The sequence below is a fragment of the Streptomyces sp. NPDC127092 genome (genome assembly GCF_042722475.1).
GTDB lineage: Bacteria > Actinomycetota > Actinomycetes > Streptomycetales > Streptomycetaceae > Streptomyces.
In genome coordinates this window covers 1-55,218 of sequence record NZ_JBHXFE010000006.1, presented here as the reverse complement: position 1 = coordinate 55,218, position 55,218 = coordinate 1, and the positions used below count along the sequence as shown (strand labels likewise).

Genomic DNA, 55,218 nt, shown 5'->3' with positions numbered 1-55,218 from the left:
CGCGCTGCCCGCCCTGACCTCGCTCGCCATGTCGGGCGCGAGGGAGGAGGACGCGGGCCTCGCCTCTGGCCTGTTCAACACGACCCAGCAGATCGGCATGGCCGTCGGCGTCGCCGTGCTCTCCACGCTGGCCGCCGCCCGCACCGAGTCCCTCACCGCGGCGGGCCGGCCCGCCGCCGAAGCCCTGACCGGCGGCTACCACCTCGCCTTCGCCGTCGGCGCCGGACTCCTCGTCGCCGCCTTCGCGGTCGCCTTCGCCCTGCTCCGTACGCCGAGGAAGGCGGCGCCCCAGGGGCCGGACAGCGAGCAGCGCAGGCCCGAGGCCGTCCTCACCGCGTGAGCGCGGGCGGCAGCGGCTCGCGGTGCACCAGGTCGAGCCGGGACACCGCCCGCGTCAGCACGACGTACAGCCGGTGCAGGCCGCGCGGCTCGGCCGCCACGATGGCCGCGGGCTCGACGACCACGACATGGTCGTACTCCAGGCCCTTGGCGAGGGAGGCGGGCACGACGGAGACCCGGCCGCCGACACGACCACCGTCGGCCTCGCCGGACCCGCCGGCGCCGTCCAGGTCCTCGATGCCCGACTCCCGCAGCCGGCCGGCCAGTGCGTCCGCCGCGATCACGCCCACCGAGCCCTCCTCCTTCAGCGCCGCCCGCACCGCCTCGGCCGCGCCCTCCATGAGGTCCGCCACCCGGCGCACGCCCACCGTGCCGCCCGCGCGCAGCGAACGCCCGGCCGGCACTCCGGCGCCGAGGGCCGGCAGGAGCCGGTTGGCGAGGTCCACGACGGCGGCCGGAACCCGGTATCCGGTGGTCAGCGGCACCACCGCCGCGTCCGGCTTGCCCAGGTGGGCCAGCTGCTCGCGCCAGTCGCGCGCCGCCCAGGGCGTGGTGCCCTGCGCCAGGTCTCCGAGCACGGTGAGGGAGCCGAAGTCCGCGCGGCGCGCGATGGCCCGGCACTCCATGGGCGAGAGGTCCTGGGCCTCGTCGACGACGAGGTGCCCGTACCCCCCGGGCCGCTCGATCAGCCCGGCCAGCTCGTCGAGGAGGACGAGGTCGGCGGCGCTCCAGCGGGCACTGCGGTACGAACGCGGAGGCCTGGCCCAGCGGACGGCCGCCCGCTCCGCCGTCGTCAGCAGCTCGTCACCGGAGAAGGCGTCCGGGTCCGTGAGGAAGGCGGCGAGCACCTCCTCCGGAGTGACCTTCGGCCAGCAGGCCTCCACCGCCGCCGACACCGGCCGGGCCCGCTCGATCCGGCGCACCCAGGCGGCGCCCTGTGGCCCGGCGCGCCGTTCGGCCTGGAGCTGGAGGGAGCGGACGATCCGGGCCCGTACCCGTTCGCGGCCGATCGCGTAGGGCGGGGCCTCGTTCCGTACGTCGGCGACGATCGCGGCGAGCTCACCGGCGGGCACGCGCCAGCGGTACGAGCCGTCGGGCACGGCAAGGTCCTCGGCGGGCGACGGGTCGACCCGCGCGTACAGGGCCCGGCGGAGCACCTCGGCCATCCGCGGGTCGTGCTTGATCCGGGCCGCGGCCTCGCTGTCCTCGGCGCGCACCTCGTGCCGGGCGATCTCCTCGGCGACCGTCGACTGCCGCACCCCGGTCTCGCCGAGGGCGGGCAGCACCTCGGAGATGTAGGAGAGGAAGGTGCGGTTGGGGCCGAGGACGAGGAGTCCGGAGCGCTGGAGGCGCTGCGGGTGGGTGTAGAGGAGGTACGCGGCCCGGTGCAGTCCGACGGCGGTCTTGCCGGTGCCGGGCGCGCCCTGCACGCAGAGGGAGTCGGCGGGCCCGGAGCGCACGAGGTCGTCCTGCTCGGGCTGGAGGGTCGCGGCGATGTCCCGCATGGGGCCGACGCGCGGGCGCTCGATCTCTCCGGCGAGGATCCCGCTCACGCCGGGATCCCCGGCCGCGGGGCCACCGGCCTCCTCCGCCGGCAGTCCGCCGGCCAGGTGCTCGTCCTCCATCGCCGTCAGGTCCTCGGTCGCGCCGAGACTGCCCGGGGCCCAGCCGAACCGGCGGCGCCGGACGACGCCCTGCGGGTCCTGCGGTCCCGCCTGGTAGTACGCGCGGGAGACGGGCGCCCGCCAGTCGACGACGAGCGGCGGGGCGGACGGGTGCTCGGCGATCCGGCGGCGGCCGATGTGGTGGACCTGCCCGTCGTCGCGGTCGAGGCGGCCGAAGAACAGCGGGCCCGGCGGCATCTCGCGGAAGGCCTTGGCGCGGCTGCGCAGGTGGTATCCGAGCGCCTCGGCGTCGGCCCCGGAGGCGGCGGTGTCCTCGCCGACGACGACCTGTTCCTCGACGTCCTCGGTCATGCGGGCGAGGGCGGCGCGGCAGGCGTCGTGGTGGGCGCGTTCCTGGTGGAGGTCATGGCGGAGCGACTGCGGATTCATGAACCCCAGGATAGAGGAAAACGTTACTCGGTCACATTTTTTACGGAGTCACATCGCTTCCGCCGTACGGCAGGCCCTTCGCCAGCCGCCGGAACGCGTCCCGCGTCGCCGCCTCCGCCTCCGGCAGCAGCTCCTCGACCTTCTCCCCCGCCGCGATCCGCCGTACGTTCTCGTGCGCGAGGACCCGCAGCACCGCGACGATCTGCGCCGCCGCCAGCCGCGCCACCAACGGGTCGCCACCGCCACGCGGACGGGCCACGGCGTCCGCCGGCGCACCGGCCGGCGCGCCCGCGAGCGCCTCCGCCAGCGCCGCCTCCGAGCGCGCCTGGTACTCCGACATGCGGGCGACCAGCGCGGGCGTGCCGTACAGGAGGCGCAGGAACGCGAGGACGCCGGGCGCGTCGTTGAGACCCGTCACCGGGTCGCGCCGGGCCAGGCCCGCGAGCACGTGGTCGCGCAGCGCGTCGAGCGGCGCGACGCCGGCCTCCCGCGCGGCGGCCACCACCCGGGCCGGCTCGTCCTCGTGGTCGGCGAACCGGTACAGCGCCAGGTCCTCCTTGGCGGGGAAGTAGCGGAACAGCGTCGGCTTCGACACCTCCGCCGCCGCGGCGACCTCCGCGACCGACACCGCGTCGAAGCCCTTCTCCAGGAAGAGCCCGATGGCCACCTCGGAGAGCGTCTGCCGCGTCCGTTCCTTCTTCAGCTCCCGCAGCCCGCTCACGAAACCCACGCCCTCCTCAGGCACCGCATGCTCCACACGCCCCCGATGCCGAAGACGCCCCGCATGCCCCGCATGTCGCCCATGCTCTCGATCAGAAGATGTCCATGCTCCACGGTCGCCGTGACGTCCGCAGCAGCAGGTCCGCCCTCGCCGCCGCCCCGGCGACGGACTCCTCGATCCGGCCGAGCGCGGCGAGCCGTACGGCCGACTCGTCACCGAGGGCCAGCGTCGCCAGGTCGGCCACGTCCAGGACGAGGTCGGGCGAGGCGTCGGCCGGCACGCAGGCGCCGCCCTCCGGCGAGGCGTCGAGCCGGAAACGCCCGGCCGCGAACCCGGCCGCGTCCCGCACGTCCAGGACCAGGCTGCCCTCCGTCGCGTACGTGCGCGGCTCCAGCACCTTCGGCACGTCCAGGACCCGCATCCAGAGCATGTCCGCGTGCGTCAGGACCTCCGCGGCGCGCGGGTCGGGCAGCAGCAGCGGCACGATGTCGTCCGGTGCGCGGTAGCCGGTCTTCACACGGGTGATCCAGTCGACCGAGCAGACGAAACGCCACAGCGCGCGCTCGGCGGCCGGCGTGACGGCGACGAGGTCGCGCACGCTCGCCGTGTTCACCGGCTGCTTGTTGTCGTTCCACCGGTCGTCCGCCGTGTACGCGACATAGCCCTCGACCTCCCCGGACTCGGAGCGGTAGACGGCGTAGAACGGCTCGTGCCACGGGTCGGCGGCGTACGCGTTGCCCGTACCGATGTCCCATCGCCGGGTCGTACGGTCCGTGATCCCGGCCCGCTGCGCGGCGAGCGCGCGGTGCAGCGCCGGGCCCTCCTTGCGAATCTCGGCGCCGTCGGAGAAGTCGATGCGCCCGCCGCCGTCCTCCGCGGTCGGCCCCGACCAGCGGCGGTCGAACCCGGAGCGCGTCACGTCGATCGCCCACTCGGTGATCCAGCTGGCCGGGCCGAAGCCGAACCGCCCGTAGATCGGGTACTCGGCGGCGATCAGCGTCGCGCACGCGTCGCCCCGCTCCTTCGCGAGCGCCAGGTCGTCGGCCATCATCCGGCTGAGCAGCCCACGCCTGCGGTGCGTCGGGGCGACCGTGACGCCGGTGACGGCGTCGGCCGCCAGGTCCGCACCGCCGACCGTGCTCAGCCGCTGGCCGTACGACTGGAAGGTGGCGACCATCCGGCCGCGCTCGAAGGCGCCGTACGTCCGGGAGAGATCGGCGTGCGGCAGCTTGTCCGCGACCTCCTCGTCCGCCACCGCCACGGTGGGCTTGAGGAAACCCACCCGCCTGGCCCGCAGCCATTCGGGGAACTCCGACTCGTCGATCGCGCGCACCTCAAGGCTCATCCTTCGAGGCTATGCGCGAGCGAGCGCGACCCGCACCCGACTTTCCGCGGGCGCGGACGGGCGCGGGCAGGCGCGGGGCGCGGGAGCCACAGCCAGGCGCGGGGCGCGAGAGCCGCAGCCAGGCGCGGGGCGCGAGAGCCGCAGCCAGGCGCGGGGCGCCGACGCGACCCCCTGGCGGCCGGCGCCGCGCCACGCCCCACCGCCTCAGGCCAGCAGGTCGTCGACCTGTGCCTCGCCCTCGCGGTAGCGGCGGGCGATCTCCGCGCTGCAGTCGTCGGCGGTCCGCTGGAGCTGCTGCCGGCGGCGCGAGACCTGCTGCTCGTAGCCCGCGAGCCGCCCCATCGCCGCGTGCAGTTCCTCGTCCGTACGGGCCGTCAGGTCCGACAGCTCGACCTCCGACAGCATCTCGGCCGCGAGCCGCCGGTACTCCTCGCCGCGCGGCGTCGACAGCGTCACGTGCCGCGCCGAACGCGCCACCGCCCCGGGCCGGGACGGCGCGTCCGCGAGGATCTCCGACAGCCGGTCCAGGACCGGCGCCTCCGGGTCGGTCCGCCGTGCCAGCTCGGCCCGCAGGATGTCGATCCGCCCCTGCAGCATCCGCCGGACGTAGCTGAGGTCGGCCTCGTCGCCCTGCGCGTCACGGCGCAGCGCCCGCAACTCGGGCAGCCGCAGCGCGGCGAGGTCCGGCTCGGGCCGGTCCGGCAGGTCGGGTTCGGCGGTCCGCTGCACGGGCGGACGCCCGACGGCACGTCCGGCGGCTGCGCCGCCGGCGCGGGTCAGCGGTACGGGACCGGACGGCGTGTGCCCGGCGCCAGGTGCACTCATGTGAATCGTCCCCTCGACCGGTGCGGAACCGCACCGCCTGACACGCATGGTGCCACTCCCGCCCCGGCACACGCAGGCGGTCTGCACCCGTTCGGCCCTCCACGTGCCCTCGATGGGTCGGCCGGTGGGACGATCGGTAGGTTGGTCGGTATGCGAGCAGTGGTGCAGCGGGTGGACGGCGCGAGCGTCGTCGTGGCAGGGGAGACGGTCGGCGAGATCGTCGGCGAGGGGCTGTGCGTCCTGGTCGGCGTGACCCACGACGACACTCCCGAGAAGGCCGCGCAATTGGCCAGAAAGCTCTGGTCCGTACGGGTGCTGGAGGGCGAGAAGTCCTGCTCCGACGTGAACGCGCCGCTGCTCGTCATCTCCCAGTTCACCCTCTACGGAGACGCCCGCAAGGGCCGCCGCCCCACCTGGAACGCGGCCGCGCCCGGCCCGGTCGCCGAACCGCTCGTCGACGAGGTCGTCGCCCGGCTGCGGGAGCTGGGCGCGCACGTGGAGACGGGCCGGTTCGGAGCGGACATGCGCGTGTCGCTCACGAATCACGGCCCGTTCACGGTGCTCCTGGAGGTCTGAGCCCGGGCACCGCGCCCTACGGCTCGACGACGGTCTCCTGCGCCGCGGCCGTCGTCCCCGCGATCAGGTCCGCGTCCACCGGCACGTTCCGCTTCACCAGGCCGAGGGCGATCGGCCCCAGCTCGTGGTGGCGCACCGCCGTCGTGACGAAGCCCAGCTGACGGCCCTCGGGACCGTCCGCGGCGAGCCGCAGCGGCGTGCCGTGCCCCGGCAGGTGCACCTCGCTGCCGTCCAGGTGCAGGAAGACGAGCCGGCGCGGCGGCTTGCCCAGGTTGTGCACGCGGGCGACGGTCTCCTGGCCGCGGTAGCAGCCCTTCTGGAGGTGGACGGCGCTGCCGATCAGGCCGATCTCGTGCGGGATGGTCCGGTGGTCGGTCTCGAAACCGAGCCGCGGCCGGTGCGCCTCGACGCGCAGCGCCTCGTACGCCAGGACGCCGGCGGCCGGCCCGTGCGAGGAGGCGAACGCCTCCAGGTCACCGCGCGGCAGGAACAGGTCGCGGCCGTGCGGGGTCTCCCGTACGACCACGCCCTCGGGCACCTCGGCGATGGACCCGGCCGGCAGGTGGACGACCGCGAAGTCCTCCGTGCGGTCGGCGACCTCGACCCGGTAGAAGAACTTCATCGACTCCAGGTACGCGACGAGCTCGGCCTGCGTGCCCGGCTCGACGTGCGCCCAGACCGTCTCGCCGTCGTCGACGAGGTACAGCGCGTGCTCGATGTGCCCGTTCGCGGAGAGGATCAGCGCCTCGGTGGCCAGGCCGGCCGGAAGCTCGCTGACGTGCTGGGTGACCAGCAGGTGCAGCCAGCTCAGCCGGTCGTCACCGGTGACGGTCACGACACCGCGGTGCGAGAGGTCGACGAAACCGGTGCCGTCGGCGAGGGTCCGCTGCTCGCGGAACAGATCGCCGTAGTGCGCGGCGACGCCTTCGTCACGGCCTTCGGCGGGGACGGCGCCGGGCAGGGACAGCAGAGGGCTGGGCTGTGAATGTCGCTGCATGGGAAAAGCCTACGACCCGGCGGCTACGACCCGGCGTCGGCGTGCTTCCGCGCGCAGTCCCGGCACCGGCCGAAGATGGCGAAGTGCTTCATGTCCGTCTCGAAGCCGAAGGTCTCGCGGAGCTTCCCGGTGAAGTCGGCGGCCACCTCCACGTCCGCCTCGATGACCTCGGAGCAGTCCCGGCAGACCAGGTGCAGATGGTGGTGCCGGTCGGCGAGGTGATAGGTCGGCGCCCCGTGCCCCAGATGGGCGTGGCTGACCAGACCGAGCTCCTCCAGGAGCTCCAGGGTCCGGTAGACGGTGGAGATGTTCACGCCGGAGGCGGTCTTGCGGACCTCGACGAGGATGTCGTCCGGGGTGGCGTGTTCCAGCGCGTCCACCGCCTCGAGGACAAGCTGGCGCTGAGGCGTCAGCCGGTAACCCCGCTGCCTCAGATCGCTCTTCCAGTCGGTGCTCACCACGCCCCCAGTCTGACATGGAGCGGGTGTGCCCGAGGGCCCGCCGGCAGTGGCCGGCGGGCCCTCGGGAAGAACGGTCGCCCTACTTGAAGAAGGCGATGCCGTCGTCGGGCATGTCCGGGAGGTTGCGCGCCATCTCGGCGACCTCCTCCGGGGTGACGACCTTCTTCAGGTGCGCCGACATGTAGGGGCGCAGCGGCACCTCGGGGGTGGCCTTCTCGCCGACCCACATCAGGTCGCTCTTGACGTAGCCGTAGAGACGCTTGCCACCGCTGTACGGGCCGGAGGCCTCGGTGCGGGCGACGGCGTCCGTCACGATGTCGATCTGCGGCTTCTGGTCGGCGAGCTCGCCGTACCAGACCTCGACCACGCCCTGGTCACGGACCATGACGACCTCGACCTTGCGGTCCTTGTCGATGCGCCAGTAGCCGCTCTCGCTCTCCAGGGGGCGCACCTTGTTGCCCTCGGCGTCGAGGACCCAGGTCTGCGAGCGGTACTCGAGGAAGTCCCGGCCGTCGTGGCTGAAGGTCACGGACTGGCCGAAGTTGCACTTCTCGGCACCGGGGAAGTCGGAGACGCCCGCGCCCTCCCACGTACCGAGCAGGAACGCGAGGGGGACGAGCCCCGGGTTGAGATCGGACGGAATCTGGATCATGAGCAGCTCAGGCGATCTGTGTGGAGGCGATCGGTGGAGGGCGCGCGTTCGGGGAACGCGGTCAGCGCTGGCCCTGGTACAGCTTCTTCACGGTCAGACCGGCGAAGGCGAGCACCGCGACGCAGACCAGCACGAGCAGGACTTCGAAAAAGACGATCACTTGGTGCTCCTCCGTGAGCGGTGAAGGCGGACGGGCCGGCCCCCAGCTTAGTGGGCGGGGGCCGGACCCTCTCGGTGAGGTGGGCCTCAGCCGAGCAGCTGGTTCTGCAGCGTCACCGTCTGCTGGAAGGGCACGGCCGCGGCCTCGCCCTTGCGGGACTGGACGACGAGGGCGAGGGTGTCGCCCGCCTGGATGTAGGCCCAGCGGGTCTGCTCGGGGCCGTAGGGCTTCTTCTCGGCGACCGCGTACAGCGCCGTGTCCGGGACCCGTACGTCGTCGCCGAGCGACTCGGTCTCGACGTACTGCACACCGTCCAGGAGCACCGCGTCCGCCGAGCCCGCGTTCAGGGCCTCGTCCTTGAAGGTCTCCGAGAAGGCGACCGACTTGAAACGCAGCAGGTAGACGGCGCTCTTGGTGCCGTCCGGCATCGTCCAGGCGCGGGCCGTGACGTGCCGCAGCGCCGAGTCGTCCAGCGCCTGCTTCAGGTCGGCGCGCTGGTCCTTCGCATAGAGGGAGAGGTACTGGTCCACGCCCACCCAGCCGCCGTCCCGCTCGGGGTCGACGGTCGCGCCGGCGGGCGCGGGCAGCAGCAGCTTGTTCAGCTCGGCGTGGTGGACCTCGCCCTCGTTGCCGTCGGTGAAGGGCCGCGGGGACCCTTCGGGCAGCGGCGGCAGACTCAGCTTCGGGTACGCCCAGCGACCGTCGCTCGCCGTCGCGAGACCGGGCACGTCGGTGCGCTCCATCGAGGTGATGGCGGCGGCGGTCCCGGCCCCGAGCCCGCCGCAGACGACGACGGCGGCGGCCCAGCGGGCGACGGCCCCGAGGACACGGCGGGAGCGGGCGGGGGCGGCGGGCGCGGCCTCCTGGGGCAGGGGGTCGCCGGGCGCGTCGGACACGGCGGGCGGCGCGGTCACGGGCGGCGTCGCCTCGGCCGGCGCCTCGGCCGTCACCTCGGCCGTCGCCTCCGGCGTCGTGCCGTCCGTCGGCTCGGTCACGGTCATACGTACTCCCCCGGGGACTTGATGTGGTCGAGCTGCTTCTTCACCAGCTCGGCGACGGCGGACCTGTCGAAGGGCCGGGTGCCGGAGGCGGTGACGGTGACGGAGTACTCGGAGTCGTACGCGGAGCAGACCATGCCGTCGAGGCTGTTCTCCCGCTCCTCCTTGTCCCCGCCCTTCGGCTGCGGCATCACCCAGCAGGCGGCGTTCTTGTGGCCGTCGATCTTCGGCCCCTTGGGGAACTCCAGGATGCCGGCGACCTCGGAGCGCAGCTCGTGCATCTCGGCGCCGAACTTCTTGTTCTTGAGGTGCACCACCTGGATGTCGACGACGAGGGTGGCCTCCTCCGCCTCGTAGGAGCGCATGGCGATGCCCTGGATGCCGAGCTTCTCGATGCGCTTGTCGAAGTCGCGGCGCTTCTTGCCGGTCAGGCCCTTGCCCGCCTGCTTGAGCAGGGCGCGGGCGTCGAGTGCGCTGACCTCGCCGTCGTTGCCGTACTGCTCGATGTCGGGCCCGAGGGCGTAGCCGTCCGGCACCGGCAGCAGCAGCTTGCTCAGCGGCGTCGAGGCCCGGCCCTTGCCGAGGTTCGTCGCTGCGGGGTCCTTGCCCGTGACGGGCGGCTCCTCCCAGGCGACGGTGGGCGCGGTGCGGTCGGCCGAGGAGACGGTCACGCCGGTGAAGGTGGCGCCGGCGCCGACACCGAGCACGAGGACGCCGGTGAGGACGTACGGGAAGATCCGGCGCGGGGCGCGCGGCACGGCGGCCGGGGTGGCGTCGGTGTGGGGAACGTTCTGCTCGTCCATGGTGGTGCTCTCCTCGCTCACAGACGCCCCAGCTGCCGCTCGGCCAGCGAGGAGATCTCCTTCTGGCTGACCTTCTTGGTGTCGCTCACGAAGATCTCGACCATGACGTCGCCGCGGTGGAAGACCGCGCGCGCCACGTAGAGGTCGAGGTAACCCTCCTCGCGTTCCACGGGGAGCAGATACGTGCGCCCCTCGCCGCTGCCCTTGATCGGCGTGCCGTAGCCGAACTCGTCTGCCAGGTACTCGCGCTGGTCCGAGGCGGTCTCGGCGGCGTGGGCCCCGTACTCGGGCCGGAACTGCACGAGGTTGATCTGGACCGACTTGTACTGGCCGGTCCGCCAGCCGGTGGTGGCGACCCGGCGGATGCCGTCGCCGAGGAACTCCTCGAACACGACGGACGGATGATCGTATTCACCGGCGTACGAGGCGACGCTCATCCAGTTGTCCTCGGGGACGAAGTCCGCGTCCTTCGCCCCGGCGGGCTTGGGCAGCAACAGCTTGCGCAGGTCGCCGTCGGTCTTCAGCCCGCGGTCCTCGGCCGCGGAGAGCGGGGCCGGCTCCTGGCCCTTCGGCGCGGGCTTGGCCGGGTAGGCGAGGTCGGTCTGGTTCAGGGCCGGGAGCGGCGTGGGCTCGCGGTCGGCCTGGATGCCGTATCCGACGGCGGTGCCGCCGACGATGCCGAGCACGGCGGCGACGGCGAGCAGCGCGGCCGTACGCCCGCCCCGGCGGCGCGCCTTCGGCGCGGCGGGGTCGGCGGGCGGCGCGGACGCGGGGCCGGGAACCGGCACGGCTGCGGGTTCCGGAGCGGGCCCGGGTGCGGGTACGGGCTCCGCCTCCGGGGTGTTACGAGCGGTTTCCACCGCTTCTGTGGCTTCCAAAGCAGTCCCCCCACGAGACTAGAAGCGCGGATTCCGTTATCCGCGTGCCTAGCTGACACGCGAGTGGTGCATGAGGTTGCGGCGGACCGCATTACAGTTCGGTATATGGCGAAGAAGCTCGTGATCAAGGTGACCGCCGGGGCCGACGCCCCGGAACGCTGCTCCCAGGCCTTCACCGTGGCCGCCGTCGCCGTCGCGAGCGGCGTCGAGGTCTCGCTCTGGCTGACCGGCGAGTCCTCGTGGTTCGCCCTGCCGGGCCGCGCGGCCGAGTTCGAACTCCCGCACGCCGCCCCGCTCCCCGACCTGATCGACTCGATCCTCGCGGCCGGCCGCATCACGCTGTGCACCCAGTGCGCCGCCCGCCGCGAGATCACCGAGGACGACGTCCTGAAGGGCGTCCGCATCGCGGGCGCGCAGGTCTTCGTCCAGGAGGCGATGTCGGACGACACCCAGGCACTGGTGTACTGACCGGGCCCGGCCCGGAAGAAGCGGCCTAGGCCGTTTCTTTCGGATCAGGGCCGGAAAGGCCGCGGCGTCTGGCGCGGTGCATCGCAAGGCGCCGGAGCGTCGCGAATGGGGTCTCCCCTGCTCGAGCGAAGCCGAGAGCTTGGGGAAGGAGCTATCGGGGCGTTTCGGCAACGCGGCGAGGTGCCGTGCCAGGCGTCGCGGACCCGGCCAAGATCCGGAAGAGACGGCCTAGTCGCGTTTCTTGCCGTCGAGCTCGTCCCACCACTCGTCCGACTGCCGGTCTCCGCTCGGGTCGTCCCACCAGCGGTCGTCCGGGCCGCGCCGGTTCGCGAGCACCGCGGCGACGGGCGGGATGACCATGGCGACCAGGCACATGGCGATGGCGGCCGGGACCGACCACAGGCGCACCACGGCCCAGGCGCCCACGAAAAGCACCAGGCAGACGCCCATCATCCAGAAGTAGACGCGCCGTCGCCGTGCGTACACACCTTCAGCGTACGACCGCCGGCCGTGCGCGGACAGACCGAAGGGCCGTGCCCCGAGTCCTGGTCGGCGTCCAACCCCCCAGGAGGCACGGCCCCTCGGCCGTCTTCGGTGATCCGCCGGCGCGGATCAGGCGCGGATCAGACCGCGATGGCGACCTCGGCCAGGCCGCCCTTCTGGGCCACGACCTGGCGGTCGGCGGTGCCGCCGGGGACCAGGGCGCGGACGGTCCAGGTGCCCTCGGCCGCGTAGAAGCGGAACTGTCCGGTGGCGGAGGTCGGGACCTCGGCCGTGAACTCGCCGGTCGAGTCCAGGAGGCGGACGTAACCCGTGACGGGCTCGCCGTCCTTGGTCACGTAGCCCTGGATCGTGGTCTCACCGGGCTTGATCGTCGAGGCGTCGGGGCCGCCGGGCTGTGCTCCACACATGCTGGGAATCCTTACGGTCGAGGGGTCCGGAGAAGGAGGTCCGGGGAATTACTTGTTGGCGCCGAGCTCGATCGGCACGCCGACGAGGGAGCCGTACTCGGTCCACGAGCCGTCGTAGTTCTTGACGTTCTCGACACCGAGCAGCTCGTGCAGGACGAACCACGTGAGCGCGGAGCGCTCGCCGATGCGGCAGTAGGCGATGGAGTCCTTCGCCAGGTCGACGTTCTCCTCGGCGTAGAGGGCCTTCAGCTCCTCGTCCGACTTGAAGGTGCCGTCGTCGTTGGCGTTCTTCGACCACGGGATGTTGCGGGCGGACGGGACGTGGCCCGGGCGCTGGCTCTGCTCCTGCGGGAGGTGGGCGGGGGCGAGCAGCTTGCCGGAGAACTCGTCGGGCGAGCGGACGTCGACGAGGTTCTGGGTGCCGATCGCGGCCACGACGTCGTCGCGGAAGGCGCGGATGGAGGTGTCCTGGGCCTTGGCCTTGTACTCGGTGGCCGGGCGGTTCGGGACCTCGGAGCCGTCGACCAGGTCGCGGGAGTCGAGCTCCCACTTCTTGCGGCCGCCGTCGAGGAGCTTCACGTCCTGGTGGCCGTAGAGCTTGAAGTACCAGTAGGCGTACGACGCGAACCAGTTGTTGTTGCCGCCGTAGAGGACGACCGTGGTGTCGTTCGCGATGCCCTTCGCCGAGAGGAGCTTCTCGAAGCCCTCCTGGTCGATGAAGTCGCGGCGCACCGGGTCCTGGAGGTCCTTCGTCCAGTCGATCCGGATGGCGTTCTTGATGTGGTTCTTGTCGTAGGCCGAGGTGTCCTCGTCGACCTCGACGATGGCGACCTGCGGGTTGTCGAGGTTGGCCTCGACCCAGTCGGCGTCGACCAGGACGTCGCTGCGAGCCATGCTGTTTCTCCTCCGGGGCAGTGTGCGGCGGTTCGTGCGTGTGCGGGGTGGTGCGGGTACGCGTCGGCGGCGTGCGACGACGACGGCGTACGGCTGCGCAGGGCGGCCCCGACATCACGTCGTAGGGCCTGAGGAATACGGGAGCTGTGCGTCCCGCTCAGACGGAGCGACAGAGCATGGCGGCGATGCGGCACAGGTCTACTGCCCGCCGCTTCGTGAGTTCCGCCTGTCGCTTCATGCCCACGATCGTAGGGACGGACAGGCAGCCGTGTCACCGGTGTGTCGTATTTTGAGACGCGATCGTCCGAGATGCGGGATGGAGGGAGGGTGCGAACCGGCCCGGAAGGGCCGTCGCCGGGCCGTGCGCCCGCCTTTTCTGCGCATCGGACTCGGGCGTCTCAGCATGTGATCAGATGGGTGTCCGAAAGCGTTCGGCTCGGCCGATCGGGTGCCGTACGGCGTGACCGGCGCGCGCTCAGCCCGCCTTCAGGGTCACGTTCTCGCCCGCGACCGTCACCACGAGGCCGTCCTCCCGCGCCTCGACCTTCGTCAGACGCATGCCCTTCGGCAGGCCCTCGATGCGCCGGTCGAAGTCCGTGCGGGCCCGCACCATGTCCTCCAGGCCCGGGATGCCCTCCCCGGGCACCTCGTCCGCCCGCACCCGGATGGTGTCGCCGTTCACCAGCGTCACCGTCGACAGCACGCTGCGCGTGAGCGTCCGGCCCAGCAACCGCACCCCGCCGGTCACCTTCAGCTTGCCGTCCCCGCCGTACGCCACCTGGGCGTCACGCCCCGACGCGGCGGCCAGGTCCGGGTAGGCGATCCGCGCCGTGCCGTTCGCCGAGCCCGCGCGGTCGATCCCGTAGTCCCCGTCCAGCGTCACGTCGCGCAGCGCGGCCGTCAGCTCGCCGATGCGCACCGGGTGCCCGCCGGCCTTCGCCTGGATGCCGGTCAGCCGCACCTCGACCTCGTCGAAGCGCTTGTCCACGACCTGTGTGAGGAACGGGAAGCCCTTGATGTCGACGTCCGTGGACTCGGCCCGCGCCGTCCCGATCCGCACCCCGCCGGCCGCCTCCGACTCCACGTACGCGGCGGCGACGCGGTCCGCGCCGACGAGGAGTCCGCCGAGCACCACGGCAAGGATCAGCACCGTCCGCAGTGCCCGCATGGTCCACATCCCCTGATCACGAGTCCGGCCCCCTGACACGAAGATCGACGTGTCAGGGGGCCGGTCGGTTCCCGGGCGGTCGCCGGCGGCGTCAGGCCAGCGCCCGTCCCAGCAGGTAGATCGCGGGCACGGCCGCCGTCAGCGGCAGCGCCACGCCCGCCGTCATGTGGACGAACCGCGACGGGTAGTCGTAGCTGGCCACCCGCAGGCCGACCAGGGCGCAGACCCCGGCGCCGAGACCGAGCAGCGCCCCGGCCGTGCCCAGGTCCGTGAACCCGCCGGCCGCGATGCCGCCGCCCGCCGCCGCGAGCAGCGCGACGACCACGGAGACCGGGCCCGGCAGCGGCAGGGCCCGGGCGAGCACGGTCGCGGCGACCGCGACCGCGCCCGCGACCACCGCGTCCGGCTCGGCGCCGAGGTTCCCGGCGGCCAGGATCGCCAGGGCGGCGGAGGCGACCGTGGCCATCAGGCCGTACATCCGCTCGTCCGGGTCGGCGTGGCTGCGCAGCTGGAGCACCAGGGTCAGCAGCACCCACACGCCGAGCGTGCCGATGACGGCGGCGGGCGCGTGCTCCCGGCCGGTCGCGAGCAGCACCGCGTCGGCGACGATCCCGCCGAGGAAGGCGAGGGCGATGCCCTGCCGCGCGGGCCACATGCCGTTGAGCCGGAACCATCCGGCGGCGGTGAGGCCCTGGAGCAGCAGCAGGGGCACGAGCAGCGCGTACGGGCCGAAGGCGGCGCCCGCGGCGAGCAGCACGCCGAGACCGGCGGTCAGGGCGGCCGGCTGCATGCCGGGCTCGATGATCGGCGACCGGCCCTCGAGCCGGGCCCGCTGGGCGTCGGTGATCCGGGTGTTTCCGGAGGTGGTGGGCGCGGAGTAGGCGGGACCGCCGTCCGTGACGGGCGCCGGCCCGGCGGGCGCCGCCGGCTCCGCGGGAGCGGGCGCGGGCACGGGCACGGGCTCCCCGTACGTCTCGTACGAGGCCTCGTACGGCCCGCTCCCGTACGTCTCGTACGACGACGGCTGCGTGCCGTACGCCTCGTAAGACGGCGGCTGCGCGGCGTACGCCTGCGGCTCGTACGCGACCTCCGGCGGCAGCGGGTGGCCGCCCGTGGCGGGACCGGTGGCGTGCGTCTGCTGCCCGTGGCCCTGCTGCGGCAGATAGGCCGTGTCGTACGAGACGGAGGCCTGCTGCGGGGCGACCGTGGGCTGGTACTGGGTGTCCCAGGTCTGCCCCTCCCACGTCTGGGTGACGTTCGGGTCGTACGGCTGACCGCCCTGCGGGCCGCCCTGCGGCTCGTACGGATACTGCTGGTCACTGCTCATGCTGTGCGGTTCACCCTCCTGCGAACGGCGGGAGCACCTCGACCGTGCCGCCCTCGGCCAGCCGTACCGTCTCATGCGCGCGGGTCCCGACCGGGTCGCCGTCGACGAGGAACGAGCAGCGCTGGAGGACCCGGGTCAGCTCGCCGGGGTGCCGGTCGCGGGCGGCGTCCAGCGCCTCCGCGAGGTTCTCGGCCGCGTACGGCTCCTCGGCGACTCCCGCGGCGGCCTTCGCCGCCGCCCAGTAGCGGATGGTTCCCGCTGCCATAGCGGCACTCCCTTCGTTCGTGTGCGCGCCGCCACCCATGATGGGCTATGGGCGGGCCAGCCAGTTCCCGAGGCGGTCGAGCAGCTCCTCGCCGGCCGCGTTCTCCGCGTGGCCCATGCCGCGCTCGAGCCACAGCTCGGCCGGTGCGCCGGCCGCCTCCGCGGCGGCCGTCAGCATCCGGGGATGGTCGACCGGGAAGTACGGGTCGCGGTCGCCGTGCACGACGAGCAGCGGCGTCGGCGCGATCAGCGGCACCGCCTCGTACGGCGCCAGCGGCACCGGGTCCCACGGCTTGTGGTCGATGCGGGTGCCGAGTCCGTAGCGGCCGACCAGCCGGCCCGCCGGCCGGGTGATCACCCAGTGGACCCGGCGCATCGAGGGCGTGCCCCGGTAGTACCAGCGGGCGGGGGCGCTCACGGCGGCGACGGCGTCGGTGTGCGCGCCCGTGTCCCGTTCCAGGGCGGCGTGCCGCAGGACGACGGAGCCGCCCATGGAGAAGCCGACCGTCGCCACGCGCGCGTTGCCGAGCTCACGGGCCCAGCGGACGGCCGCCGCCAGGTCGAGGACCTCGCGGTCGCCGACCGTGGAGAGCCCGCCGGAACGGCCGTGGCCGCGGAAGGAGAAGGTGACGACGTTCGCGTGGCGGCGGAAGGCCTGCGCGGCGCGGCGCAGCGCGGGCCGGTCGACCGACCCGGTGAATCCGTGCGCCACGACGACGGCCGTATCGGTGACACTTGCCGTGGACGGTTCGTGAACCGCCTCGATCCGGACACCGTCAGCGGTACGGAGATCCGTCCGCACGATGTCCCGCAGAGGACGGGAAGTGATCTGAGAGACATCCACGATGTGAAATCGACCCTCTGCCTCGGAACTCATGTGGGCTATTCTGCTAGCCAGAGGATCCGGGCAGAGCAGCCCCCGGGTCCTTTTGTGTTTTCCGACCGTTGTTACGGACGGATGAACAAAAGCTCTCAGGGCGCGAGAGCAGCACGTGAGAGCAGCAGCACGTGAGACCGCAGTACAGACGTCCTCGCAGGGACCGAGGAGGAACCGACGTCATGGACGAGCGTACGAAGCACGACCGACCGACGACCACGTCGCGCAACCGGGCAGGTGGTGCGCGATGAGCTCTCTGCTGCTCCTCACCAATGCCCTCCAGCCGTCGACCGAGGTGCTGCCCGCCCTCGGCCTGCTGCTGCACAACGTGCGCGTGGCGCCCGCCGAGGGGCCGGCGCTGGTGGACACCCCGGGCGCCGACGTGATCCTCGTGGACGGCCGGCGCGACCTGCCGCAGGTGCGGTCGCTGTGCCAGCTGCTGCGTTCCACGGGGCCCGGCTGTCCGCTGATCCTGGTGGTCACGGAGGGCGGTCTCGCGGCCGTCACCGCCGACTGGGGCATCGACGACGTGCTGCTCGACACCGCCGGTCCGGCGGAGGTGGAGGCGCGGCTGCGGCTGGCGACCGGCCGCCAGCAGATCGGCGCCGACGACTCCCCGATGGAGATCCGCAACGGCGACCTGTCGGTGGACGAGGCGACGTACAGCGCCAAGCTGAAGGGCCGGGTCCTCGACCTGACCTTCAAGGAGTTCGAGCTGCTGAAGTACCTGGCCCAGCACCCGGGCCGGGTCTTCACCCGCGCCCAGCTCCTCCAGGAGGTGTGGGGCTACGACTACTTCGGCGGCACCCGGACGGTCGACGTGCACGTACGGAGGCTGCGGGCGAAGCTCGGCCCCGAGCACGAGTCGCTGATCGGCACCGTACGCAACGTGGGCTATCGCTTCGTCACTCCGGAGAAGGTGGAGCGCGCGGCCGAGGAGGCGCGCGCGAAGCAGGAGCCGCGCGAGGGCTCCCGGACGAAGCGGGAAGCCCACGTCGAGGCGTGAGACCCGGCGGCCCGGGGCCTGAAGGACCGCGGTTCGGGGCCCGGAGCGGGGCGGGGATCGGGGTTCCGGTGGGGGCGCGCGTCAAGCACGCCACGCCGGAACTCACCCCGTCGGGCTACCGTTGACGTGGCGTATGCCACATCGCGACCTGCCGGTAGGAAGGTCACCCCGCGTAGACTTCGCCGCGTGGCCAAGGTGACGCGGGATGACGTAGCGCGACTGGCGGGTACTTCGACCGCGGTCGTGAGTTACGTGATCAACAACGGACCCCGGCCGGTCGCCCCGGCCACGCGCGAGCGTGTCCTCGCCGCCATCAAGGAGCTGGGCTACCGGCCCGACCGGGTGGCCCAGGCGATGGCCTCCCGGCGCACCGACCTCATAGGCATGATCGTGCCGGACGCCCGGCAGCCCTTCTTCGGCGAGATGGCGCACGCGGTCGAGCAGGCCGCCGCCGAGCGCGGGAAGATGGTCCTGGTCGGCAACTCCGACTACCGCGACGAGCGCGAGATCCACTATCTGCGGGCCTTCCTCGGCATGCGCGTGTCCGGCCTGATCCTGGTCAGCCAGGGCATGAGCGAGCGGGCCGCGAGCGAGATCGAGGCCTGGGACGCCCGGGTCGTGCTGCTGCACGAGCGGCCCGAGGCGCTCGACGACGTCGCCGTCGTCACCGACGACATCGGCGGCGCCCAGCTCGCCACCCGGCACCTCCTGGAGCACGGCCACCCGTACGTGGCGTGCCTCGGCGGCGTGCCGAACACCCCGGCCGTCGGCGACCCGGTCGCCGACCACGAGGAGGGCTGGCGGCGGGCCATGCTGGAGGCGGGCCGCTCGATCGAGGGCCGGCTCTTCCAGGCCCCGTACAACCGCTACGACGCCTACCAGGTGGCGCTGAAGCTGCTCTCGGGCCCGGACCGGCCGCCGGCCATCTTCTGCTCGACGGACGACCAGGCCTTCGGCGTGCTGCGGGCCGCGCGCGAGCTGCGCATCGACGTGCCGACGGAGCTCGCGGTGGCGGGCTTCGACGACGTCAAGGAGGCGGCGCTGGCGGACCCGCCGCTGACCACCGTCCACTCGGACCGCCCGGCGATGGCGCGGGCGGCGGTGGATCTGGTGCTCGACGACTCGCTGCGGGTCGCGGGCTCGCGGCGCGAGCGGGTGAAGCAGTTCCCGTCGGCACTGATCGTCCGCCGCTCCTGCGGCTGCGGCTGAGCCCCGCGACACGGGGCAGGTGCTGGGCCGGCACGGGCAGGCGCCAGGCCCCGCGCGGGGCTTTATATCGGGCATACACGGTTCTGTCGGGCTTCTCAGGCCGTCCTCAGACGGTTCTCATCTACGGCTCCGAGAGTCGTAGCCATGACGGACTACCAGCAGCCCCAGCCGCAGCAGCAGCCGTACTACCCGCCCCGGCCGCCGTACGAGCCGACGCAGCCGATCACCACCGAGCCGGGCACCACCATCTGGCCGTCCGCCGGGAACGGCGGGCACGGCGGGCACGGTGGGCACGGTGGGCACGTGCCGCCGCCGGTGGCGCCGGCGGCGCCCGGCTCGCACGCCGCGCCCGCCCCGCGTCGGCGGGCCCGGCGCGGTGTCGGGCTCATGGCGGCCGTGGCGATCGCCGCCGCGGCGGTCGGCGGCGGGGCCGCGACGCTCGTCCAGCAGTGGACGGCCGACGGCACGGCCACCGCATCAGGCGCGGTGAGCGGCACGAACGTGTCGGCGAGCAGCAAGGGCACCGTCGCCGGCGTCGCCCAGGCCGTCTCCCCGTCCATCGTGGAGATCTCCGCGAGCGCCGCCTCCGGCAAGTCGACCGGCTCGGGCGTGATCATCACCTCCGACGGCGAGATCGTCACCAACAACCACGTCATCTCCGGCGCCTCCTCGATCAAGGTGCAGACCTCGGACGGCAAGAGCTACGACGCCAGGGTCGTCGGCACCGACCCGGACAAGGACCTGGCGCTGATCAAGCTGGAGGGCGCCTCCGGACTGAAGGCGGCGACGCTCGGCGACTCCTCCAAGGTGCGGGTCGGCGACGAGGTCGTCGCGATCGGCTCGCCCGAGGGCCTGACCGGCACCGTCACCAGCGGCATCGTCTCGGCGCTCGACCGCGACGTCACCGTCGCCAAGGAGGACGGCCAGGGGCAGGACCGTGACCAGCAGCAGTACGACCCCCGTCAGGGCTGGCCCTTCGAGTTCGGCGGGCAGCAGTTCAACGGCGACACGGGCTCGTCGAAGACCACGTACAAGGCGCTGCAGACCGACGCCTCGCTCAATCCCGGTAATTCCGGCGGCGCGCTGATCAATATGAACGGCGAGATCATCGGAATCAATTCGGCCATGTATTCGCCCAGTTCCGCGAGCGGTTCCACGGCGGGCAGCGTCGGTCTCGGATTCGCGATCCCGATCGACACGGTGAAGGCCGACCTGGACGAGCTGCGCTCGGGCGGTGCCGCCTGAACGCATGGGACGCTGAGCCCATGACGGGACAGCAGGGACACCGGAAAGAGGCCGAAGGCGCCGAGCGCATCCTCATCGTCGACGACGAGCCCGCCGTCCGCGAGGCGCTGCGGCGGAGCCTCGCGTTCGAGGGTTACGGGACGGAGGACGCCGTCGACGGGCTCGACGCGCTCGCCAAGATGGAGTCGTACGCGCCCGACCTCGTCGTCCTCGACGTCCAGATGCCCCGCATGGACGGGCTGACGGCGGCCCGCCGGATCCGGGCCGCCGGCTCGACCGTGCCGATCCTGATGCTGACGGCCCGTGACACGGTCGGCGACCGGGTCACCGGCCTGGACGCGGGCGCCGACGACTACCTGGTGAAGCCCTTCGAGCTGGACGAGCTGTTCGCGCGGATCCGGGCGCTGCTGCGGCGCAGCTCGTACGCGGTCCGGACGGCGCCCGCCGAGGGGCCGGCGGGCGAGGTGCTCGCCTTCGAGGACCTGCGGATGGACCTGGCCACGCGGGAGGTGACCCGGGGCGGGCGGCCGGTGGAGCTGACCCGGACCGAGTTCACGCTCCTGGAGATGTTCCTGGCCCACCCGCGGCAGGTGCTCACCCGCGAGCAGATCCTGAAGGCGGTGTGGGGCTTCGACTTCGAGCCGAGTTCGAACTCGCTGGACGTGTACGTGATGTATCTGCGGCGCAAGACGGAGGCGGGCGGCGAGCCGCGCCTGGTGCACACGGTGCGGGGCGTCGGCTACGTGCTGCGCGGCGGGGCCGGAGGTCCGGAGTGAGAAGCCCGCTCGCGTGGTTCCGGTCGCGGCCGCTGCGGTCCCGGCTCGCGCTGCTGACCGCGCTCGCGGTGGCGGTCGCGGTGGCGGCGGTCTCGCTGGCCTGCTGGTTCGTGACGCGGGCGCAGCTGGAGAACGAGCTGGACTCGGCGCTGCGCAGCAGCAAGGTGGACAACGGCTATCTGAACCTGGTGCTCACCGGCTGCCGCTCGGGCCGGCAGGCGCCTCCGCTGGCCTCGTACACGGTGCAGCTGATCCTGGTCGACGGCACGGTCTGCACGTCCGGCAAGGCGAAGGTCCCGGCGCAGAACGCGGACGTGGCGGTGGCCAACGGGCTGCTCGACGACACGCTGCACACGACGAGGGACGAGGACGGCCGGGAGATGCGGGTGTACACGTACGCCGACCCGAACCGTCCCGGGATGGCCGTCTCGCTGGCCCGGCCGCTCTCCGAGGTCGACAACTCGATGTCGACGCTCGGCTGGGTGCTGCTGCTGGTGTCGGGCGTCGGCGTGGTCGGCGCGGGCGCTGCCGGGCTGTGGGTGGCGCGGACCGGCCTGGCGCCGGTGGACCGGCTGACGGGCGCGGTCGAGCACGTGGCGGCGACCGAGGACCTGACGGTGCGGATCCCGGTGGAGGGCGAGGACGAGATCGCCCGGCTCTCGCGTTCGTTCAACGCGATGACGGCGGCGCTGGCGACCTCACGGGACCGGCAGGCGCAGCTGATCGCGGACGCGGGTCACGAGCTGCGGACGCCGCTGACCTCCCTCCGTACGAACGTCGAGCTGCTCGCGCGCAGCGAGGAGACGGGCCGCGCGCTGCCGCCGGAGGACCGGCGGGCCCTGATGGCCTCGGTGAAGGCGCAGATGACGGAGCTGGGGGCGCTGATCGGCGACCTCCAGGAGCTGTCCCGGCCGGAGGCGGCGGCGCCGGGCCCGCTGGAGGTCGTACCGCTGCACACCGTCCTGCGCTCGGCCCTCGACCGGGCGCGGCTGCGCGGTCCCGAGCTGCGCTTCGAGACGGACCTCGCGCCCTGGTACGTACGGGCGGAGCCGGCGGCCCTGGAGCGGGCGCTGGTGAACGTCCTGGACAACGCGGTGAAGTTCTCGCCGCCGCGCGGGACGGTCGAGGTGCGGCTGATGCGCGGTGAGCTGACCGTGCGGGACCACGGTCCGGGCATTCCGGCGGACGAGCTGCCGCACGTCTTCGACCGGTTCTGGCGTTCGCCGTCGGCGCGGAGCCTGCCGGGTTCGGGCCTCGGCCTGTCGATCGTGGCCCGGACGATCGGGCAGGCGGGCGGCTCGGTGGCGCTCGCCGCACCGTCGGACGGCGGTGGCGGCACGGTGGCGACGGTACGGCTGCCGGGCGCGCCGACACCGCCGCCGGAGGTGTCGGGCGCGGGCTCGGAGGCGGGTTCGGGCTAGTTGTGACGGATGAGGGACTCGACGAGTCCTGGGCGGGTGTTGGGGTAGTCCATGGGGACGATGCCGAGGCCCTTCCAGCCGGCTCCCTCGCCGTCGATCAGCGCGTGCACCTGCGGGTTGAGCCGGTCGGCGTTCCAGCGGGGCGGCAGTCCGGCCGCGGTGGAGACGAAGTTGACGTAGAACGGGCCGGGCCGGGCGGCGGCCTCGCGGAACTGGTCGCGGATCTTGGGCCACTTGGCGAAGGGCTCGGCCTGGTAGTCGTCCTGCACGTCGAAGTGGGCGCTGTCGGCCCAGCGCAGTCCGGGCAGCCCGCCGTTGTCGGCGAGGAGCACCACCTTGCCGCGGGCCTCGCCGAGCGTGGGCACGCCGTCGCCGATGCGGAAGAGGGACCGCCAGCCGCGGTTGTCGAGGTAGTCGTCGAAGATCGCGCGGAAGGTGGCGTCGGAGTCGGTCGAGTACTCCTGCTTGACCCGCATGAGGACGGTCTCGCTGGGGTGGGCGGCGAGGAAGTTCCCACAGGCCACGAGGACGTCGCCGAACATCAGGTTCTGGTAGAAGGCGCCGTGGTGAATCGCGAAGGATCCGCCGGTGACCCGGCACCGGACGTCCAGGAACCGGATGCCGCTGTCGAGTTGCTGCGCGATGGTGGTGTTCTGGCACTCGGTCCACAGCCCGCCGTAGCGGGCTCCGGAGTCGTGGGTCCCGGGGATCGTGAGCTTCTGGAGCGGGGTGGGGTCGCCGTGGGCAGCCATCCAGTCCCGTGTGTCTGCGGCCGAGGCACTGGGCGCCCCGAAAAGCACTGCGGCTCCCGCCCCCAGTGCCCCTTTGAGTAAGTGCCGTCGGTCCATGGGGCGGACTATGACAGGTTCACATCAATACCGCCAGCCCGTGTCGCGTACGGACGGAGGCACGGGCGGTCATGCACTCCGGATACACCGAAGGGCGGCGCCCGCCGTTGCGGACGCCGCCCCTGCCTGCCGTGACGACCGACTACTTCACGATCGTGACCCGGCCCAGCGCCGGCGGCGCCAGCGGGGCGCTCGCCGAGGAGTGGGCGCTCATGTAGGCGATGAGCGCCTCCAGGTCGGAGACGCCGACCAGCTTGTTCTTGTGCTCCTTCAGTACGGGGAAGCCGTCGCTGCCGGCCGCCAGGAACTCGTTCATCGCGACCCGGTAGGTCTTCGCCGGGTCGATCGCCTCGCCGTTCAGCCTCACCGAGTCGACCACGATCCGGTCCGCGCCGGTCTTGGTCGTGTCCAGGGTGTACGTGAAGCCCTTCGACACCTGCAGGTACTTCGGACTGGCCAGGTTCGCGCCACTGACCTGCTGCTGCAGCGCGGTGATCAGCTGGGCGCCGGTCAGGTCGACCGTCGTCATCATGTTGGTGAACGGCTGGACGGCGTACGCCTCGGCGTAGGTCACCACGCCGTCGCCCTCACCACCGGACTGCGCGTAGGTCAGCGGCATGCGGACGCCGCCCGGGTTCATCAGCGCGAGCTGCGCGCCGCCCTTGTCCGCCGGGGCCATGGCCTCCAGCTGCGCGTCGGCGATCAGGTAGCCGGCCGGCCTCTCGACGTCGACGAACGGCTTCTTGGGGTCCGGGAGCGGGTTCTCGATGTCGGCCGAGATGTGACCCACCGGGCGGTTCGCGACCGGCGCGGACATCGTCTTGTAGTGGCGGATCAGGTCGGTCATGTCCTGCGCCGGGGTCACGTCACGGGTGACGACGTGGTTCGCGGAGGCGACGGCGGTGCGGACGATGTCCTTCGTACGACGGTCGTAGGTCAGCGTCGTGTCGGTGTACAGCCGGCCGAAGGAGGCCGCCGAGGTGACGGTGCGCGGCTTGCCGGACGGGTCCGGGATGCTGCACGCGTACGCCTGGTGGGTGTGGCCGGTGACCAGGGCGTCGACCTGCGGCGTGACGTTCTTGGCGATCTCCACGATCGGGCCGGATATGCCGGCGCCGGCGCCCGGGGTGTCGCAGTCGTAGTTGTACGCGCCGGAGGCCGGCATGCCGCCCTCGTGCAGCAGGGCCACGATCGACTTCACGCCCTTGCTCTCCAGCACCTTGGCGTACTTGTTGATCGTCTCGACCTCGTCGCCGAACTTCAGGCCCTTGATGCCGTCGGCGTTGACGATGTCCGCCGTGCCCTCCAGGGTCACGCCGATGAAGCCGATCTTGACGCCGTCGCGCTCCCAGACGAAGTACGGGTCGAGCATCGGACGGCCCGTCTTCTCGTCCGTCACGTTCGCCGCGAGGTACGGGAAGTCGGCGCCGGAGAAGGACCGGCCCTCCTCGTAGCAGCCCTCGACCGGGTGGCAGCCGCCGTTCTGGATGCGGGCGAGCTCGCGCGCGCCCTCGTCGAACTCGTGGTTGCCCACGGAGGTGACGTCGAGCTTCAGCTTGTTGAGCGCCTCGATGGTCGGCTCGTCGTGGAACAGACCGGAGACCAGCGGCGAGGCACCGACCATGTCGCCCGCGGCCGCCGTGATCGAGTACCGGTGCCCCTCGCGCGCCTGGCGCAGGTGCGTGGCGAGGTACTCGACGCCGCCGACGCCCTCGATGGTCCGGGTGGTGCCGTCCTCGTTCCGGTGCGTGAGGCGGCCGGAGGAGCCGGACGGCGGCTCCAGGTTGCCGTGGAGGTCGTTGAAGGAGAGCAGCTGGACGTCGACCATCCGCCCCCAGCCCTTGCCGTTGCCGTATCCGGCGTCCTCGGCCCGGTCCTGCGAGGCGCCGGCCGGCAGCGCCGCCACCAGCGCACCGGCGGTGGCGAGTCCCGCCCCCGCGGCGAGGATCCGCCGCACCGCCTTGTTGTTCTTCCGTGTCGCTGCCATTTCTCCCCAGTTCCCTGAACGACTCCGGTCTTGCCCGCGCAGCCTAGGGTCAACGCGCGTAGCGCAACAGGGGGTCACGGGTTACGAGCTGGTTGACTTTGCTCACTCTGCGGGCGGGGAGCGGGGTGCGGGACGCCCACCTGACAGTCTCCGGGTGATCTCCCACGGGCCGGAGCGACACCGCCGTAGGCTCGTAGGCATGACTTCTGACTCGGCGCCGGCCCTCGAACCCGGACGGCAGATCAACAGTTACGAAGAGCTGGGCCCCGAACAGGTCGAGGCCGTGCTCGACCTCCTGGAGGCCGCCGACCGCGCCGACGGGGTGCACGCCGTGTCCGAGCAGGGCCGGCTCTATCTGCGCCACGGCAGGCGGGAGGGCGTGCGGCACTTCCTGCTCACGGTCGGCTCGCACCTGTACGGCTACGCCCAGCTGGAGGAGACCGACCCGGTCGAGGCCCCGGCCGCCGAGCTGGTCGTCCACCCCTCGCACCGGGGCCGCGGGCACGGCCGCGCGCTCGGCGCCGCGCTGCTCGACGCGTCCGGCAAGCGGCTCCGGGTCTGGGCGCACGGCGGCAAGTCGGCCGCCCGGCACCTGGCGCAGGTGCTCGGGCTCACCCTGTTCCGGGAACTGCGACAGCTGCGCCGGCCGTTGGTGCCGCTCGACATCCCGGAGCCGGTGTTCCCCGAGGGCGTCACCGTGCGCACCTTCGTGCCCGGCGTGGACGACGCGGCCTGGCTCGCGGTGAACGCGGCGGCCTTCGCCCACCACCCGGAGCAGGGCTCGCTCACCCAGCGGGACCTGGACGACCGGATGGCGGAGCCGTGGTTCGACCCGAAGGGCTTCTTCCTCGCGGAGCGGGAGGGGAAGCTGATCGGCTTCCACTGGACGAAGGTGCACGCCGAGGAGCAGCTGGGCGAGGTGTACGTGGTGGGCGTGAGCCCGGACGCCCAGGGCGGCGGCCTCGGCAAGGCACTGACGGCGGTCGGTCTGCGGCACCTGGCGGCGCAGACGCTGCCGACGGCGATGCTGTACGTGGACGCGGACAACACGGCGGCGGTGCGGGTGTACGAGGGACTCGGCTTCCGGACCCACGAGGTGGACCTGATGTACCGCACGGAGTCCTGAGCGCGGAGGCCTGAGCGCGGAGGCCTGAGCGCTTGGTCCGGGACCGGCGCAACACCTCGCCGGAAGGGGGCGGTTGACACCGCCCCCTTCTTTGCACCACCCTTTCACTACTTGATTAGTGAAAGGGTGGTGTACGCACGTGCTCGCCTACCGCATCGACCGGCGCAGCGGGGTCGCCACCTACCTCCAGATCGTCCAGCAGACCAAACAGGCGCTGCGGATGGGCCTCCTGGAGCCCGGTGACCGGCTGCCGACGGCCCGCGAGGTCGTCGAGGCCACCGCCATCAACCCGAACACGGTCCTCAAGGCCTACCGCGAGCTGGAACGCGAAGGCCTCGTCGAGGCCCGCCGCGGCCTCGGCACCTTCGTCCGCGCCACCCTCGGCACCGGCCCCGCCGGCTCGCCGCTGCGCGGCGAACTGTCCGACTGGGCCCGCCGGGCCCGCGCCGAGGGCCTGGAGCGGGACGACGTGGCGGCCCTCTTCACTTCCGTACTGAACGAGTTCTTCGAGAACGAGCACCACAAGGGGGACGCATGACACCGGAGATCGCGCTGAGGGCGGAAGGCCTCGGCACACGCTACGGAGGACGGTCCCGGCCCTGGGCGCTGCGCGACTGCTCCTTCGCCCTGCCGGCCGGCCGCGTCTGCGCCCTCGTCGGCCCCAACGGCGCCGGCAAGTCGACCCTCCTCGGCCTCGCGGCGGGCCTGCTCCGCCCCACCGAGGGCACGGTCGGGGCACCGCCGCGGGAACGCCTCGCGTACGTGGCGCAGGACAAGCCGCTGTACCCGCGGCTCACCGTCGCCGACACCCTGCGCATGGGCCACGAGCTCAATCCGGGCCGCTGGGACGAGGCCGCCGCCCGGCGGGTGATCGCCGACGAGCTCGACCCCGGCGCCCTCGTCCGCGAGCTCTCCGGCGGTCAGCGCACCCGCATCGCCCTGGCCCTCGCCCTCGGCAAGCGGCCCGAACTGCTGCTGCTCGACGAGCCGATGGCCGACCTCGACCCGCTCGCCCGCCACCAGCTCATGGGCCTGCTGATGGCCGACGCCGCCGAGCACGGCACCACCGTCGTGATGTCCTCGCACATCCTCACCGAGCTGGAGGGTGCCTGCGACCACCTGCTGCTGCTCCAGAACGGGCGGATCCGCCTCGACGGCGCCGTCGACGACCTCCTCTCCGGGCACGTCCTGCTCACCGGGCCCGCCGGCGACGCCGACCTGGCCCCGCACACCGTCGTCGACTCCCGCACCACGGGCCGTCAGCTCACCGCGCTGATACGCCGCGAGGGCCCCGTCGAAGGCCCGTGGGAGGTCACCGACCCCACCCTGGAGGACCTCCTCCTCGCCCACCTCCGCACTCCCGAAGGAGCCCGGTCATGAGCACCCTCGCGCCGAAGGGCCTCGCCTGGGTGACGGTCCGCCAGTTCCGCCGGACCCTGTGGACGGCCGCGGCCCTCGTGGCCCTCGCCCTCGCCGGCACCCTCGCGCTGCGCGTCTGGGACGCGCAGACGCCCGACCGCTGGGTGGAGGACGGCTACTGGGTCCGCGGCGACGACAACCTCGCCTACGAGGTGCTGCGCCTGGCCATGGAGTACGCGTCGGTGTACCTGCTCCTGCTGCCGCTCGCCGCCGGCGCGTTCGTCGCGGGACCGCTCGTCGCCCGCGAGTTCGAGTCCGGCACCTACCGGCTGAGCCTCACCCAGTCCGTGGCCCCGGCGGCCTGGCTGCGCGCCAAGGTCCTCACCGCGGGCCTCTCCGCCGTCGTGGTCACCCTCGCCCTCATGGGCGTCTTCCGGATCGGCTGGAGCCGGGTCTCGGGCACGTACCAGCTCTCCTGGGGCGACCGCGGACCGTACGAGGCCGCGGGCGTCGTGCTCCTCGCGTACGTCGTCGCCGCCGTCGGCGTCGGCACCCTCGTCGGCCTGCTCGTGCGGCGCACCCTGCTCGCCATGGCGGCCACCGGCCTGGTGACCGGCGTGGTGCTGATGGTCCTCGGCGCCCTGCGCTGGTCCTTCCTGCCGGTGCTCACGGTCACCGGGCCGGTCGGCCCCACCCTCACGATGCCGGACGGCTCCCTCATGATGGAGACCGGCCTGACCACCCGCTCCGGCGGGCGGATGGACGACGCGGTCTGCTGGGACCGGGCGGCGGCCATGGTTCCCGACGACGCGAAGCTGCCGTCCGACGAGGCGTGGAACAACGCGTGGAACAGGGCGTACGACACCTGTCTCACCGACCACGGCGTGACCGGCCAGTACCTCGACTACCACCCGTACTCCCACTACTGGCCCACGCAGCTCATCGAGACCGGCATCCTCCTCGCCCTGGCCGCCCTCGCGCTCCTCGCCGCCTTCCGCGTCCTGCGCGCCCGGCTGCCGTAGGCGGCCCGGGACACCGGGGCGGGGCCCGATGCGGCCCCGCCCCCGATTCCCTCACGTCACGTCCCCGTTACCAATCATTCAGACGCGCTTGCGACGCTCACGCAATGAAGCGCTCCGTGCCCGCACATCCGAAGGGCAGACTTCCCAAAGGGAGACTCCCTTCCCCCACGGCCCGCTCCGACGCGCCCGACCAGCCCTTCGCGCGGAAGAATGGGGCCATGAGCCAGCAGCCCGCCGAGGTCCCGGTCCAGTCGTCCACGAACGCGTCCGCCAAGACGGACGCCAAGACGAACGCGAAGACGGCCGCGAAGGCGTCCAAGACCTCCGCCCGCCCGTCCACGTCCAGCACGGCCGAGGCGGCCGGAACGCACGCCCAGCCGTCCCTCGGGTCCATAGCGGCGCACCGCCCGCACGCCGTCAACGGCGCCGCCGTGAGCGACCTCGCGCCCGACCTGGACGCCGACCTCGACGTGTACGAGGACGACGGCTCCGCGGGCGAGCTCGCCCAGGGCCGCTTCCTCGACCGGGAGCGCAGCTGGCTCGCGTTCAACGAGCGCGTCCTCGAACTCGCCGAGGACCCGAACACGCCCCTCCTCGAACGGGCGAACTTCCTCGCGATCTTCGCGTCGAACCTCGACGAGTTCTTCATGGTCCGGGTCGCCGGCCTCAAGCGCCGCATCGCCACCGGTGTCGCCACCCGCTCCGCCTCCGGCCTGCAGCCCCGCGAGGTCCTCGACCTCATCTGGACCCGCTCGCGCGAGCTCATGGCCCGGCACGCCGCCTGCTTCCAGCAGGACGTCGCCCCCGCCCTCGCCGACGAGGGCATCCACCTGATCCGCTGGCCCGAGCTCACCGAGAAGGAACAGGCGCGCCTCTTCACCCTGTTCCGGCAGCAGATCTTCCCGGTCCTCACCCCGCTGGCCGTGGACCCGGCGCACCCCTTCCCGTACATCTCCGGGCTCTCCCTCAACCTCGCGGTCGTCGTCCGCAACCCGGTCAGCGGGCACCGCCACTTCGCCCGCGTCAAGGTGCCGCCGCTGCTCTCCCGCTTCCTGGAGGCCTCCCCGGAGCGCTACGTCCCGCTCGAGGACGTCATCGCCGCGCACCTGGAGGAGCTCTTCCCCGGCATGGAGGTGCTCGCCCACCACATGTTCCGGGTGACCAGGAACGAGGACCTGGAGGTCGAGGAGGACGACGCCGAGAACCTGCTCCAGGCCCTGGAGAAGGAGCTCATGCGGCGCCGCTTCGGCCCGCCGGTGCGCCTGGAGGTCGAGGAGTCCATCGACCCGTACGTGCTCGACCTGCTGGTCCGCGAGCTGAAGATCTCCGACTCCGAGGTCTACCCGCTGCCCGGCCCGCTCGACCTCACCGGCCTCTTCGGCATCGCGGGCCTGGACCGGCCCGAGCTGAAGTACCCCAAGTTCGTCGCCGGCACCCACCGCGACCTCGCCGAGGTCGAGTCCGCCTCCGCGCCCGACATCTTCGCCGCGGTGCGCGAGCGCGACGTGCTGCTCCACCACCCGTACGACTCCTTCTCCACCTCGGTGCAGGCCTTCCTGGAGCAGGCGGCGGCCGACCCCGACGTCCTCGCGATCAAGCAGACCCTGTACCGCACCTCCGGCGACTCCCCGATAGTCGACGCCCTGATCGACGCCGCCGAGTCCGGCAAGCAGGTCCTGGTCCTCGTCGAGATCAAGGCCCGCTTCGACGAGCAGGCCAACATCAAGTGGGCCCGCAAGCTGGAGGAGTCCGGCTGCCACGTCGTCTACGGCCTCGTCGGTCTCAAGACCCACTGCAAGCTCTCCCTGGTGGTACGCCAGGAGGGCGAGGTCCTGCGCCGCTACAGCCACGTCGGCACCGGCAACTACCACCCCAAGACCGCCCGCCTCTACGAGGACCTCGGCCTGCTCACCGCCGACCCGCAGGTCGGCGCGGACCTCTCCGACCTCTTCAACCGGCTCTCCGGCTACTCCCGGCGCGAGACCTACCGGCGGCTGCTCACCGCCCCCAAGTCGCTGCGCGACGGCCTGGTCTCCCGGATCAACAAGGAGATCGCCCACCACCGCGCCGGCCGGCCCGCGTACGTGAAGATCAAGGTCAACTCGATGGTCGACGAGGCCGTCATCGACGCCTGCTACCGGGCCTCGCAGGCCGGCGTGCCGGTCGACATCTGGGTCCGCGGCATCTGCGCCGTACGGCCCGGCGTCGAGGGCCTGTCCGAGAACATCCGGGTCCGCTCGATCCTGGGCCGCTTCCTGGAGCACTCCCGCGTCTTCGCCTTCGGCAACGGCGGCGAGCCCGAGGTGTGGCTCGGCAGCGCCGACATGATGCACCGCAACCTGGACCGCCGCATCGAGGCCCTCGTCCGGGTCGCCGACCCCGCCCACCGGGCCGCCCTGACCCGGCTCATGGAGACCGGGATGTCCGACACCACCTCCTCCTGGCACCTCGGACCGGACGGGAACTGGACGCGGCACGCGACCGACCCCGAGGGCCAGCCGCTGCGGCACGTCCAGGAGATGCTCATCGACGCGCGGAGGCGCCGGCGTGCACAACCCTGACATCACCTCGGAGATCCCGCAGGGCACCGGTCCGGGCATCCCACGGAGCACGGTGGCGGGCCCCGCGCCGGCCACGGCTCCGGACGCCGCCCCGTCCGAGCTCTCGGCGGGCGAGGTCCTCGCCCCGTACCTGCACGCCCGGGCCGCGGACTTCCTCCGCGGCCTGCGGCTGCACACCGAGAGCGGGGCCGACACCCGCGGCGCCGAGGAGGCCGCCCGCACCCTGCGGGCGGCGGCCCGCCGGATCAGCGGCACCCTCCACACCTTCCGCCCGCTCCTGGACGGCGCCTGGGCCGACCAGCTGCGCACCGAGCTGGCCTGGCTCTCCGGCACCCTCGCCCTGGAGCACGCCTGCACCTCCCGGCTCGTCCGCCTGGTGGACGCGCTGTCCCGGCTGTCGAGCGACGGCTCGCCGCACGGCGGCCCGGTGCCCGCCGCCCGCGGTACGGAGGGCAGCCGCGGCATGGCCGTCGGTGCCGCCCGGGCCGGCGCCCTCCTCGAACGCCAGCTGACCCTCGCCAGGACCCGCGCCCACTCCGCCGCGCTCCAGGCCCTCGGTTCCTCCCGGTTCCACGCCGTCGCCGACGCCGTCGCCCTGCTCGCCTCCGAGGTGCCGCTCGGCCCGGCCGGCTCCGCCCGGGCCGCCGACGTCCTGGAGGCGCCCGCGCTGGTCGTCGAGCACCGGCTGCGCGACGCGGTCGGTGCGCTGCCGCTGTCCCGGGCCGCCCACCCGTACAACGCCGAGGCCCTCGCGCTCGCCGCGGGAGAGGCCCAGGACACGCCCTGGCACCAGACCCGCAGCCTGCTCCGGCTGCACCGCTACGCCGGCGAGGTGCTGCGCGGCGGCGCCGAACCGGACCCGGTGCTCTACGAGGCCGGCCGCGCCCTGGACCGGCACAGGGACGCCGCCGAGGCCGCCGCGGCCGCGGCCGCCGCCGCCCGCACCCCCCGGATCGCCCCGGCCACCGCCTACGCCCTGGGCGTCCTGCACGCCGACCAGCGCCACGAGGTCGAGGCCGCCCGCTTCGCCTTCCAGCGGGCCTGGTCCCGGGCGACCGTGGCGGTGCCGTGATCCTCGCGGCGGGCGTCGTGCTGTGGCGCCGGGCCGCGGCGGACGAGGACGGTTCCGCCGCCCTCGAGATCGCCCTGGTCCACCGCCCGAAGTACGACGACTGGTCGCACCCGAAGGGCAAGCTCAAGCGCGGAGAGACTCTCGCGTCCTGCGCGGTGCGCGAGGTCAAGGAGGAAACCGGCCAGTCGTGCGAGCTGGGCATCCGGCTGCCTTCCGTCCAGTACCTCGCGCACGGCCGCCCCAAGGAGGTCCACTACTGGGCGGCCCGCGCCCTGGGCGGCAGCTTCACCCCGAGCCAGGAGATCGACGCCCTGCTCTGGCTGCCGCCCGCCGAGGCCCGCACCCGCCTCACCCAGCCGCGGGACCGCGAGCTCCTGGACGCCCTCCTCGCGACGACGGCCCACTAGGACCTGCCCCGCGGACCCCGGGGCCTGCCCCGGAGGCCGCCGGACGGGCCTCGGGGACACCCTCCGGAGCCGTCGCGCGACACGGCCGGCTTCGCACCTCACCTTCCGGCATGGTTCACCTTCCGTTCACTCTCCCCCGTCGGCCGCTTCACCTGATCTGCCTAATTTCGGCTGTACACGGTGCAGAGCACAGCGATGCGCCCACCACCCCGACACGCGCCGCCGTACAACGACAGGACACACGGTCCACGGCAGGCGACTTCTGGAAGGAACACCCGAAAGTGAAGCTTTCGCGCAAGAACGGGCTTCGCGCCTCCGCGATCGGTGCCCTCGTCGTCTCCGGCGCGCTCGTCCTCTCGGCGTGTGGTTCGGACAACAACAACGAGCCCACCAAGGACGGCGGCAAGACGTCCGCCGCCGCGTCGAACATCAAGTGCGACGGTGCCAAGGGCCAGCTGCTCGCCGCCGGCTCCAGCGCGCAGAAGAACGCGATGGACCTCTGGGTCAAGAACTTCCAGGCCGCCTGCTCGGGCGTCGAGATCAACTACCAGCCGATCGGTTCCGGCGGCGGCATCACCAAGTTCAACCAGGGCCAGGTCTCCTTCGCCGGCTCCGACTCCGCCCTCAAGGACGAAGAGGTCGCCGAGTCGCAGAAGATCTGCAAGGGCGGCAAGGGCGTCAACCTGCCGATGGTCGGCGGCCCCATCGCCATCGGCTACAAGCTGGACGGCGTGGACAACCTGGTCCTGGACGCCTCCACCATCGCCAAGATCTTCGACAACAAGATCACCAAGTGGAACGACCCGGCGATCGCCAAGCTGAACCCGGGCGCCAAGCTCCCCGACTCCACCATCCAGGCCTTCCACCGCTCGGACGAGTCGGGCACCACCCAGAACCTGGGCAAGTACCTGTCGACCGCCGCCGCGGCCGACTGGAAGTACGACCCGAAGTCGAAGTCGTGGCCCGCCCAGGGCGGCCAGGCCGCGAACGGCTCCTCCGGCGTCGCCACCGCGGTCAAGGACGCCGAGGGCTCCATCGGCTACTTCGAGCTCTCCTACGCGACCGCCAACAAGATCTCCACGGTCAGCATCAACACCGGCGCCGCCGCCCCGGTCGCCGCGACCACGGAGAACGCCTCCAAGGCCATCGCCGCCGCCAAGATCAAGGGCACCGGCAGCGACCTGGCGCTGTCCCTCGACTACGCCACCAAGGCCGAGGGCGCCTACCCGATCGTCCTCGTCACGTACGAGATCGCCTGCGACAAGGGCAACAAGGCCGAGACCCTCTCGACCCTGAAGGCCTTCCTCAACTACACCGCCAGCGAGGAGGGCCAGAAGGTCCTCTCCGACGCCGGCTACGCCCCGCTCCCGGCCGAGATCGCGACCAAGGTCCGCGAGATCGTCCCCACCCTGTCCTGATCCCACGCCGGACGCGGCCCCTCGCCTCCCGTAGGGGGGCCGCGCCCGGCATCCGGTGCACCGCCGCCAGGAGCCCGTACACCCGCGATCCACGCATCGCGCCCGTACCGCTCCGCAGACCGGAGAAACCAGATGGCTACGACCACACCAGACATACGAAAGGGCCGGCGCGCCAAGAACGCGACCCGCCCCGGTGACCGCATCTTCAGCGGCCTGTCCCGCGGATCCGGCATCACCCTGCTCGTGATCATGGCCGCGATCGCGGTCTTCCTCACCTACCGCGCCGTCCTCGCGATCTCGCAGGACAGCACGAACTTCTTCACCACCTTCGAGTGGAACCCGGCCGGCAGCCCGCCGGTCTTCGGCATCGCCGTCCTCGCCTTCGGCACAATCGTCTCCTCGGTCATCGCCATGGCGATCGCCGTGCCGGTCGCCATCGGCATCGCGCTCTTCATCTCGCACTACGCGCCGCGCAGGCTGGCCAAGCCGCTCGCGTACGTGGTCGACCTGCTCGCCGCCGTGCCCAGCATCATCTACGGCCTCTGGGGCGCCATCTTCCTGGTGCCCTACCTCGGCGGCCTGAACAAGTGGCTCGACCAGTACATGGGCTGGACGTACATCTTCGACAAGTCCAGCGACGGCGTCGCCCGCAACATGTTCACCGTCGGCATCCTGCTGGCGATCATGATCCTCCCGATCATCACCAACGTGACCCGCGAGGTCTTCCTCCAGGTCCCGCGGATGCACGAGGAGGCCGCCCTCGCCCTCGGCGCCACGCGCTGGGAGGTCATCCGCATGTCGGTGCTGCCCTTCGGCCGCTCCGGCATCATCTCCGCCTCCATGCTGGGCCTCGGCCGCGCCCTCGGCGAGACGATGGCCGTGGCCGTCGTCCTCTCGCCCAGCTTCGTCCTGTCGGGCCACCTGCTCGACCCGGGCGGCGGCACCTTCGCCCAGAACATCGCCGCGAAGTTCAACGAGGCCAACGAGTTCGGCCGGGACGCGCTGATCGCCTCCGGTCTCGTCCTCTTCGTCATCACCCTGCTGGTCAACGGCGCCGCTCGCATGATCATCGCGCGCCGCAAGGAGTACTCGGGGGCGAACGCATGAGCCACGCGATCCAGGAGCGTCCCGTGACCGTGACCCCGCGCCGCTCGCTCTCCCACGCCCGCCTCCCGCGCTGGACGCCGGCCGCCGTCGCCGTCGGCTCCGTCGCCGTGGGCTCCGGCATCGGCCTCGCCGCCGGCTGGCACAGCAAGGTCCAGTGGGGCCTGATCTCCGCGCTGGTCTTCGTCCTCGCCACGTACGCCATCACCACCAAGGTGGAGGGCTCCCGGCAGGCCAAGGACCGCGTCGCGACCAGCCTGATCTGGGTCAGCTTCGTCCTCGCCGTCGTCCCGCTGCTGTCCCTCGCCTGGGTCACCATCAGCAAGGGCCTGGAAGTCCTCGACGGCTACTTCCTCTCCCACTCGATGAACGGCGTCCTCGACGCCGAGGCCGGCGGCGGCGTCTACCACGCGCTGCTCGGCACCATCGAGCAGGTCGGCATCGCGACCCTGATCGCCGCCCCGATCGGCCTCCTGACCGCGGTCTACCTCGTCGAGTACGGCGGCGGAAAGCTCGCCCAGGCGGTCACCTTCTTCGTCGACGTCATGACGGGCATCCCGTCGATCGTCGCGGGCCTCTTCGTCCTCGCCACCTGGAACCTGATGCTGGGCTTCGGGCCCTCCGGGTTCGCCGGCGCGATGGCCCTCGCGATCCTGATGATGCCGGTCGTGGTCCGCTCCACCGAGGAGATGCTCAAGCTCGTCCCGAACGAGCTGCGCGAGGCCTCCCTGGCCCTCGGCGTCCCCAAGTGGCGCACGATCCTGAAGGTGGTCCTGCCCACCGCGATCGGCGGCATCACCACGGGCGTCATGCTCGCGGTCGCCCGCATCACCGGCGAGACGGCCCCCGTCCTGCTCCTCGTGTTCGGTACGAAGCTCATCAACCCGAACCCCTTCGAAGGCGCCCAGTCCTCCCTGCCGCTCTACGTGTACGAGCAGTACGCGGTCGGCACCGACGCCTCGGTGGCCCGTGCCTGGGCCGCCGCGCTCGTCCTGATCGCCTTCGTCATGATCCTCAACCTGGTGGCCCGCGGCATCGCCCGCTGGAAGGCCCCCAAGACCGGCCGCTGACGCGCGGCACACTGGAAGTGAACTGATATGGCCAAGCGAATCGACGTCAGCGGCCTCTCCGCGTACTACGGCAACCACAAGGCGATCGACGACATCTCGATGACCGTCGAGCCGCGCTCCGTGACGGCCTTCATCGGCCCGTCCGGCTGCGGCAAGTCCACCTTCCTGCGCACCCTGAACCGCATGCACGAGGTCACCCCCGGCGGCCGCGTCGAGGGCAAGGTGATGCTGGACGACGAGAACCTGTACGGCGCGGGCGTCGACCCGGTCGCGGTGCGCCGCACCGTCGGCATGGTCTTCCAGCGCCCGAACCCCTTCCCCACCATGTCGATCTTCGACAACGTGGCGGCGGGCCTGCGCCTCAACGGCAAGTACAAGAAGTCCGAGCTCAACGACATCGTCGAGCGCTCCCTCAAGGGCGCCAACCTCTGGAACGAGGTCAAGGACCGCCTCAACAAGCCGGGCTCCGGCCTCTCCGGCGGTCAGCAGCAGCGCCTGTGCATCGCCCGCGCCATCGCGGTCGAGCCGGACGTCCTGCTGATGGACGAGCCCTGCTCGGCCCTCGACCCGATCTCCACCCTCGCCATCGAGGACCTGATCGGCGAGCTGAAGGAGCGCTTCACGATCGTCATCGTGACGCACAACATGCAGCAGGCCGCCCGCGTCTCGGACCGCACCGCGTTCTTCAACCTGGCGGCGGTCGGCCAGCCCGGCAAGCTGATCGAGCTGGACGACACCGAGCGCATCTTCTCCAACCCGAGTGTCCAGGCGACCGAGGACTACATCTCCGGCCGCTTCGGATAAACACGTCATGCGGTGCTGCATGGCGGTGCCACCGCACGACGAAATGGGCCCGGCTCCCCCCAAGGGGAGCCGGGCCCAACCATGTGACGGGAAGACTGTCAGCCGAAGAAGAGCTGCACCACGTAGAAGCTCACCGCGGCGACCAGCGCCGCCGCCGGCATGGTGATGAACCAGCCCAGGATGATGTTCTTGGCGACGCCCCAGCGGACCGCGTTCACCCGCTTCGTCGCGCCCACACCCATGATCGCGGAGGTGATGACATGGGTCGTGGAGATCGGCGCGTGGAAGAGGAACGCCGAGCCGAACATGATCGAGGCACCGGTGGTCTCGGCCGCGAAGCCCTGCGGCGGGTCCAGCTCGATGATCTTGCGGCCGAGGGTCCGCATGATCCGCCAGCCGCCCGCGTACGTACCGAGCGAGAGCATCACGGCGCACGCGATCTTCACCCAGATCGGGATCTCGTCGCCCTGCTGCTGCACGTCCGCGATGACCAGGGCCATCACCACGATGCCCATCGTCTTCTGGGCGTCCTGGAGACCGTGGCCGAGCGCCATGCCGGCCGCCGAGACGGTCTGGGCGATGCGGAAGCCGCGCTTGGCCTTGTGCGGGTTGGCCTTGCGGAAGATCCACAGGATCGCGCACATGACCAGGTAACCGGCGATCAGACCGACCACCGGCGAGACGAACATCGGGATGACGATCTTCTCGAGGACACCCGACCAGATGACCTCCGTGCCACCCGCGAGCGCCGCGCCCACCATGCCGCCGAACAGCGCGTGCGAGGAGGAGGACGGAAGACCGAAGTACCAGGTGACGAGGTTCCAGATGATCGCGCCGACCAGCGCGGCGAAGAGGATGCCCATCCCCTTGTCGCCGTGCGGGGTCTCGATCAGGCCCTCGCTGACGGTCTTGGCGACGCCGCTGCCGAGGAAGGCACCGGCGAGGTTCATGACCGCGGCCATCGCGAGCGCCGCCCGCGGGGTCAGCGCCCGGGTCGACACCGAGGTGGCGATGGCGTTCGCGGAGTCGTGGAACCCGTTCGTATAGGTGAAGCCGAGCGCGACACCGATGGTCACGATCAGAGCGAAGGTGTCCACGAAGCCTCAGGACTCCTTGACGGCGATGGTCTCCACCGTGTTCGCCACGTGCTCGAAGGCGTCGGCGGCCTCTTCCAGCACATCCACGACCTGCTTGAGCTTCAGCACCTCGATGGCGTCGTACTTGCCGTTGAAGAGGTGGGCGAGCAGCTTGCGGTGGATCTGGTCGGCCTGGTTCTCGAGCCGGTTGACCTCGATCCAGTACTCGGTGAGGTTGGACATGGTCCGCAGGTTCGGCATGGCCTCGGCGGTCAGCTCGGCCGCCCGGGCCAGCACCTCGATCTGCTGCTCGACGCCCTTGGGGAGCTCCTCGATGTTGTAGAGGACGACCAGGTCGACGGCCTCCTCCATGAAGTCCATGATGTCGTCGAGGGAGGAGGCGAGGGAGTAGATGTCCTCGCGGTCGAACGGCGTGATGAACGAGGAGTTCAGCTGGTGGAAGATGGCGTGGGTCGCGTCGTCGCCGGCGTGCTCCGCTGCCCGCATCCGTTCCGCGATCTCGGCCCGGGCGGACGGCTCCGCCCCGAGCAGTTCCATCAGGAGCTTGGCGCCCGTGACGATGTTGTCCGCGGACGCGGCGAACATGTCGTAGAAGCTCGTCTCCCTGGGGGTCAGACGAAATCGCACGTGGGGTCCTCGGGGTGCTGGGTTTCGGTCAGGCTGATGCTAGGCGCATCATCCGGCCACGGCTAACCGGCGTCCCTTCAGTGTCGCCCATCAGGCACAGTGATCTGCACGGGCCCCCGCCCCGATTCGCGGGGATCGGTACCATATACCCACGAGGGGTATGACCACCCTTTCTGGACAGCGGGAGGACGCGATGACGACCACCGAGGCGGCGGCCGAGGTCACCCCCGAGACCGCCGAGACGGCCGGCCACGAGCACGGCGTGCACGGCTACCACAAGCAGAAGGACGAGCACCTCAAGCGACTGCGCCGGATCGAGGGCCAGATCCGCGGCCTCCAGCGGATGGTCGACGAGGACGTCTACTGCATCGACATCCTCACCCAGGTCTCCGCCTCGACGAAGGCGCTGCAGTCCTTCGCCCTCCAACTCCTGGAGGAGCACCTGCGGCACTGCGTCGCGGACGCGGCGACCAAGGGCGGCGACGAGATCGAGGCGAAGGTCGAGGAGGCCACGAAGGCCATCGCGCGCATGATGCGCACCTGAGGCCGCTACGGCCGGCGGCCGTCGCCGCCGACCCGGAGCACCTCGTCGATGCGGTCGGCGCTCAGCCGCTCCTCGTCGATCGCCGAGGCCGCGATGATCAGCTCACCGCACAGCTCGATCTCGGCCAGGGCGACGCACTCGGGATCGCCGGGCGCGGTCGCGGTACCGGTACCGGGCGGCGGAGCCATGCGCGTTCACCTCTTCCTGCCGACGTCGTCTCCCAGCGTAGGGAGCGGTGCACGGACCGCACATGACACGTCCGGACCATTTGCCGATGGTTCGCAAGAGAGGATCAGGCCCAGGAAGGATCAGGCCTTGATCTTTCCGGCGTAGATGTCCGAGCGGTCCGGCAGCTTCACCGTCACCCGCGCCCCGAAGCCGTACAGCAGCGTCGTCGAGGCGACCGCGACCGTGCGGCCCTGGTTGGTGAAGCTGAACTGGTGGCGCACCTTGCGCAGCCGCCCCTCCCGGTCCAGATACGCGTCGAACGGCACCGTGTCCGTGGTGAACCCTTTCGCCGCCGCGGCCAGCGCCCCGCGCACCTGCGGCGATGCCAGCCGGGCGGCCTCCGCGATGTCCGCGACACCGCGGTAGTGCCGGACCTTCACCCCGGCGAGCTCGATCTCCCCGACGTACGTCACCCGGCGCGCCCCGCGCAGCAGCTCGGCGGCGGCGGCCGGGTCGGTGGCCCCGCCGGTGACGAGGTTGCCGTCGTCGAGGGCGGTGGTGTCCACCCGTACCCACTTGTCGGCGGGCACGCCCGCGCCCCGGTTCTTCATGTACAGCGCGCCGGGCGCGAGCAGCTCCGTGATCGGCCGGTGCTCGCTCTCCCCGGCGGCGTCCTTGGGCAGCACCACCTGGAGGCTGCCGGTGCGGCGGCGGAAATCGTAGAGGCCCTCGCCGCGGATGGTGACCCGGGTGCCGCCGGAGGCCATCTCCATGGACGTGCTCGCCTTGGACGACCCGGCCCGGGTCAGCCCCTCCGCCGCGCCGCGCACGGTCCGCACGGGATCGCCGCCCGGCGCGGCGTCGTCACCGGGAGCGGCACAGCCGCCGACCACACCGCCGCCGAGCACCAGCGCCACGGTCACGACCCACACCCCGCCCGTGCGCCCGTTCCGCACCACCATCGCCTGCCAACCCCCAACGCCCTGCCGCCGCTGTCCGGATCCCGCCCACCGGATAACGACGGTCCGGGCGCCCCGTCACGCGCAGTACGGTGGTGGACGTGCATCACACGGAGACCACGGAAAGCGGTTCGTTCGCCTTCGCCCGATGCAGCTGCGGCTGGCGGGGCCCGGCCCGCAGATCCCGCGACCGGGCCCGTGCGGACGCGGAGGCGCACACGGAGGAATCACGCGACGTGAGCCGGGCCTCCTGACGGACCGCACCGCCTGCCGGGCTGCACCGCCTGACAGCCGGTACCGGCTGACGGGCCGCACCGCCTGACGGGCCGCACCGCCTGACGGCCGGTACCGGCTGACGCCCCGGGCCTTCCGACGCCCCGGGATCAGGCGGCGAGGTCGCTCTCGTCGGCGCCGAGCCGGGGCTCCGGGACGACGGCGGTCTCGGCGACGGCGGGCCGTTCGGCGGCGCGGCGGGAGCGCACCAGCCGGCCGCCGTGCCGGGACCGGGCGACGGCCGAGACGACCGGGGTCAGCAGGGCCAGCGCGAACGGCGCGAGCAGCAGCGCGACGGCGGTGCCGAGGGCGAGTCCGCCGACGACGTCGGTCGGGTAGTGGACGCCCATGTAGACCCGGCAGAAGGCCTCGGTGAGGGCGAGCCCGATGGCGAGCAGGCCGAAGCGCCGGTGCGCGACGAAGACCCCGACGGCGATGGCCATCGCCATGGTGGCGTGGTCGCTGACGAAGCTGTAGTCGGTCTTGCCGGCGACGAGGACCTCGAGCCCCTGGTGGTCCTTGAAGGGCCGGGGGCGCTCGACGAACCCGCGGATCGGGATGTTGACGAGGAGTGCGATGCCGGCCGCGAGCGGAGCCCACAGGAGCCCGGCGAGACCGGCGACGGAGTCACCGGCCGTACCGCGCCGGCGGACGCTCCACCAGCAGCCGAGACCGACGAGGACGAGGCCGAGCATGATGCCGTACTCGCCGACGAACTCCATGACGCGGTCGAACCACGGCGGGGCGGCCTTCGCCAGCCCGTTGATGTCGTAGAGCAGGCTGACATCGGGGTTAGAAGCGTCCGATGCGAGTCCAGCCATCTGCTGAGGCCCCTTGCTCTCGTGTGTTGGTGTCCAACCCCCGTGGTCAGAGTGGTCGGATCGGGAAACGATCCACCCGAGGGCAGCGTTCCGCTCTCCACCCAAGATCACTAGGACGTTATCGAAAGGTGACGGCCCGTCGCAGCCCAGGGCCGAAGGCTCACGCAGCGTGGCTCACGAACTCACTCCACCCGCCCGCGACTCCCGGCCCGGTCGCACCCCGGCCGCCACCCCGCCCGCCACACCCCGGCCCGTCACTGCTGCGGCAGATGCGTCGGCAGGGCGGCGGCGCCGTCCTCCGTGACGCGGGTCGCCCCGAAGTAGTCGGGCGTGTCGATCCGGTCGAAGCGGATCACCGCACCGGTGCGCGGCGCGTCGATCATGTAGCCGCCGCCGACGTAGATGCCCACGTGCCTGATCGCCCGAGAGTTCGTCAGATCGTCGGAGAAGAAGACGAGATCGCCCGGCAGCAGCTCGTCCCTGCTCGGATGGGGCCCGGCGTTGTACTGGTCGTTGGCCACGCGCGGCAGGCTGATCCCGACCGACTCGTACGCCGCCTGGGTGAGCCCCGAACAGTCGAACCGCCCGCCCTGCGCCGCCGTGCCCGTACCGCCCCAGAGGTACGGCGTGCCCAGCTTCTGCTGCGCGTAGTAGATCGCCCCGGCGGCCTGCCGGGACGGGTCGACCCGCCCGACCGGCCGGGCGAAGCTCTTCTCCAGCGAACGGATGATCCGCACGTAGTTCTGCGTCTCGCTGATCCGCGGGACGCCACCGGACTTGATGACCCGGTAGGCGCCCGCGTTGTAGGCGGCGAGCATGTTGTTCGTACGGTCGCCCGGCACGTTCTTCACGTAGCCGGCCAGCTCGCAGTCGTACGAGGCGGCCGACGGGATCGCGTCCTTCGGGTCCCACACGTCCCGGTCGCCGTCCCCGTCCCCGTCGATGCCGTGGGTGGCCCAGGTGCCGGGGATGAACTGGGCGATGCCCCGGGCGTTCGCCGGCGAGACGATGGTCGGGTTCCAGCCGCTCTCCTGGTACAGCTGCGCGGCCAGCAGCGCGGGATTGATCGCCGGGCAGAGATTGCCCCACTGCTGCACCAGCCCCTGGTACGCGGCGGGCACGGCGCCCTTGGCCAGTGCCACGGTCCCGTTCTTCCCGTTCCCGGCCCCTCCGAGGATCCCGGCGGCGGCGGAGTACGTCCCGACGACGAGCAGCGCGACGAAGGTGAGGCAGATCCCGACGACCCCGCCACCCACCAGCCACGCCTTGCGCGCCTTACGCACCGTCAACCACCCCTCGGCTCCTGGCAGTACGCCCCGCCGCCCCAGTCTAGGCGGGCACCGGCGCCGGAGGGCGTGGACGAACCGGACGCGACGGACTTCTCCGCACCGCGCGGCGCCCCAAAGGTGCCACAACGACAATCATTGCCCGGAGTCACCCTGCGTGATACACAGAGTGACCATACGCGTCCTCGCATACAAACCGGCCACACCACCGCAGGTCAAGACGGTCGGATCGGTCAAGTGTGCGGGGATCGGGTAAAGAGAGCCGTCAAGCCGTCACACGCGAGCGGTTTCATCAGCGAAGATAGGGTCGACGACCCATGCCATCCGGCAGGGGCGACGAACTACCCAACAGGGGCGGTGAGTTACATGTACCTGGCGGCCGAGAAGGGCGACATCACCACCATCATCGGTGGAATCGCCCCGAACTGGGGGCCTTTCGGGAGCCTCGGTGCCGAAGCCAAGGTGATGATCGAGGTCGTGATGGCCGTGGCCATCCTGCTCTGCCTCGGCATCGCCATCTGGGGCGCGGCCAAGCAGCGTATCGGGGCCACCGCCCTGCGCGACACCTTCAGCGCCGAACAGGGCAAGGGCCTGATCGTGGCCGGCCTGACCGGCGTCTTCATCATCGGCTCGCTGGGGACGCTCTTCACCATCGTGTACGGGATGGCCGTCTGACGGCCGTCTGACCCGTTTCTCACCACCGAGGTCGCGTTCCCTGATGTCCAGTCACCACGCCGCGCCCGCGCGGAAACCAGCACGGCTTTCGTCGTACCCGCGAACGGTCGAGGGGGCGTACCCGGCATGAGCTTCGGCGACGAGCACGACGGCCAGACCCGCACCCGACTCCCCGAGACCGGCGCCGGCACCCGGCCCCCCGCCCGGAGCGGCCGCTCGCTGTTCGCGGTGGTCGGCGTGGTGATCCTCCTGGTCGCCGCCATCGCCCTCGCCAACCGCGGCGACGGCACCTCCGACTCCGGCACCGGCGGCACGGACCCCGACGCCCGGCCCGGCGCCGCAGCCCCGACCTCCCCGACGGGCGTCCGCCCGGTCACCGGCAAGAACGGCACCATCCCGACGGGCTTCGCGCACGACGAACAGGGGGCACAGAGCGCGGCGGCGAACTATGCGGTGGCGCTCGGTTCGGTGGACATGTTCCAGCGCGGCCCGCGCGAGGCCATCGTCCGGGCCATCCACGACCCGGCCGTCGCGGACGGCCTGGTGAAGAGCCTGGACGAGTCCTACTCGGCCGGCTTCCTGGCCAACGTGGGTCTCGGCCCCGACGGCACCGCCCCTACGGGACTGACCTTCGTCTCCCGCACGATCCCGGTCGGCACCACGGTGACGGAGTCCGGAGGCGACACGGCGACCGTCGAGGTGTGGTGCACCGGTCTGGTCGGCCTCGCCGGCGAGGGCTCCACCAAACCGGTCACGTCCACGTGGTTCACCATCACCGAGAAGCTGAAGTGGGTCGGCGGCGACTGGAAGGTCGTCAGCTCCGAGCAGACCGAGGGACCGACGCCGGTCAACGGTGACAACCGCGCCTCCGTGGCGGACGACATCGCCAAGGCGGTCGAGGGATACGGAGGCTTCACCTATGCCCGCTAGCCGACGACTCCCGCTGCGCGCGCTGGGCGCCGGCGTGGCGGCCCTGCCCGCCACGCTCGTCCTGTTCGCCTCGTACGCCCACGCGGCGCCGACACCCACCCCGACACCCACGCCGAGCGCAACGCCGTCCCCGGGCGCCAGCAACAACCCCTGCGACCTCATCGTGGGACAGGCCCGGGAGTACTGCGAAAACGGCCAGCAATCCCCCGGCTCCCGCGCCCGGCTCGACGACCCCAACGCCGCGCTCGACCCGCTCTCCTCCCTCGCCAACGGCTGCGCCAAGGCCGCCGCCTGGACCGTCGACACCCTGTCGAAGGCCGTGAAGGAGACCGCCGCCGTCGACTTCACGAACCTCGAGTTCCTCGGCCGCTACGCCATCGTCTTCGCCGCCGCCACCTTCCTCACCCTCCTCCTCTGGCTGCTCGCCGTCGCCAAGCGCGCCATCCGCGGCGTGCCGCTGACCACCGCGATCTCCGAGGCCATCGGGTTCCTCTGGCTGACGGTCCTCGCCTCCGCCTTCACCCCGCTGATCCTCTACACCGTCGTCAACGCCACCGACGCCGTCACCGAGGTCATCGCCTCCGGCACCGGCCAGCAGACCGACGTCTTCTTCGGCAGCTTCAAGCAGGCCCTGGAGAAGGGCGACAGCATCGGCGGCGGGCCGATCATGCTGATCATCGTGTCCCTGGTGACGATCCTCGCCGCCGGCGTGCTCTACCTCGAACTCGTGCTGCGCGCCGTGCTGCTCTACGTCGGCGCCCTGCTCGGCGTCGTCGTCTACTCCGGGCTCGTCGACAAGAACATGTGGGGCCACGTCCGCCGCTGGGCGGGCATCATGATCGCGGTGATCCTGGTCAAGCCGGTCATCGTCATCGTCCTCGGCCTCGCCGGCGCACTGTCCTCCGGCACCGGACCCGACGCGTTCTCCGCCGTCGTCTCCGGCCTCGCCATCATCCTGCTCGCGATCTTCGCCTCCGCGATGATCTACCGCTTCGTCCCCGGCTTCGGCGACGAGATCATCGCCTCCCGCAACAACCGCCTGCACCGCGCCGGCGAGAACGCCGCGGCCGCCGTCATCTCCTCCCCCGCCTCCCTCGTGTCCCAGGGCATCAAGACCCACAGCACCCGCAGCGACGGCGGAGGCGGCGGCCAGCCCTCCGGCGGCAGCACGCCCCGCCCCGCCAACCCGCTCTCCGGCGGCGTCGCCGCCCACAGCAGCCGCGGCTCCTCGGGCGGTGGCGGTACGGGTGCCACGCCCGCACCCCGTAACAGCAGTCCCACCGCGGGCACCCCGCACAGCAACCGCAAGAACTCAGGAGCAGGAGGTGCAGGGCGTTGACGACCCAGTCCCAGCCGGTCTCGCCCCGCCGCACGTATCTCATCGGCCGCGCCCGGCCGAACGCGATCGTCGGCAAGAACCGCGAGACCGGCGAGATCGCGCTCATCATCGCCGGCGCCTTCCTCGGCATGATGAGCGGACTGATCGTCCCCGTGCTGTCCCTGCGCATCGTGCTGCTCATGGGCTTCCCGCTGATCGCCCTCGCCATGGTGTACGTGCCGTACAAGCACCGCACGTTCTACAAGTGGTTCGAGATCAACCGCAGTTACAAGCGCATGCTCAAGCGCGGCACCGCCTACCGCTCCGCCGCCGTCGAGGCCGGCACCCGCCTCGACGGCCGCGAGGTCGAGATCGGCCCGCCGCCCGGCATCGGCCGGATCAGCTGGCTCTCCGCGCCCTTCGGCCCCGACGAGATCGCCGTCCTCCTGCACGCCGACCGCCGCACCGTCACCGCCGCCATCGAGATCGAGGGCCCCGGCGTCGGCCTGCGCGACTCCGAGGACCAGGAAGCCCTCGTCGACCGCTTCGGCACCCTCCTCAAGCACGTCGCCAACGGGGACGGCTTCGTCACCCGCCTCCAGATGCTCGCCCGGACGCTCCCCGCCGACCCCGACGCCCACGCCAAGGACGTCGCCCAGCGCGGCGACCACCAGGCCCCGGCCTGGCTCCAGGAGTCGTACGACCAGCTCCAGTCCATGGTGTCGACCTCCAGCGAGCAGCACCGCGCCTACCTCGTCGCCTGCATGCACTACACCCGCGAGCTCGCCGCCGAGGCCAACGCCATGGCCCGCGCCGCCCGTCACGCCTCCGGCGCCCGCAAGCTCGACCGCGACGCCGGCCTCGCCGTCGTCATGGCCCGCGAGCTCACCGACATCTGCGCCCGCCTCGCCGAGGCCGACATCCGCGTACGGCAGCCCCTCGGCCAGTCCCGGCTTGCCTCCCTCGTGCACTCCATGTACGACCCGGACCACCCCATCGACCACATCCAGGCCATGACGAAACGAAACGCTTGGCCGGCCGAGCTGGACGCGATGGAGCCGACGTACCTCCAGGCCAAGACGCGCGAGTCCGCCACCCGCGCCCCCTGGTGCCACGCCACCGCCTGGGTCAAGGAGTGGCCGATGACGCCCGTCGGCGTCAACTTCCTCGCCCCGCTGCTCGTCCACACGCCCGACGTCATCCGCACCGTCGCCGTGACCATGGACCTGGAGCCCACCGAGGTCGCCATCGAGCGCATGCTCACCGAGAAGACCAACGACGAGGCCGAGGCCTCCCGCCAGGCCAAGATGAACCGCACCGTCGACCCGCGCGACATCGCCGCCCACGGCCGGCTCGACCAGCGGGGTGAAGATCTCGCCAGCGGCGCGGCAGGCGTCAACCTCGTCGGGTACATCACCGTATCGGCGCGCTCCCCCGAGGCCCTCGCCCGGGACAAGCGCACGATCAGGGCCTCCGCCGGCAAGTCCTACCTGAAGCTGGAGTGGTGCGACCGCGAGCACCACCGGGCCTTTGTGAACACCTTGCCGTTCGCGACCGGCATCCGCCGCTAGGGCCGAAGGGGCACAGACCGATGCGAGATCCGCTGTCCGTCCTCACCGAAGCCTTCACCTCCTTCCTCTTCGGCAAGGTCGAGACGACCCGCCTGCCCGTGCGCACCTCCACGGGCCAGGCCCAGGCCGTCTACCTGCCGACCGCGGCCCCCGGCCTCGGCGACTCCGGCGTGATCATCGGCCGCGAGGTCTACAGCGGCAAGGGGTACATCTACGACCCCTTCCAGCTGTACGGCCAGCAGCTCCCGGCCCCCCACTGGCTGGTCCTCGGCGAGTCCGGCAACGGAAAGTCGGCCCTCGAGAAGACCTACGTCCTGCGCCAGCTCCGCTTCCGCGACCGCCAGGTCGTCGTCCTCGACGCCCAGGGCGAGGACGGCGTCGGCGAATGGAACCTCATCGCCCAGCAGCTGGGAATAACTCCCATCCGGCTCGACCCGATGGTCGCCAACGACGACGGCATCCGCCTCAACCCCCTCGACCCCGCCATCACCACCACCGGCCAGCTCGCCCTCCTCCGCACCATCATCGAGGTGGCGATGGGCCACGGCCTCGACGAGCGCTCCGGCTTCGCCCTCAAGGTCGCCCACGCCTACGTCACCGAGCACATCACCGACCGCCAGCCGATCCTCACCGACATCGTCGAGCAACTCCGCCACCCCGAAGCCGAGTCCGCCGAGGCCATGAACGTCGACATAGACGACGTACGGGCCTGGGGCCTCGACGTCGCGCTCGTCCTCGACCGTCTCGTCGACGGCGACCTGCGCGGCATGTTCGACGGCCCCACCACGGTCGGCATCGACCTGGACGCCCCCCTCATCGTCTTCGACCTCTCCCACATCGACCGCAACTCCATCGCCATGCCGATCCTCATGGCGATCGTCGGCGTGTGGCTGGAACACACCTGGATCCGCCCCGACCGGAAGAAGCGCATCTTCCTCGTCGAGGAGGCCTGGCACATCATCAACAGCCCCTTCGTCGCGCAGCTCTTCCAGCGCCTCCTCAAGTTCGGCCGCCGCCTGGGCCTCTCCTTCGTGGCGGTCGTCCACCACCTCTCAGACGTGGTCGACGGAGCAGCGGCCAAGGAAGCCGCCGCCATCCTCAAGATGGCCTCCACCCGCACCATCTACGCCCAGAAGGCGGACGAGGCCCGCAACACCGGCCGGGTCCTCGGCCTCCCCCGCTGGGCGGTCGAGATCATCCCGACCCTGACACCCGGCATCGCGGTCTGGGACGTCAACGGCAACGTCCAGGTCGTGAAGCACCTCATCACCGAGAACGAACGGCCGCTCGTCTACACGGACCGCGCCATGACGGAGTCGTCGTCCGTCACCGACCAGGAACTGGAGTGGGAGACGGAACAGCGCGCGATGCTCATCGAGCAGCAGATGAACGACCAGTCGACGGTGGCGTGACGTGGAGAAGGAGGCACGACAGCAGGGCGGCGGCATCCCCGACGGTTTCGTGGTCGGGCTGCTCGCCCTGCTGCTCGGCCTCGCCGCCCTGATCTGGACGGCGACCGGCCTGGCCGGCCTGCTGGCCCACGGCGGCTGGCCCCCGGGCGTCACCTTCACCCGCACCCCGCAGGCCCTCCGCTCCCTGATGACCGCCCCGACGGACCTGGCCGCCGCGTGGCCGACGACACCCCCGGAGACCCTCTCGGGCTACGGCCTCTTCTGGGGGCTGGCGATCGGCGAGGCGATGGTCCTGACCGTCCTCGCCGTCTTCGCCCTGGGCACCTTCGCCCGCTGGCGCACGGTCCGGGCGACCCGCAGGACGCACACACGGCGTACGACGCCCCCGAACCCGACGCCCGCACGAACCCCGGCACCACGCCGCCCCGAGAACCACCCGCTCACGAAGAACCCGCCGATCACGCAGAACCAGCCGGTCACGCAGGACCAGCCGCTCGCGGACGAGCGCCCCCTCGCGGATGACCGCCTGCTCGCGGATGACCGGCCCTCCACGGATGACCGTCCCTTCACGGATGACCGGCCTCCTCGTCAGGCCCTCGCGGACGACCGCCACCTCGCGGAAAGCCACCCGCTCACCGAGGCCCCTCCGAGCAAGGCCCATCCAAGCGAGGCCTATCCACGCGAGGCCCGCCCAAGCGATGGCCCGACGGCTCCCCCGGCCACCCCCCGCCTCGTCTACGCCCCCGCCGCCACCCGCCGCCCCACCGCCGCCCAGGCGGTACGGGACGCCGAGGGCGCCGCACTCGTCGTGACCTCCGACCCGTCCCTGTGGGCCGACACCAAGGACGCCCGCGCCAAGCTGGGCCCGGTCCTCGTCTACGACCCCGGCCACCTCTGCGACACGCCCGCCCGGCTCCGCTGGAACCCGGCCGATCAGTGCGAGGACCCGGACACGGCCCGGGAACGCGCGGTGGCCCTGCTCGCGCCCGTACGCCCCCAGTCGCGTCTCGACGCGGCCGTCGCGGACACCGCGGAAACGCTCCTGCGCTGCTGGCTGCACGCCGCCGCCATAGACGGCCGGCCGTTCAAGCAGGTGCACCGCTGGGCCCAGGGCGCCGACGCTCATGAGCCCGTACGGATCCTCCGTACGCATCCCAAGGCCGCCGCCGGACACGCCGGACTCCTCGAATCGGCCCTCACGGCGCACCCCGAACGCCGCCGGGCGGCGCAGGAACTGACGGCCCGTGCGCTGTCCGGTCTGTCCTCGATCCACATCAGGCAGGCGTGCACGCCGAATCGAACGGATTCGCTCACGCTGGCATCTTTCGTCGCCGAGCAGGGCACCCTGTACGTGGTGGGTGAACCGATCGAGGATCCGCGCACCCACCCGGGCGCGATGCCCCTGCTCACCGCGCTCGCCGCAAGCGTGGTCGAGCACGGCCGCCGCATGGCCGCACGGTCATCCGACGGTCGGCTCGACCCACCACTGACGCTCGTCCTCGACGACGTCGCGGCCGTCGCCCCGATCCCGACACTGCCCGAACTCGTCACCAGGGGCGAGGACATCGGCCTGCCGACCCTCGCCCTGATGCGCTCCCAGGAACAGGCCAGGTCCCGCTGGCCGGAGCACTCCTCGCTCAGCCGCTAGGCCCGCGCCCGCGGCCGCGGGATCTCGTACTCGACCTCGACGCCCGTCGCGTCCCCCGGCATCGGGACCGTGTCACCGGACGCGACGAAGCCGAACTTCCGGTAGAAGGCCGCCGCCCGGGCGTTGTCCTCGTGCACGTACAGCCGCACCCGCTCGATCGCCGGCTCCGGCAGCGACCACGACCAGTCCACCGCCGCCCGGAACAGGGCGTCCGTCACCCCGGCGCCGCGCGCCTCGGGCCGTACGAACACGCCCACGACGTGCGTCTGGTCGACCTTCGCCGCGTCGCCGAACCGCACCTCGTCCGAGGGCCGCTCGACCAGCACGCTCACCGAGCCGATCCAACGGCCGTCCGGCGTCTCCGCCACGAACTGACGCACCCGCCCGTCACCGGTCTCGGCCGCGCCCGCGGCCCGGCCCTGCCAGAAGGAGTCGGGCTGCGCGGAGGCGTCCTCGTACGTCTCGAGGAAGGCGATGTGCGCGACCGGGTCCTGAAGCGCGGCGAGCCGCAGCTCGCGCACCTTCTCCCACTCGTCGGCACGGACGGTGCGTATCGAATAGTCCATGCGCCTGATCCTCGCTACCTCCCCACGCCCCTGACAAGGCATTTTGCCCGTCGACCAGCCCACAGCCCCGCGCACACCGCCACCCGTCGCCCCCGTTGCACGCCGCAAGACCGCACCCACCACCCGACCACGACCCGACCCGCCGTCGTACCCCGGTACGACACCCGCCGCCCACCGCCCACCCACGGTCCGACGCCCCCGCCCCGCCCGCTCCCTAGCGTCGTCACCATGATCCGAGCAGAGAGTCTCACCAAGCGCTACGGCGACCGGACCGTCGTCCGCGACCTCTCCTTCACCGTCCGGCCCGGCTCCGTCACCGGCTTCCTCGGCCCCAACGGCGCCGGCAAGTCCACCACCCTGCGCATGCTCCTCGGCCTCGACGCCCCCACCCACGGCCGCGCGACCATCGCGGGCCGCCCGTACGCGGAGCATCCCGCCCCGCTCACCCAGGTCGGCGCCCTCCTCGAAGCGCGCTCGCTCCACCCGGGCCGCACCGCCCGCCACCACCTCACGGCCCTGGCCCTCACCCACGGCATCCCGCGCTCCCGCGTCGACCACGTCCTCGACGTCACCGGACTCACCGAGGTCGCCGACCGCCGGGTCAAGGGCTTCTCGCTCGGCATGGGACAGCGCCTCGGCATCGCCGCCGCCCTCCTCGGCGACCCGGCCGCCGTCGTCCTCGACGAACCCGTCAACGGACTCGACCCCGAGGGCGTGCTGTGGATCCGCACGCTCCTCAAGTCGCTCGCCGCCGAAGGCCGCACGGTCCTCGTCTCCTCCCACCTGATGAGCGAGACGGCCCTCACCGCCGACCACCTCATCGTCATCGGCAAGGGCCGGCTCCTCGCCGACACCACCGTCACCGACCTCGTACGGGAGGCCGGCGGCACCACCGTCAAGGTCGTCAGCCCCGACACCGACCGCCTGCGCACCCTGCTGACAGACCTCTCCGGGCCCTCCGCGGTACGGGTGACCACCGAGGACCGGGACACGCTCCGGGTCTCCGGCCTCGACGCCGCCGACATCGGCCGCACCGCCGCCGCCCACGGCGTACCGCTGTACGAACTCACCCCGCAGAGCGCCTCCCTGGAGCAGGCGTTCATGGACCTCACCCACGACTCCGTCGAGTACCAGGGAGCCGCCGCATGAGCACCTACGGCATCACCCCCGCCCGCGTCCTGCACGCCGAATGGCACAAGCTGTGGACGGTCCGCTCCACGTGGGCGACCCTGCTGACCGCCGTCACGCTCGTCCTCGGCGTCGGCATCCTCATGGGCACCACGTACACCTCCGACGGCGGCGACTCCGACGTCGACACCGTCGTCCTCACCCTGTACGGCTCGCAGCTCGGCGGCATCGCCCTCGCCGTCCTCGGCATCCTCCTCACCGCCGGCGAGTACGCCACCGGCCTGGTCCGCGCCACCCTCACCGCCGTGCCGCGCCGCCTGCCGGTCCTGTGGGCGAAGGCCGCGGTCTTCACCGGCGTCGTCTTCACCGTCTCCCTCCTGACCGCCCTGGTCACCTTCCTCACCGCGCAGATCTTCCTAGGCGACACCGACCAGGCCGCCTCCCTCACCGACGACGGCGTCCTCGCCGCCATCGCCGGAAACGCCACCGGCGTCACCCTCCTCGGCCTCGTCGCCCTCGGCCTGGGCGCCGCACTCCGCTCGGTGCCCGGCGCGCTCGGCGCGTTCATCGGCGGCGTGATGGTCCTGCCGGAGGTCCTCGGGATGCTCCCGTACGAGAGCATCGACACGGCCATCCGCTACTTCCCCACCCAGGCCGCCGGCGCCCTCGGCTCCGCCACCCCGCTCCCCGGCGCCGCCGCACCGGGCGCGGCGCTCGCGGCCCTGCTCCTGTGGGCGGCCGCGTCCCTTGCCCTCCCGGCACTCCTGCTCAGGCGCCGCGACGTCTGAAGAGGACGAGGACAAGGAGAGGCACCGGACACAGAGCCAGGGAGGCGGGGCATGGGTGAGGATGTGCGGGTGGTGACGACGGAGATCCCGGGGCCGACGGGCCCGAGCCGCTACGTCCAGCGCGCGCTCGCCAAGCTCCGCGCCTTCGACAGGGCCCGCCCCCGTGTCTGGGACGCGGTCCTGACCGCCGGCTGGACGCTGGCCGCGCTCGTCGACGCGGCCGGCGGCTGGCGGAACACGGCCCGCGATCCGTCCGTACCCGCCTGGCTGGTCGTCACGACCACCCTCGTCCTCTCCGTCCCGCTCTATTGGCGCCGCCGCCGGCCGACGGCGGCACTCGCGGTGATGGCGTGCGGGGCGCTCGTCAGCTCGGTCTCGGGCGCCTTCCTGCAGGCAGCCTTCCTCCAGGCGATCCCCGTGTTCCACATCGCCCTGAACCGGCGGCCCCGTGCCCTGCTGTGGTCCGCCGCCCTGATCGTGCCGCCGCTGGCGACGGGCGCGCTGCGCTGGCAGGCGGAGACGTGGGACGTGTACGTCGTCCCCAACCTGTGGGCGTACGCGATCGTCGCCCTCCTCGGCATCACGGTCCGCTCACGCCGCGAGGAACGCGAGCAGGAGGTCCGCCTGGCCGCCGCGGACGAACGGGCCCGCATCGCCCGGGAGATGCACGACATCATCGGCCACAACCTCTCGGTGATCACCGGCCTCGCGGACGGCGGCCGGTACGCGGCCGCCAAGAACCCCGAACGCGCCGCGCAGGCCCTCGACGCCATCGGCACCACGAGCCGCCAGGCCCTCTCGGAACTGCGGCGCCTGCTCGGCGTCCTGAGGGAGGAGGACGAGTCCGCGGCACGGACCCCGCAGCCCGGCCTCGCGGATCTGCCGGTCCTGATCGAGGGCGTACGGGAGGCAGGGCTGCGTGTCCGTACGCACCTGGCCCCGCCCGCCCACGCCCTGTCCCCCGGCGCCGAACTGACGGTGTACCGGGTGGTGCAGGAGGCGCTGACGAACACCCTGAAACACGGCGGGGAGGCGGCCGAGGCCACGGTGACCCTCGCGTACGAGCCCGAGGCCCTGGTCGTCACGGTCACCGACACCGGCAGGGGAGCCGCGAATCCGGGGCAGGGCCAGGGACTCGCGGGAATGCGCGAGCGCGCGGCGCTCTACGACGGCACACTCGAATGCGGCACGCCACCGGAAGGCACCGGCTGGCACGTAAGCCTCACGCTTCCCAGGGAGGACTCCCCCTCGTGACCACGGTCCTGATCGCGGACGACCAGCCGATGCAGCGCTTCGGCTTCCGCATGCTGCTGGAGAGCCAGGACGACATGACGGTCGTCGACGAGGCCGCCAACGGCACGGAGGCCGTACGCCTGGCCGACCGCCACCGCCCGGACGTCGTCCTGATGGACATCCGCATGCCCGGACTCGACGGCATCGAGGCCACCCGCCGCATCGTCGCCACCGGCGACCGCACCCGCGTCCTCATCGTCACGACCTTCGACCTGGACGAGTACGCGTACGAGGGGCTGCGCGCCGGCGCGAGCGGCTTCCTGGTGAAGGACGCCCAGCCCGAGGAACTCCTCGCCGGCATCCGCGCGGTCGCGAGCGGCGACGCGGTGGTGGCCCCCAGCCTGACCCGCCGCCTCCTCGACACCTACCTCCACCACCTCCCGCAGTCCCCGAAGCCGGCCGCCGCTGCCGCCCCCAGGCAGGACCCGCGCTTGTCGGCCCTCACGGACCGCGAGCGCGAGATCCTGACCGTCATCGCGCAGGGCTGGACCAACACGGAGATCGCGGCCCGCCTCCACCTCGCGGAATCCACGGTGAAGACCCACGTCACCCGCATCCTCGCGAAGACGGGCTCGCGCGACCGCGTGCAGGCGGTCATCCTGGCGTACGACACGGGCCTGGTGACGCCGGCGGCCTGAAAGGGCTCGTAAACGCAGAAAAGCCCCGCACCATGAGGTGCGGGGCTTTCCCACAATGATTGTTCGGCGGCGTCCTACTCTCCCACAGGGTCCCCCCTGCAGTACCATCGGCGCTGAAAGGCTTAGCTTCCGGGTTCGGAATGTAACCGGGCGTTTCCCTAACGCTATGACCACCGAAACACTATGAAGTTGAACCGCCGCGCACCCGAAAGGGGGGCGTGTTCGTTACTTCAGAACTAACACAGTGGACGCGAGCAACTGAGGACAAGCCCTCGGCCTATTAGTACCGGTCAGCTCCACCCATTACTGGGCTTCCACATCCG

56 protein-coding genes and 1 rRNA gene (1 of these 57 only partly in view) are annotated in these 55,218 nt (G+C 72.0%); 30 read left to right on the top strand and 27 right to left on the bottom strand.

Features of this window, described 5'->3' with window-relative positions:
- Positions 1-340, top strand: the final stretch of a protein-coding gene (locus ACFWJO_RS07085) for an MFS transporter (RefSeq protein WP_386863795.1). Its footprint begins 1,109 nt before the window's first position; only the last 340 of its 1,449 coding nucleotides appear in the window; the start codon falls outside the window, past its left edge; the stop codon is at positions 338-340.
- Here ACFWJO_RS07085 and ACFWJO_RS07080 read toward each other — a convergent pair.
- The 4 genes from ACFWJO_RS07080 to ACFWJO_RS07065 all read right to left on the bottom strand — a co-directional run bounded on the left by ACFWJO_RS07080 (position 330) and on the right by ACFWJO_RS07065 (position 5,284).
- Positions 330-2,393, bottom strand: coding sequence for a HelD family protein (locus tag ACFWJO_RS07080; RefSeq protein WP_386863794.1), 2,064 nt, complete (start codon positions 2,391-2,393; stop codon positions 330-332). The two genes, ACFWJO_RS07085 and ACFWJO_RS07080, sit on opposite strands and share 11 nt — an antisense overlap.
- A 40-nt stretch (positions 2,394-2,433) precedes the next feature.
- Positions 2,434-3,123: a TetR family transcriptional regulator gene (locus tag ACFWJO_RS07075; RefSeq protein WP_386863793.1), complete on the bottom strand. Its 690-nt coding sequence runs from the start codon at positions 3,121-3,123 to the stop codon at positions 2,434-2,436.
- A gap of 82 nt (positions 3,124-3,205) precedes the next feature.
- On the bottom strand, positions 3,206-4,459 hold the full coding sequence (locus ACFWJO_RS07070; protein ID WP_386863792.1) for a GNAT family N-acetyltransferase: 1,254 nt from the start codon (positions 4,457-4,459) through the stop codon (positions 3,206-3,208).
- Positions 4,460-4,663: 204 nt separating this feature from the next.
- Complete coding sequence (locus tag ACFWJO_RS07065) at positions 4,664-5,284, bottom strand: ABC transporter substrate-binding protein (protein WP_386863791.1); 621 nt, start codon at positions 5,282-5,284, stop codon at positions 4,664-4,666.
- A gap of 150 nt (positions 5,285-5,434) precedes the next feature.
- On the opposite strand from ACFWJO_RS07065, the gene dtd reads away from it, so the two are divergent.
- Positions 5,435-5,860: a D-aminoacyl-tRNA deacylase gene (gene dtd, locus ACFWJO_RS07060; RefSeq protein ID WP_386863790.1), complete on the top strand. Its 426-nt coding sequence runs from the start codon at positions 5,435-5,437 to the stop codon at positions 5,858-5,860.
- Between the two features lie 16 nt (positions 5,861-5,876).
- On the opposite strand, the gene ACFWJO_RS07055 is transcribed toward dtd, so the two are convergent.
- The 6 genes from ACFWJO_RS07055 to ACFWJO_RS07030 form a co-directional block, all read right to left on the bottom strand.
- Positions 5,877-6,857 (bottom strand): YgfZ/GcvT domain-containing protein, encoded by a 981-nt coding sequence (locus ACFWJO_RS07055; protein ID WP_386863789.1) that lies wholly within the window; start codon positions 6,855-6,857, stop codon positions 5,877-5,879.
- 23 nt (positions 6,858-6,880) lie between these two features.
- The gene (locus ACFWJO_RS07050) at positions 6,881-7,318 is read right to left on the bottom strand and encodes a Fur family transcriptional regulator (RefSeq protein ID WP_386863788.1); all 438 of its coding nucleotides are present in this window, start codon (positions 7,316-7,318) and stop codon (positions 6,881-6,883) included.
- A gap of 79 nt (positions 7,319-7,397) precedes the next feature.
- A complete protein-coding gene (locus ACFWJO_RS07045; protein ID WP_384410043.1) occupies positions 7,398-7,970 on the bottom strand; it encodes an FABP family protein in 573 nt (190 codons plus the stop codon).
- A 246-nt stretch (positions 7,971-8,216) separates the two neighbouring features.
- Positions 8,217-9,131, bottom strand: a complete 915-nt coding sequence (locus tag ACFWJO_RS07040) for a hypothetical protein (RefSeq protein WP_386863787.1) — start codon at positions 9,129-9,131, stop codon at positions 8,217-8,219.
- A complete protein-coding gene (locus ACFWJO_RS07035; RefSeq protein ID WP_386863786.1) occupies positions 9,128-9,931 on the bottom strand; it encodes a hypothetical protein in 804 nt (267 codons plus the stop codon). The genes ACFWJO_RS07040 and ACFWJO_RS07035 overlap by 4 nt, the downstream gene beginning before the upstream one ends.
- A gap of 17 nt (positions 9,932-9,948) precedes the next feature.
- Complete coding sequence (locus ACFWJO_RS07030; protein WP_386863785.1) at positions 9,949-10,791, bottom strand: hypothetical protein; 843 nt, start codon at positions 10,789-10,791, stop codon at positions 9,949-9,951.
- Between the two features lie 123 nt (positions 10,792-10,914).
- Here ACFWJO_RS07030 and ACFWJO_RS07025 point away from each other — a divergent pair, with 123 nt between their 5' ends.
- On the top strand, positions 10,915-11,277 hold the full coding sequence (locus tag ACFWJO_RS07025) for a DsrE family protein (protein ID WP_386863784.1): 363 nt from the start codon (positions 10,915-10,917) through the stop codon (positions 11,275-11,277).
- Between the two features lie 228 nt (positions 11,278-11,505).
- On the opposite strand, the gene ACFWJO_RS07020 is transcribed toward ACFWJO_RS07025, so the two are convergent.
- The 7 genes from ACFWJO_RS07020 to ACFWJO_RS06990 form a co-directional block, all read right to left on the bottom strand.
- Positions 11,506-11,763, bottom strand: coding sequence for a DUF3099 domain-containing protein (locus tag ACFWJO_RS07020; RefSeq protein ID WP_384410027.1), 258 nt, complete (start codon positions 11,761-11,763; stop codon positions 11,506-11,508).
- A gap of 137 nt (positions 11,764-11,900) precedes the next feature.
- Positions 11,901-12,188, bottom strand: coding sequence for a DUF1416 domain-containing protein (locus tag ACFWJO_RS07015; protein WP_128977887.1), 288 nt, complete (start codon positions 12,186-12,188; stop codon positions 11,901-11,903).
- Between the two features lie 48 nt (positions 12,189-12,236).
- The gene (locus ACFWJO_RS07010; RefSeq protein WP_386863783.1) at positions 12,237-13,082 is read right to left on the bottom strand and encodes a sulfurtransferase; all 846 of its coding nucleotides are present in this window, start codon (positions 13,080-13,082) and stop codon (positions 12,237-12,239) included.
- 475 nt (positions 13,083-13,557) lie between these two features.
- Positions 13,558-14,250, bottom strand: a complete 693-nt coding sequence (locus ACFWJO_RS07005; protein WP_386863782.1) for a DUF2993 domain-containing protein — start codon at positions 14,248-14,250, stop codon at positions 13,558-13,560.
- A gap of 91 nt (positions 14,251-14,341) precedes the next feature.
- Positions 14,342-15,577, bottom strand: a complete 1,236-nt coding sequence (locus ACFWJO_RS07000; protein WP_386863781.1) for a hypothetical protein — start codon at positions 15,575-15,577, stop codon at positions 14,342-14,344.
- Between the two features lie 10 nt (positions 15,578-15,587).
- Positions 15,588-15,842 (bottom strand): MoaD/ThiS family protein, encoded by a 255-nt coding sequence (locus tag ACFWJO_RS06995; protein WP_386863780.1) that lies wholly within the window; start codon positions 15,840-15,842, stop codon positions 15,588-15,590.
- A gap of 45 nt (positions 15,843-15,887) precedes the next feature.
- Positions 15,888-16,718, bottom strand: coding sequence for an alpha/beta hydrolase (locus ACFWJO_RS06990; protein ID WP_386863779.1), 831 nt, complete (start codon positions 16,716-16,718; stop codon positions 15,888-15,890).
- A 247-nt stretch (positions 16,719-16,965) separates the two neighbouring features.
- Here ACFWJO_RS06990 and ACFWJO_RS06985 point away from each other — a divergent pair, with 247 nt between their 5' ends.
- The 5 genes from ACFWJO_RS06985 to ACFWJO_RS06965 all read left to right on the top strand — a co-directional run bounded on the left by ACFWJO_RS06985 (position 16,966) and on the right by ACFWJO_RS06965 (position 22,375).
- Positions 16,966-17,724, top strand: coding sequence for a response regulator transcription factor (locus ACFWJO_RS06985; protein ID WP_386863778.1), 759 nt, complete (start codon positions 16,966-16,968; stop codon positions 17,722-17,724).
- Positions 17,725-17,910: 186 nt separating this feature from the next.
- Entirely contained in the window at positions 17,911-18,933 is a 1,023-nt protein-coding gene (locus tag ACFWJO_RS06980; protein ID WP_384410003.1) for a LacI family DNA-binding transcriptional regulator, read from the top strand.
- Positions 18,934-19,077: 144 nt separating this feature from the next.
- A complete protein-coding gene (locus ACFWJO_RS06975) occupies positions 19,078-20,178 on the top strand; it encodes a S1C family serine protease (protein WP_386863777.1) in 1,101 nt (366 codons plus the stop codon).
- Positions 20,179-20,198: 20 nt separating this feature from the next.
- Positions 20,199-20,954, top strand: a complete 756-nt coding sequence (locus tag ACFWJO_RS06970) for a response regulator transcription factor (RefSeq protein WP_386863776.1) — start codon at positions 20,199-20,201, stop codon at positions 20,952-20,954.
- Positions 20,951-22,375 carry an ATP-binding protein gene (locus tag ACFWJO_RS06965; RefSeq protein ID WP_386863775.1) on the top strand — a complete coding sequence of 475 codons (1,425 nt, stop codon included), beginning with the start codon at positions 20,951-20,953 and terminating at the stop codon, positions 22,373-22,375. Before ACFWJO_RS06970 ends, ACFWJO_RS06965 begins: the two co-directional genes overlap by 4 nt.
- Here ACFWJO_RS06965 and ACFWJO_RS06960 read toward each other — a convergent pair.
- Positions 22,372-23,223 (bottom strand): phosphatidylinositol-specific phospholipase C domain-containing protein, encoded by an 852-nt coding sequence (locus tag ACFWJO_RS06960; RefSeq protein ID WP_386863774.1) that lies wholly within the window; start codon positions 23,221-23,223, stop codon positions 22,372-22,374. The two genes, ACFWJO_RS06965 and ACFWJO_RS06960, sit on opposite strands and share 4 nt — an antisense overlap.
- 142 nt (positions 23,224-23,365) lie before the next feature.
- Entirely contained in the window at positions 23,366-25,210 is a 1,845-nt protein-coding gene (locus ACFWJO_RS06955; protein ID WP_386863773.1) for a bifunctional metallophosphatase/5'-nucleotidase, read from the bottom strand.
- A 199-nt stretch (positions 25,211-25,409) separates the two neighbouring features.
- Here ACFWJO_RS06955 and mshD point away from each other — a divergent pair, with 199 nt between their 5' ends.
- From mshD to pstB, 11 genes are all read left to right on the top strand, one after another.
- Positions 25,410-26,336 carry a mycothiol synthase gene (mshD, locus tag ACFWJO_RS06950; protein ID WP_386863772.1) on the top strand — a complete coding sequence of 309 codons (927 nt, stop codon included), beginning with the start codon at positions 25,410-25,412 and terminating at the stop codon, positions 26,334-26,336.
- 139 nt (positions 26,337-26,475) lie between these two features.
- Positions 26,476-26,874 (top strand): GntR family transcriptional regulator, encoded by a 399-nt coding sequence (locus tag ACFWJO_RS06945; RefSeq protein WP_385693069.1) that lies wholly within the window; start codon positions 26,476-26,478, stop codon positions 26,872-26,874.
- Positions 26,871-27,716, top strand: coding sequence for an ABC transporter ATP-binding protein (locus ACFWJO_RS06940; protein WP_386863771.1), 846 nt, complete (start codon positions 26,871-26,873; stop codon positions 27,714-27,716). Before ACFWJO_RS06945 ends, ACFWJO_RS06940 begins: the two co-directional genes overlap by 4 nt.
- A complete protein-coding gene (locus ACFWJO_RS06935) occupies positions 27,713-28,717 on the top strand; it encodes an ABC transporter permease (RefSeq protein ID WP_386863770.1) in 1,005 nt (334 codons plus the stop codon). Before ACFWJO_RS06940 ends, ACFWJO_RS06935 begins: the two co-directional genes overlap by 4 nt.
- A 104-nt stretch (positions 28,718-28,821) precedes the next feature.
- Positions 28,822-31,278 (top strand): RNA degradosome polyphosphate kinase, encoded by a 2,457-nt coding sequence (locus ACFWJO_RS06930; RefSeq protein ID WP_386863769.1) that lies wholly within the window; start codon positions 28,822-28,824, stop codon positions 31,276-31,278.
- Positions 31,265-32,350, top strand: a complete 1,086-nt coding sequence (locus ACFWJO_RS06925; RefSeq protein WP_386863768.1) for a CHAD domain-containing protein — start codon at positions 31,265-31,267, stop codon at positions 32,348-32,350. The genes ACFWJO_RS06930 and ACFWJO_RS06925 overlap by 14 nt, the downstream gene beginning before the upstream one ends.
- Positions 32,347-32,757 (top strand): NUDIX hydrolase, encoded by a 411-nt coding sequence (locus ACFWJO_RS06920; RefSeq protein WP_386863767.1) that lies wholly within the window; start codon positions 32,347-32,349, stop codon positions 32,755-32,757. Before ACFWJO_RS06925 ends, ACFWJO_RS06920 begins: the two co-directional genes overlap by 4 nt.
- Positions 32,758-33,038: 281 nt before the next feature.
- Entirely contained in the window at positions 33,039-34,175 is a 1,137-nt protein-coding gene (gene pstS / locus ACFWJO_RS06915; RefSeq protein ID WP_386863766.1) for a phosphate ABC transporter substrate-binding protein PstS, read from the top strand.
- A gap of 132 nt (positions 34,176-34,307) precedes the next feature.
- Positions 34,308-35,282, top strand: a complete 975-nt coding sequence (pstC, locus tag ACFWJO_RS06910) for a phosphate ABC transporter permease subunit PstC (protein WP_386863765.1) — start codon at positions 34,308-34,310, stop codon at positions 35,280-35,282.
- On the top strand, positions 35,279-36,349 hold the full coding sequence (pstA, locus tag ACFWJO_RS06905) for a phosphate ABC transporter permease PstA (protein ID WP_386863764.1): 1,071 nt from the start codon (positions 35,279-35,281) through the stop codon (positions 36,347-36,349). The genes pstC and pstA overlap by 4 nt, the downstream gene beginning before the upstream one ends.
- A gap of 27 nt (positions 36,350-36,376) precedes the next feature.
- Positions 36,377-37,153 (top strand): phosphate ABC transporter ATP-binding protein PstB, encoded by a 777-nt coding sequence (gene pstB, locus ACFWJO_RS06900; RefSeq protein ID WP_386863763.1) that lies wholly within the window; start codon positions 36,377-36,379, stop codon positions 37,151-37,153.
- 98 nt (positions 37,154-37,251) lie between these two features.
- Here pstB and ACFWJO_RS06895 read toward each other — a convergent pair whose 3' ends face one another.
- Both ACFWJO_RS06895 and ACFWJO_RS06890 read right to left on the bottom strand, forming a co-directional pair.
- Entirely contained in the window at positions 37,252-38,250 is a 999-nt protein-coding gene (locus ACFWJO_RS06895; protein WP_384409948.1) for an anion permease, read from the bottom strand.
- Positions 38,251-38,256: 6 nt separating this feature from the next.
- Entirely contained in the window at positions 38,257-38,877 is a 621-nt protein-coding gene (locus tag ACFWJO_RS06890) for a DUF47 domain-containing protein (RefSeq protein ID WP_386863762.1), read from the bottom strand.
- A gap of 193 nt (positions 38,878-39,070) precedes the next feature.
- On the opposite strand from ACFWJO_RS06890, the gene ACFWJO_RS06885 reads away from it, so the two are divergent.
- Positions 39,071-39,421 (top strand): metal-sensitive transcriptional regulator, encoded by a 351-nt coding sequence (locus ACFWJO_RS06885; RefSeq protein WP_384410354.1) that lies wholly within the window; start codon positions 39,071-39,073, stop codon positions 39,419-39,421.
- Positions 39,422-39,426: 5 nt separating this feature from the next.
- On the opposite strand, the gene ACFWJO_RS06880 is transcribed toward ACFWJO_RS06885, so the two are convergent.
- From ACFWJO_RS06880 to ACFWJO_RS06865, 4 genes are all read right to left on the bottom strand, one after another.
- Positions 39,427-39,609 carry a hypothetical protein gene (locus ACFWJO_RS06880; RefSeq protein WP_384409943.1) on the bottom strand — a complete coding sequence of 61 codons (183 nt, stop codon included), beginning with the start codon at positions 39,607-39,609 and terminating at the stop codon, positions 39,427-39,429.
- Positions 39,610-39,729: 120 nt separating this feature from the next.
- The gene (locus tag ACFWJO_RS06875; protein ID WP_386863761.1) at positions 39,730-40,551 is read right to left on the bottom strand and encodes a hypothetical protein; all 822 of its coding nucleotides are present in this window, start codon (positions 40,549-40,551) and stop codon (positions 39,730-39,732) included.
- Positions 40,552-40,931: 380 nt separating this feature from the next.
- Positions 40,932-41,642, bottom strand: a complete 711-nt coding sequence (locus tag ACFWJO_RS06870) for a phosphatase PAP2 family protein (RefSeq protein ID WP_386863760.1) — start codon at positions 41,640-41,642, stop codon at positions 40,932-40,934.
- A gap of 254 nt (positions 41,643-41,896) precedes the next feature.
- Positions 41,897-42,931 (bottom strand): NlpC/P60 family protein, encoded by a 1,035-nt coding sequence (locus tag ACFWJO_RS06865; RefSeq protein ID WP_386863759.1) that lies wholly within the window; start codon positions 42,929-42,931, stop codon positions 41,897-41,899.
- Between the two features lie 363 nt (positions 42,932-43,294).
- On the opposite strand from ACFWJO_RS06865, the gene ACFWJO_RS06860 reads away from it, so the two are divergent.
- The 6 genes from ACFWJO_RS06860 (at position 43,295) to ACFWJO_RS06835 (ending at position 50,482) form a co-directional block, all read left to right on the top strand.
- Positions 43,295-43,603: a hypothetical protein gene (locus ACFWJO_RS06860; protein ID WP_046908545.1), complete on the top strand. Its 309-nt coding sequence runs from the start codon at positions 43,295-43,297 to the stop codon at positions 43,601-43,603.
- A 126-nt stretch (positions 43,604-43,729) separates the two neighbouring features.
- Complete coding sequence (locus tag ACFWJO_RS06855; RefSeq protein WP_386863758.1) at positions 43,730-44,533, top strand: hypothetical protein; 804 nt, start codon at positions 43,730-43,732, stop codon at positions 44,531-44,533.
- On the top strand, positions 44,523-45,872 hold the full coding sequence (locus ACFWJO_RS06850; protein ID WP_386863757.1) for a hypothetical protein: 1,350 nt from the start codon (positions 44,523-44,525) through the stop codon (positions 45,870-45,872). Before ACFWJO_RS06855 ends, ACFWJO_RS06850 begins: the two co-directional genes overlap by 11 nt.
- Complete coding sequence (locus tag ACFWJO_RS06845; protein WP_384409930.1) at positions 45,869-47,422, top strand: SCO6880 family protein; 1,554 nt, start codon at positions 45,869-45,871, stop codon at positions 47,420-47,422. The genes ACFWJO_RS06850 and ACFWJO_RS06845 overlap by 4 nt, the downstream gene beginning before the upstream one ends.
- Before the next feature lie 20 nt (positions 47,423-47,442).
- The gene (locus tag ACFWJO_RS06840; RefSeq protein WP_386863756.1) at positions 47,443-48,834 is read left to right on the top strand and encodes an ATP-binding protein; all 1,392 of its coding nucleotides are present in this window, start codon (positions 47,443-47,445) and stop codon (positions 48,832-48,834) included.
- Positions 48,835-49,021: 187 nt separating this feature from the next.
- Positions 49,022-50,482, top strand: coding sequence for a type VI secretion protein (locus ACFWJO_RS06835; RefSeq protein ID WP_386863926.1), 1,461 nt, complete (start codon positions 49,022-49,024; stop codon positions 50,480-50,482).
- Here the strand turns inward: ACFWJO_RS06835 and ACFWJO_RS06830 are convergent.
- Positions 50,479-51,048 carry a GNAT family N-acetyltransferase gene (locus tag ACFWJO_RS06830; protein WP_386863755.1) on the bottom strand — a complete coding sequence of 190 codons (570 nt, stop codon included), beginning with the start codon at positions 51,046-51,048 and terminating at the stop codon, positions 50,479-50,481. The two genes, ACFWJO_RS06835 and ACFWJO_RS06830, sit on opposite strands and share 4 nt — an antisense overlap.
- A gap of 228 nt (positions 51,049-51,276) precedes the next feature.
- On the opposite strand from ACFWJO_RS06830, the gene ACFWJO_RS06825 reads away from it, so the two are divergent.
- Genes ACFWJO_RS06825 through ACFWJO_RS06810 form a run of 4 tightly spaced genes read left to right on the top strand, consistent with a single transcriptional unit; the run spans position 51,277 to position 54,895 of the window.
- A complete protein-coding gene (locus tag ACFWJO_RS06825; protein ID WP_386863754.1) occupies positions 51,277-52,197 on the top strand; it encodes an ABC transporter ATP-binding protein in 921 nt (306 codons plus the stop codon).
- On the top strand, positions 52,194-52,964 hold the full coding sequence (locus ACFWJO_RS06820; protein WP_386863753.1) for an ABC transporter permease: 771 nt from the start codon (positions 52,194-52,196) through the stop codon (positions 52,962-52,964). Before ACFWJO_RS06825 ends, ACFWJO_RS06820 begins: the two co-directional genes overlap by 4 nt.
- A gap of 51 nt (positions 52,965-53,015) precedes the next feature.
- Positions 53,016-54,218 carry a sensor histidine kinase gene (locus ACFWJO_RS06815; RefSeq protein ID WP_386863752.1) on the top strand — a complete coding sequence of 401 codons (1,203 nt, stop codon included), beginning with the start codon at positions 53,016-53,018 and terminating at the stop codon, positions 54,216-54,218.
- Positions 54,215-54,895, top strand: a complete 681-nt coding sequence (locus ACFWJO_RS06810; RefSeq protein WP_386863751.1) for a response regulator — start codon at positions 54,215-54,217, stop codon at positions 54,893-54,895. Before ACFWJO_RS06815 ends, ACFWJO_RS06810 begins: the two co-directional genes overlap by 4 nt.
- Positions 54,896-54,956: 61 nt before the next feature.
- On the opposite strand, the gene rrf is transcribed toward ACFWJO_RS06810, so the two are convergent.
- Positions 54,957-55,073: ribosomal RNA gene (rrf, locus tag ACFWJO_RS06805) — 5S ribosomal RNA — on the bottom strand.
- Positions 55,074-55,218: the final 145 nt, after the last annotated feature.

Bases quoted from the DNA above. Each gene is read 5' to 3' on its own strand.
- ACFWJO_RS07070 (WP_386863792.1), bottom strand. From the start codon at position 4,459: ATGAGCCTTGAGGTGCGCGCGATCGACGAGTCGGAGTTCCCCGAATGG.
- ACFWJO_RS06955 (WP_386863773.1), bottom strand. From the start codon at position 25,210: ATGGCAGCGACACGGAAGAACAACAAGGCGGTGCGGCGGATCCTCGCC.
- ACFWJO_RS06940 (WP_386863771.1), top strand. From the start codon at position 26,871: ATGACACCGGAGATCGCGCTGAGGGCGGAAGGCCTCGGCACACGCTAC.
- ACFWJO_RS06850 (WP_386863757.1), top strand. From the start codon at position 44,523: ATGCCCGCTAGCCGACGACTCCCGCTGCGCGCGCTGGGCGCCGGCGTG.
- ACFWJO_RS06930 (WP_386863769.1), top strand. From the start codon at position 28,822: ATGAAGCGCTCCGTGCCCGCACATCCGAAGGGCAGACTTCCCAAAGGG.
- ACFWJO_RS07080 (WP_386863794.1), bottom strand. From the start codon at position 2,393: ATGAATCCGCAGTCGCTCCGCCATGACCTCCACCAGGAACGCGCCCAC.
- ACFWJO_RS06960 (WP_386863774.1), bottom strand. From the start codon at position 23,223: ATGGACCGACGGCACTTACTCAAAGGGGCACTGGGGGCGGGAGCCGCA.
- ACFWJO_RS06885 (WP_384410354.1), top strand. From the start codon at position 39,071: ATGACGACCACCGAGGCGGCGGCCGAGGTCACCCCCGAGACCGCCGAG.
- ACFWJO_RS07045 (WP_384410043.1), bottom strand. From the start codon at position 7,970: ATGATCCAGATTCCGTCCGATCTCAACCCGGGGCTCGTCCCCCTCGCG.
- ACFWJO_RS06880 (WP_384409943.1), bottom strand. From the start codon at position 39,609: ATGGCTCCGCCGCCCGGTACCGGTACCGCGACCGCGCCCGGCGATCCC.
- ACFWJO_RS07065 (WP_386863791.1), bottom strand. From the start codon at position 5,284: ATGAGTGCACCTGGCGCCGGGCACACGCCGTCCGGTCCCGTACCGCTG.
- ACFWJO_RS06985 (WP_386863778.1), top strand. From the start codon at position 16,966: ATGAGCTCTCTGCTGCTCCTCACCAATGCCCTCCAGCCGTCGACCGAG.
- ACFWJO_RS06990 (WP_386863779.1), bottom strand. From the start codon at position 16,718: ATGAGTTCCGAGGCAGAGGGTCGATTTCACATCGTGGATGTCTCTCAG.
- mshD (WP_386863772.1), top strand. From the start codon at position 25,410: ATGACTTCTGACTCGGCGCCGGCCCTCGAACCCGGACGGCAGATCAAC.
- ACFWJO_RS06815 (WP_386863752.1), top strand. From the start codon at position 53,016: ATGGGTGAGGATGTGCGGGTGGTGACGACGGAGATCCCGGGGCCGACG.
- pstB (WP_386863763.1), top strand. From the start codon at position 36,377: ATGGCCAAGCGAATCGACGTCAGCGGCCTCTCCGCGTACTACGGCAAC.
- ACFWJO_RS06835 (WP_386863926.1), top strand. From the start codon at position 49,022: ATGACCGCCCCGACGGACCTGGCCGCCGCGTGGCCGACGACACCCCCG.
- ACFWJO_RS06855 (WP_386863758.1), top strand. From the start codon at position 43,730: ATGAGCTTCGGCGACGAGCACGACGGCCAGACCCGCACCCGACTCCCC.
- ACFWJO_RS07055 (WP_386863789.1), bottom strand. From the start codon at position 6,857: ATGCAGCGACATTCACAGCCCAGCCCTCTGCTGTCCCTGCCCGGCGCC.
- ACFWJO_RS06935 (WP_386863770.1), top strand. From the start codon at position 27,713: ATGAGCACCCTCGCGCCGAAGGGCCTCGCCTGGGTGACGGTCCGCCAG.
- ACFWJO_RS07015 (WP_128977887.1), bottom strand. From the start codon at position 12,188: ATGTGTGGAGCACAGCCCGGCGGCCCCGACGCCTCGACGATCAAGCCC.
- ACFWJO_RS06840 (WP_386863756.1), top strand. From the start codon at position 47,443: ATGCGAGATCCGCTGTCCGTCCTCACCGAAGCCTTCACCTCCTTCCTC.
- ACFWJO_RS06970 (WP_386863776.1), top strand. From the start codon at position 20,199: ATGACGGGACAGCAGGGACACCGGAAAGAGGCCGAAGGCGCCGAGCGC.
- ACFWJO_RS06995 (WP_386863780.1), bottom strand. From the start codon at position 15,842: ATGGCAGCGGGAACCATCCGCTACTGGGCGGCGGCGAAGGCCGCCGCG.
- ACFWJO_RS06820 (WP_386863753.1), top strand. From the start codon at position 52,194: ATGAGCACCTACGGCATCACCCCCGCCCGCGTCCTGCACGCCGAATGG.
- pstC (WP_386863765.1), top strand. From the start codon at position 34,308: ATGGCTACGACCACACCAGACATACGAAAGGGCCGGCGCGCCAAGAAC.
- ACFWJO_RS06870 (WP_386863760.1), bottom strand. From the start codon at position 41,642: ATGGCTGGACTCGCATCGGACGCTTCTAACCCCGATGTCAGCCTGCTC.
- ACFWJO_RS07010 (WP_386863783.1), bottom strand. From the start codon at position 13,082: ATGGCTCGCAGCGACGTCCTGGTCGACGCCGACTGGGTCGAGGCCAAC.
- ACFWJO_RS06975 (WP_386863777.1), top strand. From the start codon at position 19,078: ATGACGGACTACCAGCAGCCCCAGCCGCAGCAGCAGCCGTACTACCCG.
- ACFWJO_RS07000 (WP_386863781.1), bottom strand. From the start codon at position 15,577: ATGAGCAGTGACCAGCAGTATCCGTACGAGCCGCAGGGCGGCCCGCAG.
- ACFWJO_RS07035 (WP_386863786.1), bottom strand. From the start codon at position 9,931: ATGGACGAGCAGAACGTTCCCCACACCGACGCCACCCCGGCCGCCGTG.
- ACFWJO_RS06875 (WP_386863761.1), bottom strand. From the start codon at position 40,551: ATGGTGGTGCGGAACGGGCGCACGGGCGGGGTGTGGGTCGTGACCGTG.
- ACFWJO_RS07025 (WP_386863784.1), top strand. From the start codon at position 10,915: ATGGCGAAGAAGCTCGTGATCAAGGTGACCGCCGGGGCCGACGCCCCG.
- ACFWJO_RS06860 (WP_046908545.1), top strand. From the start codon at position 43,295: ATGTACCTGGCGGCCGAGAAGGGCGACATCACCACCATCATCGGTGGA.
- ACFWJO_RS06825 (WP_386863754.1), top strand. From the start codon at position 51,277: ATGATCCGAGCAGAGAGTCTCACCAAGCGCTACGGCGACCGGACCGTC.
- pstA (WP_386863764.1), top strand. From the start codon at position 35,279: ATGAGCCACGCGATCCAGGAGCGTCCCGTGACCGTGACCCCGCGCCGC.
- ACFWJO_RS07005 (WP_386863782.1), bottom strand. From the start codon at position 14,250: ATGCGGGCACTGCGGACGGTGCTGATCCTTGCCGTGGTGCTCGGCGGA.
- dtd (WP_386863790.1), top strand. From the start codon at position 5,435: ATGCGAGCAGTGGTGCAGCGGGTGGACGGCGCGAGCGTCGTCGTGGCA.
- ACFWJO_RS07040 (WP_386863787.1), bottom strand. From the start codon at position 9,131: ATGACCGTGACCGAGCCGACGGACGGCACGACGCCGGAGGCGACGGCC.
- ACFWJO_RS06830 (WP_386863755.1), bottom strand. From the start codon at position 51,048: ATGGACTATTCGATACGCACCGTCCGTGCCGACGAGTGGGAGAAGGTG.